This window comes from Methylocystis sp. NC52PC, from assembly GCF_055698645.1.
In genome coordinates this window covers 2,837,916-2,892,939 of record NZ_CP170127.1, presented here as the reverse complement: position 1 = coordinate 2,892,939, position 55,024 = coordinate 2,837,916, and the positions used below count along the sequence as shown (strand labels likewise).

The window sequence follows — 55,024 nt, the reverse complement described above, 5'->3', positions numbered from 1 at the left end:
CCCGCCCTGCTCAACGCCGCCTGCACGGAAATCTGGAACGGCGCCAACATCTCCTTCGCGCTCTGCCCGCTGCTCAGCCATGGCGCCATCGAGGCGCTCGAGGCGCACGCCAGCGCGGCGCTGAAAGAAACCTATCTGCGCAAGATCGTCAGCGGCGAATGGACCGGGACGATGAATTTGACCGAGCCGCAGGCCGGCTCCGATCTCGCGCTGTTGCGCACGCGCGCCGAGCGCAACGGCGACGGCTCCTACCGCCTCACGGGCGAGAAAATCTACATCACTTATGGCGAGCACGATCTCGTCGACAACATCATCCACCTCGTGCTGGCTCGGCTGCCCGATGCGCCCGCCGGCGTGAAAGGCATTTCGCTCTTTCTGGTTCCGAAATTCCTGCCCGAGGCGAGCGGCGCCTTCACGCGACGCAACGCGCTGCAGTGCGCCGGCGTCGAGCACAAACTCGGGATTCATGGCTCGCCGACCTGCACCATGCTCTATGAGGACGCGACCGGCTTCCTTATCGGCGAGGAGCACAATGGCCTCGCCTGCATGTTCACGATGATGAACAACGCCCGCCTGTCGGTCGGTCTGCAGGGCGTCGCCCTGGCGGAGCGCGCGAGTCAGGCGGCCCTCGCTTACGCCCGCGAGCGCCGGCAGGGTCGCGCGCCGGGCGCGAGGGAGACGAGCGCCATCGTCGATCACCCCGACGTCGCGCGCATGCTCCTGACAATGGCGAGCCTGACGGCGGCCGCACGTGCGATCTGTTTCGAGACTGCGGCCGCGCAGGACCGCGCCCATCGCGACGACGACCCCGCGCGCGCCAAGGAAGCCGACGAGCGCGCGAGTCTGCTGACCCCCGTCGCCAAGGCGTTTTCCACCGACATCGGCGACGAAGCGACGTCGCTTGCCGTACAGGTCTTCGGCGGCATGGGCTATATCGAAGAGACGGGCGTCGCCCAGCTCATGCGCGACGCCCGCATTTGCGCGATCTACGAAGGCACCAACGGCATTCAGGCGATCGACCTCGTCGGCCGAAAACTCGCCATGTCGGGCGGCGCCGCCCTGCGTCGGGAGATCGAGGACATGCGCGCCCTTGCGCGGGAGAGCGATTACGCCAATGTCGCCGAAGCTGTGGAGTCCTTCGCGCAGGCAAGCGACTACATGGCGCAGGCGATGAAAGCGTCGCCTGCGGAAGGACTGGCCGGCGCGACGCCCTATCTCCGACTTTTCGCGCTCGCCCGCGGCGCGACGCTTCTGGAGAAAGGGGCGAAACGCGCCCGCGGCGAGAACGACCCCAACGCCGAGCGGTACGAAGCGCTTTCGCATTTTTTCGCCAAGAACGTCGCCGTCGCCGCCCCGGGACTGGCGCGCAGCGTGACGGAAGGCGGCGCTTCCGTGACGACTGCGGCTGGAATGTTGAAAGGTTAACGTTGGGAAGAGCGCGCGCTCGAATTACGCGGCCATGAACGTCCGCAACGCCGCCTGCTGGCCCTCGCCCAAATGTAAGCCGAGCTTCGAGCGCCGCCATAACACGTCCTCGGCCTTGCGCGCCCATTCGTTTTCGACGAGGTAACGCACTTCGGCTTCGGTAAGGCCGCAGCCGAAATCTCGGCCGAGATCCTCCATCGACCGCGCATGTTTGAGGAAACGCTCTGCGCGCGTCCCATAGGCGCGCGCGAGGCGCCAGGCGAGCGCATGTCCGAGAAACGGCTTCTCAGCCGACAAATGCGCGAGGAACTCGTCGAAGGCCACGTCGCCGCCGGGAAAGACGCCGCGTTCCGTCCACGCTCCGCCATGCGGCGGCAGAAAGGCCGCAAGATCGTCGAGCGCATGTTCGGCGAGGCGTCGCGACGTCGTGATCTTGCCGCCGAAAATCGACAGCGCCGGCGGCGCGCCCTCGGGAGCGTCGAGATCGAAGGCGTAGTCGCGCGTCACGACCGAGGCGTTGAGCGCGCCGTCGTCGTAAAGCGGCCGAAGCCCCGAATAGCTCCAGACGATGTCGTCGCGATTCAGCGGCCGGCGCAGAAAGTGATTGATGGCGGCGATGAGGTAATCGGTTTCCGACGCGCTGATGTCGACCTGCCCGGGCGCCCCGTCAAGGGCGACGTCCGTCGTGCCGACGAGCGTGAAGTCCTGCTCATAGGGAATTGCGAAAACAATCCGCCCGTCGGGATTTTGCAGAATATAGGCGTGATCGCCCTCGTAGAGTCTTCGCGTAACGAGATGCGAGCCTTTAACGAGCCGCACATGCTTGCGCGAGCGCAGATGCAGGGCGGCGTCGATCACCTGCGACACCCACGGTCCGGCGGCGTTGACTAGGACGCGCGCTTCCACTCTCACGCCGTTGTCGAGGGTCCCGGTCCAATGTCCATTCTCTCGCCTGGCGTCGATCAGCCGCTCGCCCACGCTGATCGTTGCGCCGCGTTCCTTGGCGTCGAGCGCATTGAGCACGACGAGGCGGGAGTCGTCGACCCAGCAGTCGGCGTAAGTGAAGCCAACAGAATAAGCGTCGCGCAGCGGCGCGCCGAGTTCGTTGCCTTTGAGCGACACCATGTGCGAGCCCTCGAGCCGCTTGCGCCGCGCGAGATGATCGTAAAGAAACAGGCCGACCCGCAGCATCCACACGGGACGCAGGCCCTTCTCGTACGGCAGAACGAACTTGAGCGGCCAAATGACATGCGGCGCGGCGGCCAGCAAAAGTTCGCGCTCGGCAAGCGCTTCGTGCACGAGTCGGAACTCGTAGAGTTCCAGATATCGCAGGCCGCCGTGTATCAGTTTGGTCGAGGCGGATGACGTGCCGCTCGCGAGATCGTTCTGCTCGACCAGTCGTACAGAAAGCCCCCGCCCCGCCGCGTCGCGCGCGATGGCGCAGCCGTTGACGCCGCCGCCGATGATGAGAAGGTCGTACATGCGCCCGCCGCTCTTTTATGTCTCAGGCTCAATCTAAGGCGGTTGGCGGCTTGTGCAAGAAAACGCTCTCGAGACGACAAGCCTGCGTTTTATCGGAATAATCGATAAGCTAGATTTTTGCCCTCTATTGGACAAGGGATCGTCGCCGTCCCATCCTCGTAGTTATCGAAGCTGGGAGGATGCCGACATGCGATCTAAATTGATGCTTGCCCTTGTCGTGGTGGCGAGCCCCTTGTTTGTCATCAGCGCCGCTCAGGCGGATTTCGGCGATGATCTGTCGCCCCCGCTTCCGTGGCTGCAAGACGATCAGCCTGCCGCCGAACGTCCAATCTCAAAAAGGCCGAGAGTCGCCGTCGACGCCGATCGTCCTCGGGACAGGATGCACCGCGGCGTCCATCGAAAGGTCTATGATCACCACTCTTACCGACATGGCCCCGATTTTCATGAATACGACTGAAACGGGCGATGCGCTCCCCTCGCGCCGAGACGCCGACTTCGGCGGTCCTTGGCGCGAGGGGCTCATTATGCGTTGATGGAAGCCGTTGTATGGCTCCCGCTCCTCACCCCTGCGTGGGGTGCGGACGATGGGTCCCGCCCTGCGCGCGGCGCTTCTGACCGGCGCCGGAGCGCGGCGGGCGGCGGCCTTCGGCGCGCGGGCCGTCGCGATGCGGCCCCTCGCGGCGAGGATGTTTCTGCGCATGGCGCGCGCCGCCGTTGGCCTTGGGGGCGCCGCCGCGCGCGCCGCGGCGGGCCGGGGCGGTCTCATCATGGCGCTCGCCGTCGCTGCGGCGGTCGGTCACGGGCAGCGACTGGCGCGTGAGTTTCTCGATCTGGCGCAGCAGCGGCCGCTCGCCGTTGTCGCAAAGCGAAATCGCCCGGCCCGAGGCGCCGGCCCGCGCCGTGCGGCCGATGCGATGGACATAAGCCTCCGGCGTCTCCGGAAGTTCGTAATTCACCACATGCGTCACGCCGTCCACATCGATGCCGCGGGCGGCGATGTCCGTTGCGACGAGCACGCGCGTACGGCCCTTGCGGAAACCGTCGAGGGCGCGAATGCGCTGGCTCTGGCTCTTGTTGCCGTGGATCGCCTCCGCGCCGACGCCGGCGGCGTCGAGATGCTGCGCCACACGATCCGCGCCGCGCTTGGTGCGCGTGAAGACGATGGCGCGCGAGATGTCGACGTCATTCATCAATTCGAGAAGCACGTCCCGCTTCGCCCCGCCGTCGACGAGGAACACATGCTGCGCGACGCGCTCCGCCGTCGTCGCGACGGGCGTCACGGCGACCTGGGCGGGATCGTTCAGCATGTCCTGCGCGAGGCCGGCGATCTCCTTGGGCATGGTGGCGGAGAACAACAGCGTCTGGCGCTTCTTGGGAAGCTTGGCGACAATCTGGCGGATCGGGATGATGAAACCGAGATCCAGCATGTGATCGGCTTCATCCAGAACCAGCACTTCGGTCTGCGCCAGCTTCATGCGGCCGCTGGCGACATGATCGAGCAAACGGCCCGGCGTCGCGACGAGCACGTCCAGCCCGCGCGCCAGCATGTCGATTTGAGGACGATGCGACACGCCGCCAACGATGACGCCGACGCTCGGCCGCAAAAATTGGCCGTAGGAACGGAAGCTGTCGGCGATCTGCGCGGCGAGTTCGCGCGTCGGGGCCAGCACCAGCGCCCGCGCGGTAAAGGGCGCCGGCCGGCGCCGGTCGGCGATCAAGCGTTCCAAAATCGGCAGGGCGAAGGCCGCCGTCTTGCCGGTGCCGGTCTGGGCGATGCCGAGGAGATCGCGGCCCTGCAGAAGATAAGGAATCGCCTGGGCCTGAATGGAAGTCGGGGTCTCATAGCCTTCGCGAGCGAGGGCGCGAAGCAGAATCTCGGCAAGGCCAAGATCGGAAAAATTGGTCACTGAGCGTCTTTCATAAGGGAATCGCGCCGCGGCGGGCGTTCAAGCGCGCGGTGGGGTCGATCCGGTAAAAGGGAGACCTGCCCCGCGTATCGGGCCGTCGTCTGGGAATGTGAAGGAGGCTCGACAGCTGGTCGGACGCCCGAAGGCGTTTGTCCGATCTACGCGGCTGGAGCAGCCTCATGCTGCGGCGCAGCGGTGTGTTGCTACAGGAAGCGCGCGCCGCGGTCAACGGTTTTCGCCAAGGTCGACTTTTGTGGCCTTAGATCAGTCCATCGGCGCTTCATCGCTTCTGAGGGACGCGAAAGGGAGATAATGTGGCTTCATATCAACCCCCTTGGCTGTCCGGCGCAACAATCCGGAGTGAGCGTATGAAAAAACTCGGGCTGCTGACATGTGCTGTGTTTATCGCTTTCGCCTGCCCTGGCGTCAGGGCCCAATCTGCTCAGCAAAAGCCGGCCGATGAGCCGATTGCAGGCTGCGTCGATCGCGCCAAAGCGGAGAAATATATTTCCGACCACAATTACGCGGAGCTGCTGCGGGGAACGAGTTCGGATGGAAGAACCCATGGGGTCTGGACCAACGGCCGACAGGTCATGATCATCGATTACGCCAGACCTGCCGATGACAGAATGGACCAGCTCAAAACCATTTGCGTCAGCGGGATTGTCTCCAACGTCAGCTTCAATCTCTATGTCATCGAGAAGCTGGTGAGCTCCGCCGCGTCCTCGGACAACAAATAAGCAACCGCCATTGAGGTTGAAAGACTGCGCCCCGGGAGGGGGCGCAGGTTTCGGGGACAAGGACGACTAGAAGTACACCTTGGCGCGCATTTCGAGGAAGGTCGGATGCGAGCCGCCCTCATAGGATGATTGCGGGTTCCAGTTCAGCGGCGACTTCAGCGACAGCACGTGCGTGGCGTTGAACTGGAAGGCGACGCCATTATCCGGATACCAGTTCACGCCAGCCGTGATGTTTTGCTGATAGCCGCCGTAGATGCCGGAATTGGCGATGGCGTTTTGCAGAAGCGTCGCATTGGCGATCTGCGCGGGGGTCCCCGGCAGAGGGCCGAACAAGCCGAAGCCGTTGTTCGCGACGAACAGGGCGTTGTTGATATTGCCTCCAGAGAACGGACCGTTGTTCAGGTTGAGAACGCTCCACCGGCCGACCAGACCCCAGGCGCCCCATCCGCCCATGGAGAAGGGGTTTTTGATCTTCAGCTGACCGAAGGTCACGCCGTTCTTGTCTTTCAGATCATACGACCGAGATTTTTCTTCGCCGGTGATCCACCACTCGCCCTGGACATAGCCGCCGCTCGCGATGTAGCGCGAATTGCCAGGCGAGAGGTAGATTCCTTGGGCTGGCGAGGCCGCACCCAGCTGAGTCAACTGAGCTTGCGCGAACTCAGCCGCCGCAAAGGTGTTGCGGTTGTAGTTTGCGAGCAACCATTCGCCCTGGACGAAGAAATTATTGTAGGAAAGGGCGGCCTCGAGGTCGAGCTTTTCGATATTGTTAATGCAGTTTCCAGCGGCGTTATACTGGTTCCAGACCGTCCCGGCGGTCTGGAAGACGGTCGGCTGAAGGAAGCGACCGCAGGAAAGATCGGGCGTTCCAAGGAAGTTGCTCCCGAGAACGTTGGCTTCCGACCCGAGCCGATTCCCCGGCGCCGAGTTACGGTCATCGCTGTAAGCGGTGGCGCCATTCGGCTGATGATAGCTTCCAGCCACGCCAATATGAACGAGTCGATGTTCATCGAAGATCGGCGCCCAGGTTACGCGGCCGGTGGCCTCCCAATAAGCGCCGCCGCCCCAGGGCTGATACCAGTTGGCGTTTCTGACGCCGTAGCCGCTGTAGGCCGGCACATAGACGCCGACGTTTCCTGACGACGTATTGACGGGGCGCGCATTCAGATCCTGGAAGCTCAGCGAATATATGCCGAAATGAGCCGTCCAATTGTCCTTGCCGATCATGCCGGCGGCTATGCCGATGTGACGGAAGGGCGCAATCGCGTCAACGGCCAGCGGCCGCTCGATCGTGTCGCGATATTTCGACGACGCCAGGGCCTCCAGGCTGAATGACTCGTACTGGCTGCCAATCTTGAAATAGACCGGTTCGGCGAGCCAAGGCGCGGACAACCGCGGATCTTGCAGACCGACATAGGCGTCACGCCATCCGCCCCAAAGGAAGTTGCGGTCGGTAACATAGTTGCGCGACCAGAACGCCAGTCCGCCGACAGTGTTTGCGTTCGGTAGATTGGTATTCCAAAGCTGAGTCGTGGGGTTCGCGAAATCGAATTGAAGCTTGTAGAACCAGGGCTTCATTCGACCTTCGACTTCAAGTCGCGCCTGACCAAAGCCGACGTTCGACTGCCATGCGTTACCCGGCGACCCAGCGGTGCCGCCGCCATCGACAAACAGGCGACCGCCGATCTTGAAGGCGTACGCCTTGTCTTCCGTCTCGACGAGAAGACCGCTCTTCAGGCTGACGAAGACGGGCGGTGGCGGCGGGGGCCCATTGTCGCCCTTCACATGCGCGGCGTTGGCGACATTGGTCGCCTTCGAGGCGGCGGCGGCGGCCTGCGCCTTCGCTTCCTTCGCCTCCTTGCGCAATTTTGCAATTTCCGCCTCGAGCGCGCGCAGGCGTGCATCGATGGCGTTGACGTCGACGGCCTGAGCGCTCGTCGCCACGAGCAAGGCGCCAAGCGCCACGCCGCCAATTGCCCACTTTGCAGTCAACATTTCAATCTCCAGCCTGAGAATTCAGGAATGCCTATTTTTTAGGCTACACTTATACAATCGACCCGACCTCCACGACAAACACGTGACAAACTACGTCTTCGCAGGCGCTGCCGAAGTACAATCCTCACTCAGTTGTACAAATGCAACATTGACACAAGGTCAGATAATAGATTCTGATAATTTTTCTCTTTTGTTTCTAGTATTTCTGACCTATATATACATAATCTGTACAGAAATATGCTGGAGACATTAGCTGAAAATTGCCATTTTTTCCACGTTATGCATATAACTCAGAAATGAAACCGCTCTAATGGAAAAACTTCTGAAACAAACGCCACTCAAGGTGCCGATTGCGCTCTGGGTTTTCCAGGCGCCGCCAGGCCAATTTAACGGGGGAAAACTCTCGGAATTGGCCGGCCAGCCTTGGATCCGGCCCGCCGTCCAGTGGCTTGATGAACGGGCGCAAGGCTTATCGCCTGAGGGGCGTGGTGGCGGACTTGGCTGAACGGGGCTGAAACAACCCTCGTCGATCAGCCCCTCGCAAGAAATGAGAGCTTGCGAGCGCTCCCGTGAGCGAGAGATCGGGAGGGTTCATATAGTGAAAAAAGAAAACGCCCCCGGAGACGTCCGGGGGCGTTTCTAACTGAGGCCGTTGTGGGGGCGAGGGCCCCCTCGATCAGTCGCAGTCTTTAAACTTCGACTCTCTGCACTTCTTCGCCATCGCCTCGGCCTTGGGACGCTCCTCCGCCGATAAGGTCTTGGCGGAGAGGTCGTGCACGGATTTCTTCTCGCTTTCGGTCATGCCGAGCGCCGGCTGCTCGATCGCCAGATGCGTCCACATGTAGCCACGCAGGAAATCCTGGGCGACGCCCTGGCCCTGGGCGTACATCGTGCCGAGGTTCAACTGCGCCTCCGGGTCGCCCTGCGCCGCCGCGAGCCGGACCCACTTCGCCGCCTCCCCATAATCCTGCTGAACCCCGGCGCCTTCATAATACATGCTGGCGACGTTCATTTGCGCCGCCGCAACGCCCTGACCGGCGGCGAGAAGGCTCCACTTCATGGCTTCCTTGTAATCGCGCGCGACCAACTGCCCTTCGAGATACATGGTGCCGAGGTTGTATTGAGCGGCGGCGTTGCCTCGCTCGGCGGCGAGCTTTGTCCACTTGATCGCTTCCCGGGGATCGCGCGGCGCGCCCTTGCCGATCATATACATGGCGGCGAGTTCGGTCTGCGCGCGGGCGTCGCCCTTCTCGGCGAGGGGCTTCAGCAACTTGAACGCCGCGGCGTAATCGCCCTTGCGGGTCGCCTCGGTCGCCGCCGCGTAATCATCCGCGCTGGCGAGCCCCGCTGGCAGGAGCGCGAGAAAGAGGACGAGACACCGGACCCAATTCAGCATGAGAGACGCCTTTCTACCCTGCAAACGGTAATGAGCGCCCCCGGGAGACCCGGGGACGCTCGGAGCCAAACCTGATCTATTTTAGATCAGTAGTTCCACTGCAGCTGCATGCGGAGCAGATCGCCCTGCCACTGCCGGTACGGCGCGAGCGCCAGGTTCGTTCGGTTCATATGCGCATAGGCGGCGGTGAACTCGACCTCCGGAAGCGGTTGCCATTCGACGCCCACCTCCAGTTCGTTGACCCTGTTGTACGGCGCGTTGACTTCGGTCTTTGCGCCGCCCCGATACTGCTGCCACTGGACATAGGGGAAGAAGGTGCCGAGACCGAATTCCTTGTCGTCGTATTTGTAGGTCACGATGACGTAGCCGCCGTTCAGCTTGCCGTCCTTGACGACCAGCTGGTACGGATCGAGCACCGGGCCGCGGCCCCAGTTCCATTCCGCGAAGACGCCGAAGGGCTGCGGATAGATGATGCCGGTGACGGCGACGCGCTCGTCCTTGACGCCGACGCAGCCGTTGACGCAGGACGGGTTCCAGACGCCCGCGAGCGGCGTCGGGTAATAGGTCGTGTTGAAGTTGTTCGGATTATTGTAACCGGGCGCATTGACGAAAGGCGCCACCGCGCCGGTAAAGGGCGAGGCGTTCCACGGATACTGGTTCGGCCGGTACCCCGCCCAGTTCGTCGCCATGCCGAGCGAGGGAATGATCGCCGAGGTCGCCGGCACGAAGCGGCCCGTATAGCCCTGGATCGACGCTTCGACCACCTGGCCGTTTTCGAAGACGTACGGATAGGTGAAGCGTGTGACGAGATGAACGCCCTTGTTCAGCTCGACGCGGTTTGCGCCCTGACCATTGTAGACGCCGAAGGCGAACATGCCGTAATCGCCCGAACCCTTCAGGTTGTTCTTGACGAGATCCCGGAAGAGATGACGCATGTGCTCGGGCGTATAGTAAAAGAAGATGCCGAGGTCGCGCTCGTCCTTACAGCAGGTGTTGAGCCCGTCGGGGCGGTCGAGCGTCAGACGATTCTGCGACGACTGCATGTTGGTGAAGCCGTAGGGAATCTTCGACTGACCGACGCGGAAGCGGAATTCCTTCTTGTCGTCGACCGAAATGTCGGCGTAGGCGTCGCGCAACTGCGCGAAATTGCCGGCGTTCAGGTTATACGTGCCGACCTGGTAGTTGTAATACCCGTAATAAGGAACGCCGGAGACGACGGAGGACGGCGAACTGCTGAACGTGCCGGAAGGCGATGAGGCGAAGTCCGGCTGCAGGTAGAGATAGAGGTGGTCGGAGATGTCGCCGCTGAAGATCAGGCGGATGCGGCGAAGGAAGAAGTTCTGACGCGGGCCGACCGAGCGGTCGCCATAGGCGTAAGCGTCATTGAAGTTGTGGGCGGACAGGATGTCGTTGTAGCGCATCTGCGTATAGCCGCGGATGCTGATCTTCTCGTACCAGTGCTTCGGCGCCGGCGGCGCGCCGGCGATCACGACCGGAGCGGGATGGGCGGCCGCGGCCGCCGCCTGCGCCGCGGCGGCCTTCGCCGCGCGCCTCGCCTCGGCCTCCTGCGCTTCGAGTTTGTTGAGGCGCGCCTTCAGCGCGCGGATTTCATCGGCGGTGTCCGCCGCCGCAGGAGCGGCGAAGGCCACCCAGACACCCAGCGCCGTCAAGGCGAGGAGCCGATGCCCAAAAGACGATTTCATTTGTGGACCTTCCCCGAACGTTAAGTTCCGGGAGCGAGAGAATCCGCCGCCGCATGACAGAGCCGTGACAAAAGCGTCGTGACCGGCCCGGAGTTCGATTGTGACGATGAACTCCCCGGCAGCTGTGTCTCCGTTGCCACAGTTCATCCCGCTATGGCGTTGATTCGGGCGGCCAATCCAAGATGGTCGGGTTCAACGGCGATGGGGTTCCGGGAACGCGGTGGAATGGCGACGACTCATTTTGGAGCGCTTGCGCCTCGCCACGCCATTTGCGCCCGGCCTTCTTGCGGGGCCGGGACTTTGCGGCTATCGCAACCGCGACAAGCTCCAGTCCAGGTAGGGTCATGACATCTGCGCCTCAGCCTCGAAGAGAGGCGGCGTTTCTCTTCATTCTCGTCACCGTCGTGCTCGACATGCTGGCGCTCGGCGTCATCATTCCGGTGCTGCCCAAGCTTATCGTCCAGTTCGAGGGCGGCGACCTGCCGTCGGCCGCCCGCGTCGTCGGCGTCTTCGGCGTCGCCTGGGCGGCGATGCAGTTTCTCTTCCAGCCGGTCCTCGGGGCGCTTTCCGACCATTACGGCCGCCGGCCCGTGGTGCTCGCCTCGAATTTCGGGCTCGGGATCGACTATATATTCATGGCGTTGGCCCCCTCCCTGCCGTTTCTCTTCGTGGGCAGGCTCATCTCCGGCGCGACCGCAGCGAGCGTCGCCACCGCCAACGCCTACATCAGCGACATCACCCCGCCCGAGAAGCGCGCAGGGCGCTTCGGCATGATCGGCGCGGCCTTTGGCCTGGGTTTCATCCTTGGGCCGGCGATCGGCGGCGCGCTCGGCGCCTATGACCTTCGCTTGCCGTTCTGGGCGGCGGCCGCCTTCAGCCTCGCCAATTTCCTCTACGGCTACTTCATCCTGCCGGAGTCGCTCGCCCCCGAGAAACGCACCCCGAACGTCGTCTGGCGCAGCGCCAATGTGCTGGGCTCGCTCGACTTCCTGCGCCGGCGGCTGGCGTTGACGCTCCTCGCCGCGGCGCTCTTTCTCTCCTATCTCGCGCATGAATCGCTCCCGGCGCTGTTCGTTCTCTATACGCAGCAGCGCTACAACTGGGACGCGAGCACGACCGGCTGGGCGCTCGCGATCGTCGGCGTATCGCAGACCATCGTGTCGGGCGCGCTGGTGCGCCCCGCCGTGGCGCGGCTCGGGGAGAAAACGACGCTGACCATCGCGCTCGCTTGCGGGGCTCTCGGCTTCGTCGCTTACGCCGTCGCGCCCACAGGCGCGGCCTTCATGGCGGCGCCGCCCCTCATCGCCATGTGGGGCATGGCGAACCCGTCCTTTCAGGGTCTCGCGACGCGGCTCGCCGGGGCCTCTGAACAGGGCCGCCTCCAGGGGGCCTTGGGCAGCCTGCGCGGCGTCTCGGGGATGATCGGACCGCTGATTTTTACGCAGATCTTCGCGTTCTCGCTTGCCGTCGACGTGTTCGCGGGCGCGGGCTTCTTCGTGGCGGGGCTCATGCTCGCGACAAGCCTCGCGATCGCTCTGGCGGCGATCAGGCGCGAGAAGGGCCAAAACGTCCCTGCGGAGGCTGGCCCGGATCGCCGTTAATGTCAGATTGATGGCTCACTGTTAAGCTAAGGGCGTCCTGCTTGGGAACCCAACATGCTCGACAGCGCCTCCGGCTTTCTCGCCCAATCCGTTCCGGCTCTTCTGTGGTTCTTGCTCTTCTCGCTCCCTCCCTTCGCCGGGTGGTTGCTGCTCTTTCGACTGCCGCTCGGGCGCCGGCGCTTCGCCGGCCGGATAATGGTCGACGCTCCGGCGGCGTTGATCTCGCGCCTTCTGGACCCAAGCGGACCGAAAGGCGGCTTCAACCTTCTCCACGAGACGCGGGACAAGCGCCGCGCGCCTCATAGCGAGAAGCCTTTCGTCCGCCTCGTAGAGGAGCGGGAGGCAGGCGAGGGTAAGGGGCGGATCGTGTGCGAAGCGGCTGGCGCGCGCGTCGTAGCGGACGTCGACGGGACGGGCGACAGGACGCAGCTTACCGTCCTTTACGAAAAGCCAGTGACCGGACTGCTCGATTACGAGCTGACACGCCTCGCCCTGACGCGCGAGCTCACCGCGCTCGGAGACACCGCGCTCGGCCGCGGCGTCAAGACCGCCCCCCTGTTTCGCTTCGCGGGCTGGCGCCTCGCCCTGCTCGGCGTCGTCACCGGCCTCGCAATGGCCGCGCTTCTCCTGGCGCCGGCTTTTTATCTGGCGTTGAACGCCCTGGGCGTTTCGATGGACGCGCTTCTCGCGACCCCGGAGGCGCTGGCGCTCATCCTGCAGCTCGCAGGGGTCGCGACGCTGCTCTTGTTCGGTCTGCTCCTCGCCGTGACGCTCATACACGAGTTCGGTCATGCGCTGGCGCTCGCGGCCTTCGGCCATCGGGAAATCGTGATCAGCCTCGCGCCCTTCGGCGGCGGCGTCTCGATCGGCGCTCACGACGACGCCGACGCTTTCGAGGCGGGGGTCGTGGGCCTCGCCGGGCCGGCGCTGTCGGCGCTCGCGGCCTTCGCCGTGCAGCCTGCTCCTTCGGAGCTTTCCGAGTTGGCGCGCGGCCTCGCAAGCGCCGAGCCCGACTACGCCGCCGCGCTCGTCGGCGTCGCCAGACAAGCCTTCGTGCTGCTGACGCTCCTCTACAATATCCCCAACCTTCTGCCCTGGGCCGGCTCAGACGGGGCGCGGGCCGTCTCCGCGTTATGCAGGCCGGGCCGCGCGCAGCAGGTCGCGGCGGGGCTGCTTACAGCGCTGCTCGCGCTGCTTTTCGCACGGGCCGACGATCTCGTGGCTTTCGGGCTGATGTTTCTCGCCTTGGAATGGTTCAACCGCAGACCCGCGCTCGCCATGGACTCGCCCGACAGCCCTGGCCGGCGCCGTCTCGCCGTCGCGGCGGGGCTCGCCCTCGTCGTCGGCCTCTACGCGCATGAAGCGGCGCTGCTGCGACAGATCGACTTGCCCGCCGCGCTTTCCGTCACGCGCGCGTAACCCCTTCCCCCGCGCGCCGCTTCCGCCTAATTAGCGATCCTTGGCGAAAGGACACGACAGTGGTCGGAGCGGGGACGGATCATACCAAGACGGCGCTCACCGGCGGGCCAGCCATTATTCTGGTGCGGCCGCAGCTCGCCGTGAACATCGGCATGTGCGCCCGCGCCATGGCGAATTTCGGCCTCTCCGACCTACGGCTGGTGTCGCCCCGCGAGGGCTGGCCGCGCACCGGCGCCTATCGCAAGGGCGCTTACGCCGCCGCCGCCGGGGCGACGCATCTGCTCGAGAGCGCGAAGCTTTACGATAGTGTCCGCGCGGCGATCGCCGACCTCAATTTCGTCTACGCGACAACGGCGCGTGGACGCGGTCAGATGAAGCCCGTCGTCACCCCGGCGAAAGCGCTCGGCGATACCGCGGCGCGCCTGGCTGTGGGCGAAGCGCATGGCTTTCTTTTCGGCCCCGAGCGCACCGGGCTCGACAATGACGACGTGGCGCTCGCCGACGCCATTCTCACCTTCCCCGTCAATCCGGCCTATGCCTCGCTCAATCTGGCGCAATCCGTGCTCCTCGTCGGCTATGAGTGGTTTCGCGCCGCGCATGGCGACGCCGTCCCTTACGAGATCGAGGAGCGCTCGCCGCCGGCGACGCGGGAGATGACGCTGGCCTTTTTCGATTTTCTCGAAGAGGAGTTGGATAAGCGCGGCTTTTTCCGGCCGCTCGACAAAAAGCCTGTGATGTCCCGCAATCTGCGCAATATGTTCCACCGCATGGGCCTCACGCAGCAGGATGTGCGCACGCTCTGGGGCATGGTGGTGAGACTGGTGGAAGGCCCGCGCCGCGACCCGAAGAAAGTCTGGCGCCGGAAGAAGCTGACGGAAGACGCGCAGAGCTGAGGGGCGCTTGCCGCGCCGACCGCGCCGAAATCTGCTAGGCTGCGCCGTCACCCCAAGGGAGACGCCAAATGCGTTATGTGTCTACGATCATCCTATTGTGCGCCCTCGCCGCGCCGGCCGCCCAGGCCGTGCCGGCCCCCCGCTTGTTTGAGCCGTCCGTCTCCAAGGCCAGTCGGATCGTCACGATCGCCAAGCGCAGCAAAGCGCCGGCTCAACGACAGAGCCGCGGCGGCGGCGGGACCGGCGGCATCCATCCGCTGGTCGGAAGCGGCGGCTACTAATAAAGAGCCCCGTCAGTGGAATGAGGGCTTCACGCCCCGCTGCGCCGGCGGTGGCGGGGAGAGCGGGCTCGCCTGATGGTGCAGCAGTCGCCAGCGTCCCTCGACGAGCCGAAACCAATTGGTCGCCAGCAGAAGCCCGCCGCCGACTTCCTCCACGCAAAACACCCGGCCGTCGGCGCCGGCGACGACGAGCTTCTCCTCGCGCGCCGTCACCGCTTCCTGCGACGGATTGCGAAAAATGTCGCGATAGGACCCGAGGATTGGCGCGCGGCCGATGAGTACCGGCCATCCCGGGTGCACGCAGGTGACGTCGGCCTCGGCCCACAGCGCCTCCATGGCGGCGAAGTCGCGCGCGGCGAAAGCGCGATAATAGGCGGCGTTGGCGGCGAGAAGGGCGTCTTCGTCCATGGCCCGAAGAACTTGGGGCATTTGCGCTGGTATGGCAAATGCAACGTCAGCTTCGGTGAAGGAAAATGGACGCTCTGACCCTCTTCGGCCTTTTCGCCGTCAGCGCCATGCTCGCGACTTACGCTCTGGAAGACCGCAGTCCGTGGTTCGTGCTGGGCTTCGCGGCCTCCTGCGCGCTCGGCTCGGCCTATGGGTTTCTGCAGGGCGCCTGGCCCTTTGGTCTCGTCGAAGCGATCTGGGCTCTCGTGGCGCTGCGCCGATGGCGCGAGCGGGCCTTTCGAGGACAGGATTGAATGCCCATCTAAAAAGTCGTTCCATATCGCCCAGACCGAAACCGTGCTAAGCACGCGCCAATTCCCCGGCCTTGAACCGGGCGCAGGAGGCCAACCATGTTCATCCAGACCGAAGCCACCCCCAACCCTTCGACGCTGAAGTTCCTTCCCGGCCAGACCGTCCTCGGCCAGGGCGCCATGGAGTTCCGCTCCCCGGAGGCGGCGGCCAACGCCCCGCTCGCGCAGGCGCTGCTCGCCATCGACGGCGTCGAGGCGGTGATGTACGGCGGCGACTTCGTCTCCGTGACCAAGAACGGCGCCGACTGGGCGCATCTGAAGCCCGCGATCCTCGGCACGATCATGGAGCATTTCGCCTCCGGCGCGCCGCTGTTCACCGAGGGCGGCGCCGTGGCGCAGGACCAGGGCGGCGAGTTCTATGATCCCGCCGACGCCGAGACAGTGGCGACGATCAAGGAGCTCATAGAAACGCGCGTGCGCCCCGCGGTCGCCGGCGACGGCGGCGACATCGTGTTCCGGGGCTTCCGGGATGGGGTCGTCTATCTCGCGATGAAAGGCGCCTGCTCGGGCTGCCCCTCCTCCACGGCGACGCTGCGCAACGGCATCGAGAATCTGCTGCGGCACTTTCTACCGCAGGTCAGAGCCGTAGAGCCGGCCTGAGCCGCGGGCCGTGGCGCTTCGCCCTTTGTTGCTTGGGCGCTCAAAAGGGTCATATTCTGGCGACCATGCGAATCCTTGCGATTGACACCGCCCTGCCCGCCGTCTCGGCCTGCGTCCTCGACAGCGACGCGGAGGAGCCCATCTCCGCCGAGTCCATCGACATGGAGCGCGGCCATGCGGAGGCGATCATGCCGCTCATCGAGCGGGTCATGAGCAAGGTCGAGGGCGGCTTCTCCACCATCGACCGGGTCGCCGTGGCGGTCGGACCGGGGTCGTTCACCGGCATCCGTATCGGCCTCGCAGCGGGTCAGGCCATCGGACTCGCCTGCAAGGCGGACGTTGTGGGCGTCTCGACGCTCGCGGCGCTCGCCGCTCCGCTCATCCTCGAGGAGTTCGACGGCGTCGTCGCCGCGGCGATCGACGCGCGTCACGGCAAGGTCTATGTCGCCGCCTTCGGCCCGGACGGCCGCGCGCTGTTGACCCCCCGCCGCGCCGGCGCCCATGAGGCGCTGCGGGCGCTCGGCGACGGGCCGTTTCTGCTCATTGGCTCGGGCGCCGACCTTCTCGCCAAGGAAGCGCGCGCGAACGGCCTGGCCCACAAGATCGTCAGCGATCGGGCGTCCCCGGACATCGCCTATGTCGCGCGCCTCGGTCTCGCGGCGAAGCCGGAAAGCGCCCCGGCCCGGCCGCTCTACCTCAAAGAACCCGACGTGACGGTTTCGGGCAAGCCGCCGCAGGAGGCCGCCCCCGCGCCCTCGGGCGACGCCGCCCGCGCAGAGGCCTTGCCGGACAGCCCCGCGACTGCGCCGCTCGCCTCCGAGCCCGCGCAGGCTTAAGTTTCCTGTCATGAGCCTTCTGACGAGTTTTTTCGCGAAGCCGAGCTTCATCGTGCAGCCCATCGGCGCCGAACGCGCCGAGGAGTGCGAGGCGCTGCATGGCGCCTCCTTCGCCTTCGGCTGGTCTAAGATCGACTTCGAGAGCTATCTCACCGACCCCCATGTCATCGCCGACGGCGCCGTGACCGAAGGGGCCAAGGGCAGGCTCGGCGGCTTCATCCTGTCGCGCCTGTTGCCGCCGGACGCCGAAGTGCTGACCTTCGCCGTCGACCCGGCCCGCCGCGGCGCCGGGCTCGGCTGGATGCTTTTGGACAAGCATCTCGACAATCTCGAACGCGGCGGCGCGCGGCTCGTCTTCCTCGAGGTCGCGGACGACAATGAGGCTGCGCTGAAGCTTTATTCCCGCGCCGGGTTCCGAGAGATTGGCCGGCGCGAAAACTATTATCAGCGCGCCGACGGGACGAAGCGCGCGGCGGTGAATATGCGGCTCGAAATGTAAGCGACGCTCGCCTGCACAGTCGCGCCGGCGCGGATGGACGGGCCGGACGACGGGAAGGTTGCGTTGTCCTGCTCAATTCGCCGTTCCGCCGAAAGAAATGGATTCGGCCCGACGGCTAAATGCCCCTATAATGGCGATCAGACTGTGAGCGCCGCCGAGTCGGGCGCTCCAGCGTGAGGGAGCAGACAAGATTTCCAACCCGGTTTTGAATGCGGTGGCGACGCTCGACGACGCGCCCGAGGGCGCGCCTGCGCGGGGCGGCAAGGTTCTGGTCAAGTCCTATGGCTGCCAGATGAACGTCTATGACGCGACGCGCATGGCGGATTTGCTCGGCCGCGAGGGCTACGCCGAGACCGCCGAGGAAGCCGACGCCGACCTCGTCATCCTGAACACCTGCCACATCCGCGAGAAGGCGGCCGAAAAGATCTATTCCGAACTCGGGAAGCTGGCGCTCGAAAAGCGCGCGCGCGAGGCGGAAGGGCGCGAGATGAAGATCGTCGTCGCCGGTTGCGTGGCGCAGGCCGAGGGCGAGGAAGTGCTGAAGCGCCAGCGCGCCGTCGATCTGGTCGTCGGTCCGCAAAGCTATCACCGCCTGCCCGACCTTTTGCAACAGGCCAGGCGCGGCCGCCGCCTCACCGACACCGAGTTCGCCGTCGAGGACAAATTCGACGCCCTCCCGCAGCCCAGCCGCGCGCAGATCCGCGCCCGCGGCGTCTCCGCCTTCGTCACCGTGCAGGAAGGCTGCGACAAATTCTGCTCCTTCTGCGTCGTGCCCTATACGCGCGGCGCGGAGGTCTCACGGCCCGTCGCCGACGTGCTCGCCGAGACGCAGCGTCTCGTCGAGGCGGGGGTGCGGGAGATCACGCTCATCGGCCAGAACGTCAACGCCTATCGCGGCGCGGACGGCAAGGGCCGTGACTGGAGCCTCGCCCGCCTGCTCGCGCATCTGGCGCAGATCGAGGGGATCGACCGGCTGCGCTACACGACCAGTCATCCCGTCGACATGGCTCAGGACTTGATTGACGCGCATGAGTCGATCGAAAAGCTCATGCCCTATGTCCACCTTCCCGTGCAGTCGGGCTCGGACCGCGTGCTCAAGGCGATGAACCGCAAGCACACGGCCGCCGACTACCTCGACATCATCGCCCGCCTGCGCAAGGCGCGGCCGGACATGGCGTTGTCGTCCGATTTCATCGTCGGCTTTCCGGGCGAGACGGATGAAGATTTCGAGGACACGATGGCGCTGACGCGCGCCGTCGGCTTCGCTTCCAGCTTCTCCTTCAAATATTCGCCCCGCCCCGGAACGCCGGGCGCCGAGCGCGACGACCAGATCGACGAAGCGGTCAAGCGCGCGCGCCTCGCCGCCCTGCAGGCGCTGCTCGAAGAGCAACGCCAGGCGTTCAACGCCGCCACGGTCGGCAAGACGGTCGACGTGCTGTTTGAAAAACCCGGCCGCCACGAGGGTCAAATCGCGGGGAAAAGTCCCTATATGCAGGCTGTGCATGTCAGCGGCGCCGCAGACAGGGTGGGGCGCGTGGCGCGCGTCGAAATAGTCGCGGCCGGCTCCAATTCGCTGGCGGGGCGGCTCATGGACGAGGGCGAGGAGGCGAAGGCTTGACGACGATTGACGACCTGCGGATCGGACGCCGGGACGAGGCGGCCGAACCCGACGCGGAAATCACCCTGGCCTTCGAAAACAACCGATATGCGTCCCTCGTCTTTGGCCATTACGACCAGAACCTCGCCAAGATCGAGCGCCGGCTGAAGATCGCCTCTTTCGCAAACGGCAATCACGTCACTCTGAAAGGCAAATCGGAGGCCTGCGAACACGCGAGGCGCGTGCTCGAAGCGCTTTACGAACGCATCTCAAAAGGGCAGACCGTCGCGCTCGGCGACGTCGACGGCGCCATTGAAGAGACGGCGCGCCAGCGCAGTCTTTTTCCGGACGCCGAGCCGGCGCGCGGCGCCTTCGAGCAGCTCATCACCCGCAAGCGCGGCCTCGTGCGCGCACGTAACGCCGCGCAGGACCAATATCTGCGCGCGCTGAAACGCTACGAACTCGTTTTCGGCGAAGGTCCCGCCGGCACCGGCAAGACCTGGCTCGCCGTCGGCCACGCCGTGCAACTCATGGAACAGGGCGCGGTGGAGCGGCTGATCCTGTCGCGCCCCGCGGTGGAGGCGGGCGAGCGGCTCGGCTTCCTGCCCGGCGACATGCGCGAGAAGGTCGACCCCTATCTGCGCCCGATCTACGACGCGCTGCACGATTTCATGGATTCGCGCATGGTGGAGCGCGGCATGCAGACCGGCATCATCGAGGTGGCGCCGCTCGCGTTCATGCGCGGCCGCACGCTCACCCGCGCCTGCATCCTGCTCGACGAGGCGCAGAACGCGACTTCGATGCAAATGAAGATGTTCCTCACCCGCCTCGGCGAAGGGTCGCGCATGATCGTCACCGGCGACCCCTCGCAAACGGACCTTCCGCCCGGCCAGACCTCGGGCTTGTCGGAAGCGGTTGCGCTGCTTTCCGAAATCGACAGCGTCGGACGGGTGCGCTTCTCGGAGGGCGACGTCGTGCGTCACGATCTCGTGCGCCAGATCGTGGGCGCCTATGACCGCGCCGCCCGCGCCAAGAGCAAGGCGCGCAGCGACGCATGAGTCTCGAGATCGACATGATCGTCGCCGCCGAGCCCTGGGACCGCCTCGACGGATTGGAGCGGCTTACGCGCGCCTGCGTCGACGCGAGCCTTGCCGAGAGCGGCGCCAGGCTCGTCGACGACTGCGAGATGAGCGTGACCTTTTGTGACGACGCCGAAATCCGGGTTCTCAACGCGCAGTGGCGCGGCAAGGACAAGCCGACGAATGTCCTGTCCTTCCCGACCCCGGGCCCGCTCGACGCCCGCCCGCTTCTGGGCGACATCGTCATTGCCTATGAAACCGTCGCGCGCGAAGCGGCGGAGCAGGAGAAAACCCTCAGCGATCACGCCGCTCACATGGTCATCCATGGATTTCTGCATCTGATCGGCTATGATCACGAGACTGCCGCCGAGGCCGAAGAGATGGAGGGCCTCGAAAGACGGATCGCGTTGCGGTTGGGCTTGCGCGACCCTTACGCCGGAGAAGCAGCCGACGAAGCGGACGAGCGGGCGAACTGAACGAAAGTCATGTCGATACGATCTGAAAACGAGGAGCCGTTAAGACGCAGCCACGAGGCGCGCGGCAACCTTCTCGACCGGCTGCGCGGATTGCTCGGCCTCGCCCCCGCCTCCGTGCGCGAAGACATCGAAGACGCGCTCGAGGAAGCCGCCGGCGACGTGACGCCGCATGAGCGCGCCCTGCTCAAGAACGTGCTCGGCCTGCACGATCTGCGCGTCGAGGACGCGATGATTCCGCGCGCCGACATCGTGGCGATCTCGCAGGACGCGACGCTGCGCGAAGCGCTCGCTTTGTTCCGCGACGCCGGCCATTCGCGTCTGCCGGTCTATGTCGATACGCTCGACGATCCGCGCGGCATGGTGCACATCCGCGACTTCGTGAATCACATCGCTTTATGCGAGGACCAGCGCGAGGCCGCCGACGGGGCGGCGACGCACAAGATCATCGATTTCGACGCGCCGCTTTCGCAGGCGGAGCTGTTGAAGCCCGTGCTGTTCGTGCCGCGCTCCATGCCGGCGCTCGACTTGCTGATCCGCATGCAGACGACGCGCACCCATCTCGCTCTGGTGATCGACGAATATGGCGGCACCGACGGCCTCGTCACCATCGAGGACATTATGGAGATGATCGTCGGCGACATCGAAGACGAACATGACGTCGCGGAGCCGCCGGAGATCGTCGAACTCGAAAACGGCGATTTTCTCGTCGACGCCCGCGCCGATCTCGACGAGGTGACCGCGCGGCTCGGCGTCGATTTCCGCCTCGAGGACACCCCGGCGGAGGTGACCACCATCGGCGGCCTCGTGGCCTGGCTCGCCGGCCGCGTGCCGATGCGCGGCGAGATCATCGCCACGCCGGTCGAGGCCTATGAGTTCGAGATTGTCGAGGCCGATCCACGCCGGGTCGGCAAGCTGCGCGTGCGCGCGCGTCGACATCCCTAGCCGGCCCCAACGCGCTCCCCGCCTTAACCGTGACAAGCGGAGGCCGCTAAAGTCGGTCCGCTGATTCGCAGGGGCGCCCATGGCTCAACTTTCGCAATCGACCGCCGCGCGGGGGGGACTGACCTCTCTCCCCGAGCGCATCATTTTGGCCGACGGCTGGACGCGGCGCCTGGTCGCCTTCACGGCCGGCGCCGTCGGGGCGCTCGCGCTGCCGCCCTTCGACTTCGCGCCGGCCATGGTCGCGCCGCTCACGACGGCGGTCTGGCTGCTCGACGGCGCGGCCGGGCGCGGCGCGGGCCTGCGCGGCGGCGCTTTCCTGTCCGCCGCCGGCGCAGGCTGGTGGCTCGGATTCGGCTATTTCCTCGCCGGCCTCTGGTGGCTCGGGGCCGCCATGCTCGTGGAGGCGGACCAGTTCGCCTGGGCCCTGCCGCTCGCCGTGCTGGGACTGCCGGCCGCGCTCGCCCTCTTCCCGGCGCTGGGATTCATTTTCGCCCGCGCCCTCTGGTCCTCGGGAAGCCTGCGCATTTTCGCGCTCGCCGCCGGCCTCGGCGCCGCCGAATGGCTGCGCGGCCACATGCTCACCGGCTTTCCCTGGAACGACTTCGGCATGGCGCTCGCGCAGGCGGGTCCGCTCGGACAGGGCGCGGCGCTGATCGGTCTGCATGGCCTCGACCTCGCGGCGATTTTGATCTTCGCGGCGCCGGCGACCATCGTCGACCGGGGGCCGGGCGAGCGTTTTCTCTCCAACGGAGCGGCGCGGACGGCCGCGGCGCTGCTCGTGGCCCTGACCGCCTATGGGACCTTGCGCCTCGGCGCGCATCCGACTGAATATGTCGACGGGGTGAAACTGCGTCTGATGCAGCCCAATCTGCCCCAGGACGCGAAATTCCGCCCTGACAACGGCCCGCAGATTCTGCATGACTATCTTGGCCTGTCCGACCGCGCGACGGCGCCGGACCGTACCGGAATCGCCGACGTCACCCATCTGATCTGGCCGGAATCGGCCTTTCCCTACATCCTCTCGCGCGAACCTCAGGCGCTTTCGGCGATCGCGCGGGCGCTTCAGGGCAAAATCCTTATTACCGGCGCCGCGCGCGTCGAAGGCGACGGCGACGGACGTCGCGGGAAAATCTTCAATTCGATCGAGGTTTTGCAAGGCGCCCGCGTCCTCGCCTTCTATGACAAGGCGCATCTTGTGCCCTTCGGCGAATATCTTCCGCTCGAGGGCCTGTTGCGGCCGCTCGGCGTCTCGCACCTTGTTCCGGGTATTTGGGATCAGGGCCAAGGGCCGCGCGCCCTCGTCGCGCCGGGCCTGCCCCGGATCGCGCCGCTGATCTGCTACGAGGCGATCTTCTCCGGGGAAGCCGCGCCAATCGACAAGGACGGGAAGCGGCCCGAGCTTTTGCTCAATCTCACCAACGACGGCTGGTTCGGGCGAACGCCGGGGCCGTATCAGCACTTCGCTCAGGCGCGGCTGCGCGCCATCGAGGAGGGTCTGCCGCTCGTCCGCGTCGCAAATACTGGAATTTCGGCCATAATTGACGGTTACGGACGAGTTCTGGAGTCGCTCCCGCTCGGCGAGAAGGGCGTCGTCGACGGGCGTCTGCCGACCGCCGCCGCGGAGACGTTTTTCGCGCGGCTTGGCGGCTTTGTTTTTCCCATCCTGTTGGCCCTGATTCTGGCCCTTGCCGCCAGAGGATGGTGGCGGGGGTAAAATGTTTTTAGCTACCTTGAGTTTAAGAAGCGCAGCCGTTCAGCGGTTTCAAAATAACGAGAGTGGCTAATCCTGGATGAACGCCAAAAACATAAGCGGTCCGGCCGCCGCTATGTTTCGTTTCTACTGGAGGAATAAGAACTTTTTGCGGTTTTGGCCAGTAAACGATTAATTCTGTTTGCATTTGAACCATGTTAGGCTAAAACGTGGCAGGAGGGTGGTTGAACGTGAAGAAGACGCCAGATCCGATCGACCGTCACGTGGGCAGCCGTGTACGCATGCAACGCATCCTGATGAAGATGAGTCAGGAGAAGCTTGGCGAGGCCCTGGGCCTCACCTTTCAGCAGGTCCAGAAATACGAGAAAGGCCTGAACCGCATCGGCGCCAGCCGGCTCCAGCAGATCTCCAAGACCCTGAATGTTCCGCCGTCGTTTTTCTTCGAGGGCGCGCCGAGCCTGACGCCGGCGGACGGCGTCGGCTTCGCCGAGGAGTCGTCGTCGCAATATGTCGTCGATTTCCTCTCGACGGCCGAGGGCCTGCATCTCAACCGCGCCTTCGCCCGGATCAAGGATCCCAAAGTCCGAAAGCGAATCCTCGACCTGGTGACGACGCTCTCGGAGCAGGAGGAGAGCGAAGTCTAACGACTTCGCCTCAGCGACGGAGTTCTCTATAACGAACGCTTTGCGCCCTTCTGGCTTGACGGAACGAACGGCGGCTGGCACATCAACCAGCCGCACCATCGCAAAAACGTGCGAAATTCGTCGCCCGCGGCCATTGGGAGATTCGAAGTGACCCGGAAAAATTATCTGTTCACCAGCGAGTCAGTTTCAGAAGGCCATCCTGATAAGGTTTGTGATCGTATTTCAGACGAGATTGTCGACGAGTTCTTCCGTGAGGGCGCCAAGGCGGGGATCGACCCCTACGCCATCCGCGTCGCCGCCGAGACCCTCGCCACCACGAACCGCGTCGTCATCGCCGGCGAAGTCCGCGGGCCGCATATTTCCTTCGACCGGATCATCCAGATCGCCCGCAACGCCATTCGCGCCATCGGCTACGAGCAGCGCGGCTTCCATTGGAACACCGCCAATATCGAGGTGCTGCTGCACGAGCAGTCCGTCGACATCGCGCAGGGCGTCGACGCCAGCGGCAATAAGGACGAGGGCGCCGGCGATCAGGGCATCATGTTCGGCTACGCGACGAACGAAACGCCCGACCTGATGCCGGCCCCGCTGTATTATTCGCACAAGATTCTGGAGCTGCTCGCCCAGGCGCGCCATTCCGGCGAGGAGAAGGGACTGGGTCCCGACGCCAAGAGCCAGGTCACGGTCCGCTATGAGAACGGCAAGCCGGTCGAGGCGACGCAGATCGTGCTGTCACATCAGCATGTCGACGAGAGCCTGACCCCGGCCGACATTCGCCGCATCGCCGAGCCCTACATTCGCCGGGCGCTCCCGGAGGGCTGGATCACCAGCAACACGGTCTGGCACGTCAATCCGACCGGCAAGTTCTTCATCGGCGGCCCGGATGGCGACACCGGACTTACGGGCCGCAAGATCATCGTCGACACCTATGGCGGCGCGGCGCCGCATGGCGGCGGCGCCTTCTCGGGCAAGGACCCCACCAAGGTGGACCGTTCCGCCGCCTATGCCGCCCGCTATCTCGCCAAGAATGTCGTCGCCGCCGGCCTCGCCGACCGCTGCACGCTCCAGCTCGCCTACGCCATCGGCGTCGCCGAGCCGCTGTCGATCTATGTCGATCTGCATGGCACGGGACAGGTTCCTGAGGATAAGCTCGAGGCGGTCCTGCCGCAACTGGTGCGCCTCACGCCGCGCGGCCTTCGTGAACATCTCCAGCTCAACCGCCCGATCTATGCGCGCACCTCCGCCTATGGCCATTTTGGCCGCGCGCCGGAGGCGGACGGCGGGTTCTCCTGGGAAAAGACCGACCTCGTCGATCAGCTGCGGTCGCATTTCCGCTGACGCCAGTTGGCGCCATTGACACCGCAATGGCCGGGCGCGTCCCGGCCATTGGCTTTCATTGACGACTGAGCATGACCGAAGAGGCTCATCCGCCGCGGCGCCGGCTCTATGGCCGCTCCAAGGGCAAGGCCCTGCGCCCGCATCAGACAGATCTGATGGCGACGTTGCTGCCGAGGCTCGCGCTTGATCTGTCGCAGCCCCTGCCGCTGCGCCCGGCCCATGAAACGCGACTTGAAATCGGCTTCGGCGGCGGCGAGCATCTGATCGAGGCGGCGGCGCGCGAGCCGCAGGTCGATTTTCTCGGCTGCGAGCCTTTCGTCAACGGCATGGCCAAGCTGCTCTCCCGCATCGCGGCGCGCGGGGTCGACAATATCCGGCTCTACCAGGGCGACGCCGCCGAGGCGCTGGACCGCCTGCCCGACGCGTGTCTCTCGAAGGTCTACCTTTTCTACCCCGACCCCTGGCCCAAGCGGCGCCATCGCAAGCGACGTTTCGTCTCGGAAGAGAATTTGGCGCGGCTGGCGCGGGTCTTGCGGCCGGGCGGCGAACTGCGCTTTGCGACGGACATCGACGACTACGCCGCCTGGACGCTGGCGCGGCTGCGCGCTTGCGACGCATTCCGCTGGCGCGCGCAATCGGCCGAAGATTGGCGCACGCCTTGGGAGGGCTGGACGCAAACCAAATATGAGGCCAAAGCGATGGCGGCGGGTCGCCGCCCGGTCTATCTGACATTCATCAGAAAGGCCGACTGATCAGGCAAGGGAGCGGCAGGATGGTCGATTTGGCGAATACGGCGGTCGGTTCGACAAAAGTCGTCGAGACGACGGTGGAGCGTTTTCGCGCGGATGTGCTCGAACCCTCCATGCGCGCTGTCGTGCTGGTTGATTTCTGGGCTCCCTGGTGCGGCCCCTGCAAACAGCTCGCGCCCGTGCTCGAACGGGTCGTCGCTGCGACGGGCGGCAAGGCCCTGCTCGTCAAGATGAACATCGACAACGAGCCGGAGATCGCCGGCCAGCTCGGCATCAAGTCGATCCCGGCCGTGGTCGCCTTTCAGCGCGGGCGGCCCGTCGACGGCTTCGTCGGCGCCTTGCCGGAGAGCCAGATCAAAGGCTTTCTGGAGCGCATCGTCGGACCGATCGAGGACGCGACGGACGCGCTCGAGGCGGCGCAGGCGCTGATCGAGGCCGGCGACGTCGCCGCTGCGCACGAGCTTTTGTCGCAACTCGCGAATGAGGAGCCGCTCAACCCCAAGGCCGTGGCGATGCTGGCGCGCCTTTATGTCGGCGCCGGGCAGCTCGACCCGGCGCGCGCGCTGCTCGATCGCCTGCCCGAATCAGCCCGTAAGGACACCGACGTCGCGGCCGCCCTGGCGGCGATCGAAAACGCCGCGGCCGCGCAGGATCTCGGCGAAATCGAGGACCTGAAGACGCGGATCGCTTTTGATCCCAATGACTTGCAGGCCTATTTCGATCTTGCGCTCGCGCTCAACGCCAAGGACCGGCGCGATGAAGCGGCCAATGCGCTTCTTGAAATCATCCGGCGGGACCGTAGTTGGAACGATGACGGGGCGAGAAAGCAGCTCGTCCAGTTTTTCGAGGCGTGGGGACCGATGGACAAGGCCGCGATTGCAGCGCGGCGTCGCCTCTCCACGATGCTCTTCGCTTGAGAGGGAGCGGCGTTACGCCTGCCCACATGAGCCTGAATTGCCCCTACACGGACATCAGGGAGTTGCCGGAAATCCTTCCGGTCTTTCCGCTCGCGGGAGCGGTGCTCCTGCCGCGCGGCGAACTCCCGCTCAACGTCTTCGAGCCGCGTTACGTCGCGATGATCGACGCCGCCATCTCGGATGAGCGGCTCATTGGCATGATCCAACCGCTCCAGAGCGGCAATGGCGCCACGCCGCCGCGGCTCTTCCAGATCGGCTGCGCCGGCCGCATCACCCGCTTCGCGGAGACGGGCGACGGGCGGTATCTCATCACGCTCACGGGCGTTGCGCGCTTCCGCATCGGCGAAGAAGTCACCGAGCACACGCCCTATCGGCGCTTCAAGGTCAATTACGAGGGTTTTCAGCCGGACTTATTGCCTGGCGCCGGCGAAAACGCCGTGGATCGCGAAAGCATGGTGGCCATGTTGCGCAGCTTCGCCGAATCTTCGAAACTCGAGATCGATTGGGCCAGCATCGACGCCGCGCCCACGGAAACATTGGTCAATGCGCTGGCGATGATGTCTCCGTTCGGCGCCAATGAAAAGCAGGCGCTGGTCGAGGCTATCGATTTGAAGACCCGTGCGGAAACCCTCGTCGCCCTCGCCAAGCTCGATCTGGCGCAACGCGAAGGCGAAGGGCAACAATGGCATTGACCACAACAAAAGGACTCTACGATGAACGATAGCATCCCGGCCGGCGACGAGGCCGCGGAGAACAAAGCCCCCGAGGGGACGAAAGTCGACCCGCGGCTGCTGGAGATTCTCGTCTGCCCGTTGACAAAGACGTCGCTGGATTATGACCGCAATCGGCAGGAGCTGATTTCGCGCTCCGCCCGGCTCGCCTACCCGATCCGCGACGGCATCCCAATCATGCTGCCCGAAGAGGCGCGCCAGATTGACTAGAGCTTTGCGACCGAGCAGGATCAGAGCCGCGTAAGGAAAGGCGTCAAACCGGAAAGCGTGCTCCGAGCGGGCGCTTGCGGCTCGGAGAAAGGCGGATCGGCATGGGTGACGCGCCTGCGCGCGAGCTTCTCGCGCTTTTGGACCTCGAAACTCTCGGCGCGGACCGCTTTCGAGGCCATAGTCCGGTCTCGGCGGGCCATCACCTTTACGGCGGACAGGTTGTGGCGCAGGCGCTTGTCGCCGCGACGCGGACCGTGCCCGCCGACCGTCCGGCGCATTCGCTGCACGCCTATTTCGTGCTCGCGGGCGATCCCCAAATTCCGATAGATTATACCGTCGAGCGCATCCGCGACGGACGCAGCTTCACCACGCGGCGCTGCGTGGCCGCGCAGCGCGGACGTACGATCTTCTCGCTCGAAGCCTCCTTTCAACTGCGCGAGCCGGGTCTCGCCCACGCCGCTGAGATGCCGCAGGCGCCCACCCCTGAAAGTCTCGAGCCGATCAACGAGCTGGTGGAGCGCTTTCGCGCCTTTCTGCCCACGCCCTCCGAGCCCTGGATGCAACGGGCGAGCGCGCTCGACATGCGCGTCGTCGCGCCGGAAACGCTGCTGTCGGCCAGCCGCGCCGGGCAGTTGATCTGGTTCCGGGTGCGGGGCCCGTTGCCCGAGGACGAGGCGGTTCACGCGGCGCTGCTTGCCTTTCTTTCAGACATGACGCTGCTCAATACGGCGCTCGCCGTCCACGGCCGCAATATTTTCGATCCCTTGATTCAGGTCGCGAGCCTGGATCACGCGCTCTGGATTCACGAGGCCCCGCGCGTCGACGGCTGGCTGCTGTATGTGCAGGAAAGTCCGGCCGCCGCTCATGCTCGCGGCCTAACCTTCGGAAAGATCTATGCGCGCGACGGGCGCTTGCTCGCCTCTGTGGCCCAGGAAGGCCTCATTCGCCTGCGCACTAAACTTTAGGCGCCTGCTTAAATCCTAGGCGCAAAAAGTAAACAGCCAGGCCCCGCCTATTTCCAAAGCAAGCACAGTGGCGAGGGCAATGACTCGCCTGATGATTTCGACGCTCACGCCCGGGCCGGGAGGCCCGCGTCGAGTTCCCCCTCTCGACGCTCAATGCCCGCAAATCCGTTGGTTTTCCAGCGGGGAGGACGGGTGGCATGGCATTTGAAGGCGAAGGGCGCGAGCACGTGACGTGCTCTCTCCAACGACCGCGCCGCTGCGGCGTCCCGCTTTGCGCAGAAGCGGCGCCCGTCCAAGGGGTCGATAACAAAACAGGATTGGCAGATGAAAATCGTGACAGCGATCATCAAGCCGTTCAAGCTCGATGAGGTCCGCGACGCGCTGACGAATATCGGCGTGCACGGCCTCACCGTGACGGAAGTCAAGGGCTACGGACGGCAGAAGGGGCACACGGAAATCTATCGCGGGGCTGAATACGCCATTAGTTTCTTGCCGAAGCTCAAGATCGAGGTCGCGGTGGGCGCCAGTGTCGTCGACAAGGTCGTCGAAACGATCACCGCCACGGCCCGCACGGGACAAATCGGCGACGGCAAGATCTTCGTGAGCCCCCTCGAGCGGGCCATTCGCATCCGCACCGGCGAATCCGACGCCGACGCGCTCTGATCCGCCCCCTCCCCGTCCATTCTGGAGCCTCCACATGAAACTTCTCATGCCTCGAAGCGCGTCTGCGGCTTCGATCCTCGCGGGAGCGGCGCTGATCGCGCTGGCGGGGCCGGCTTTCGCCGGCAACGATCCCACGCCGCACCCGGGCGACGTCGCCTGGATGCTGACGTCGACGCTGCTTGTGCTGATGATGTCCGTTCCCGGTCTGGCGCTGTTCTACGGCGGCCTGGTGCGCACGAAGAACATGCTGTCGATCCTGACGCAGACCTTCGCCATCGTCTGCCTCGTCGGCATCATCTGGTCGATCTACGGCTATTCGCTGGCCTTCGGCGACGGCGGCGGACTGAACCATTACATCGGCGGCTTCAACAAGCTGTTCCTGAAGGGCGTCACCGCCTCCAGCAACTCGCCGACGTTCACGCCCGGCAAGGTCATTCCGGAATATGTCTACTTCGCCTTCCAGATGACCTTCGCGATGATCACGCCGGCGCTGATCGTCGGCGCCTTCGCCGAGCGCATCAAATTCTCGGCGGTTCTGCTCTTCGTGGCGCTCTGGGTCACCTTCATTTACTTCCCGATCGCCCATTGGGTGTGGGGCGTGGCCGATCCCAACGCGCTCGTCGACGCGGCGACGCAGCTCGCCGCCGCGGGCGACGAAACCGCCAAGGCCGCCGCGCAGGCGAAGATCGACGAGATCGCCGGCAACGTCGGGTGGCTCGCCGGCAAGGGCGCGCTCGACTTCGCGGGCGGCACGGTCGTCCACATCAATGCGGGCATCGCGGGCCTCGTCGGCGCCATCATGGTCGGCAAGCGCATCGGCTACGGCAGGGAAATCCTGGCGCCCCACTCGCTGACGCTGTCGATGGTCGGCGCCTCGCTGCTGTGGGTCGGCTGGTTCGGCTTCAACGCCGGCTCCAACCTCGAAGCCAATGGCGTGACTGGCCTCGCCTTCGTCAACACCATGGTCGCCACCGCCGCGGCGGGCCTCTCCTGGATGCTCACGGAGTGGCTGGTCAAGGGCAAGCCCTCGCTGCTCGGCCTGATCACCGGCGCGGTCGCTGGCCTCGTCGCCGTCACGCCCGCCTCGGGCTACGCCGGCCCGATGGGCTCGATCATCCTCGGCCTCGCGGTTTCGCCGATCTGCCTGTTCTTCGTCGAGTTCGTTAAGCACAAGCTCGGCTATGACGACGCGCTCGACGTGTTTGGCGTGCACTGCATTGGCGGCATCACCGGCGCGCTGGCGACCGGCCTGCTCGTCAATCCCGCCTTCGGCGGCGTCGGCATCACCGACTATACGAACCTCGAGAGCTTCGCGGGCACATATGACATGGCGGCCCAGATGAAGGCGCAGGCCACCGCCGTCGTCGCGACCCTGCTCTTCTCCGGGATCGGTTCGGCGATCCTCTACAAGGTCGTGGATATCATCGTCGGTCTGCGCCCGGCGCCCGAACAGGAGCGCGAAGGCCTCGACATCGCGGACCACGGCGAGCGCGCTTACAACTATTAAGGACTGGTCTTCTCCCGGACCAAGACCGGAAGCGGCGCCCACGGGCGCCGTTTCTTTTTGGCGGAGCGGAAACAGTCGGGAGACGAAATCCCGGGACTCGACTCTCCTCCACTCCGGGAAGATGGCTACCGCTCCCTGTCGCCTGAAGCAGGAGGTGGTCCTGGCCGCCTTCTCCCTCTCCCCGCAAGCGGGGAGAGGGTTGGGGTGAGGGGCGCGGGGCGTGACGACACACGGACCCCGCGACATGCCTGACGCGGACCGCCGGACCGCGAAGAGGCCGGACATACGTCTAACGTCGCGGCTCAGCCTCCCGGCCCCTCACCCTGCCCTCTCCCCGCGAGCGGGGAGAGGGTTCTGCTCACCCGAAGTGGAGAAGGTTCTGGCCGGCCTTCTCCCTCTCCCCGCAAGCGGGGAGAGGGTTGGGGTGAGGGGCGCGGGGCGTGATGACGCCCCGGACCCCGCGACATCCCCGACGCGGACCGCGGGACCGCGAAGAGGCCCGGACATCCGTCTAACGTCGCGGCTCAGCCTCCCGGCCCCTCACCCTGCCCTCTCCCCGCGAGCGGGGAGAGGGTTCTGCTCACCCGAAGTGGAGAAGGTTCTGGCCGGCCTTCTCCCTCTCCCCGCAAGCGGGGAGAGGGTTGGGGTGAGGGGCGCGGGGCGTGATGACACCCCGACCCCGCGACATCCCTGACGCGGACCGCGGGGCAGCTAAGAGGCCCGACATCCGTCTAACGTCGCGGCTCAGCCTCCCGGCCCCTCACCCTGCCCTCTCCCCGCGAGCGGGGAGAGGGTTCTGCTCCCGCAAAGTGAAAAAGGTCCTGGCCGCCTTCTCCCTCTCTCCGCGAGCGGGGAGAGGGTTGGGGTGAGGGGCGCGGGGCGTGACGACACACGGACCCCGCAGAGAGGAAAGCTACAGATCGCGGCCGATCAAGCGCCGTTCCCGGTGAAATTCCGCGGCGCCGGCGAGATGATCTTGGCCGAGCCGCCGCCGATCTCCAGAATGGACAGGCCGCGCTCATTGGTGCCGTCGGGCTTGAAACGGAAGACGCCGTCGGCGCCGTTGAAGCCGGAAGGGTTGGTCAGCACGTTCTCGGAATAGCGCTGCGATCCCTGCGAGCGCGACAGCGCGATGGCGAGCGACACGGCGTCATAGGCAAGGGTGGCGATACGCGCCGGCTCCGAGCCGAATTTCGCCTTGTAGCGCTGCGCGAAAGCGTTGAAGCCAGCGTTCTCGGGCGCCGTGAACCAGGCCCCCTGCAGAGCCTGCAGGCCCAAGGTGCGCGAATCATTCCACAGGCCCGTGCCGATGATCTGCACTTTCTTCGAATCGAGCCCGTTCGCGGCGAGATCCTTCGACAGGGCGGTCATGGCGTCGGCCTGCTCGGGAATAAACAGCGCGTCGAACTGGTCGCGGGCGGCCGCCAGGCGCTGAACGGATTCGCCAGCCGCGCCCGGCTTATAGCGCTCGATCAGCGGCACGCGCAGGCCTGCGTTGGCGGCGCTCTGCTGGAACTGAGCCATGGCGAGCGTGCCATAGTCGTTCTCCGGCACCAGCGCCGCGACGGATTTCTTGCCCTTCTGGGCCGCGTAGGCGAGGCCGCGGTCGACATGCCCCTCGACGAGGAAGGACAGCAGATAATTGCCGCGCCCGGCCGCCGAGGTGTCGGTCGAAAAGGCGATGACGGGCTTGCCCGCCCCGCGCGCGACGCGTCCGACCTCCCGCACGTCCGGCGCGAAGACCGGGCCGAGAATGATCTCCGCCCCCTCGTTGATCGCCGCCTGCGCGGCCGCGGCGGCGCCCGCCGGGGTGGAGTTGTCGTCCTTTACCAGAATAGTGACGTCGCTCGTCCCGCTGTCGGCGTAGGCGAGCTTCGCCGCGTTGCGCAACGACGCGCCGACCGCTGACGGCCCGTTCGGTCCGGTAAGCGGCACGATGAGCGCGACCTTGACGGCCCCGTCTCCGATCCGCTCGCTGGCGTCGGCGACGGCGACCTGACCGGCGGAGCCCGGCGCCCCGACATTCAGATTCTTCGCGCCCCGCATGCCGGCGGGATTGCAGGCCGCGAGCGCCAGCGCCGCAACGCCAGCCAGGAGGCCCCAGTTGCGGATGCGCTTAAAGACGCCAGAAAGGCCTGCCGGGTAAATATTCATCCAGATTAACCCCCTCCGCGCGCGCCAAACGAGCCTCGGCGCGCGTTAAGCTACGCATAGGGTCCGTTTCCAGAACCGAAAGTCAATAGACCCTTTCTGGGCAAAATTTGAGGCCTTGCCGGGGCGGCTCTGTCTGTTCCATATTCCGAACGATCGATCGACAAAACGAACGACACAAGGAGCGATCTATCCATGGCCAGCGAAGAGGCCCCCTTGCCCGCCGCGGGCTACACGGCCTTCGGCTTGCGCGCCGAGGCGGAAAGACTGGAGCCGGGACTTCACGTCGTGGCGACGCCCATCGGCAATCTGAAGGACATCTCTTTCCGCGCGCTCGCGACGCTCGCCGCCGCCGACGCCGTGATCGCCGAGGATACGCGCGTCACCAAGACGCTTCTCGCCCATTACGGCATAGCGACGCCGCTCGTCGCCTATCACGAGCACAACGCCCGGCTGATTCGCCCCCACCTGCTCGCGCGGCTCGAGTCGGGGGCGACGCTGGCGCTCGTCTCCGACGCCGGCACGCCGCTCGTTTCCGATCCCGGCTTCAAGCTGGTGCAGGAGGCCCTCGAGAAGGGCGTGCACGTGACCTCGGTGCCCGGCCCTTCAGCCGTTCTGGCGGCGCTCGTCGTCGCCGGCCTGCCGACCGACCGGTTCTTTTTCGAGGGCTTCCTGCCCCATAAAAGCGGGCCCCGCCGCGCTCGGCTCGCGGAACTTGCGCCGGTGCCGGGCACGCTGGTGTTTTTCGAAAGTCCCCGCCGCCTCGCCGAGACGCTGGCCGACTGCGTCGCCGTGCTCGGCCCACGCGACGCCGCCATCGCCCGCGAACTCACCAAGATGTACGAGTCGGTGCGCCGGGGACGCCTCGACGAATTGTCGGAGGCGCTCGCACATGAAGAGCCGCCGAGAGGCGAGATCGTCCTGCTCGTCGCGCCTCCCGAGGAAGGCGCAACCGCCCTGGCCGAGGCCGATCTCGATGCCAGGATCGGCGAGGCGCTCGGCTCCTATTCCGTGAAAGACGCGGCCAGCGTCGTCTCGGCGGCGACCGGCCAGCCACGCCGGCAGGTCTATGCGCGGGCCCTGCAACTGGCGGCGGAGAAGGGGAAATAAAGCCCCTTCCTCCCCCGCTTTGTGCGAGAGGGCCTTAGACGGCGCGACGCGTCAGGGTTAAGCTTAAGGCGCATGGACAGACGCCGCGCCGCCTACGCCTATGGGCTCCGAGCCGAGACCCTCGCGACCCTGTGGCTGCGCGCGCGCCTCTATACGATACTCGATCGCAATTACCGCGTGCACGGCGGCGAGATCGACATCGTCGCGCAGCGAGGGCGAACGATCGCCTTCGTTGAAGTGAAGGCGCGCGGGGCGTTCGAAGACGCCGCGATCGCCATCACGCCGCAAAAGCAGCGGCGCTTCCGCCGCGCCGCGAATCGCTGGCGCGCGACCCACCCCTGGGCGGCCGGCTATACGCTGCGCGCCGACGCGATCTTCATCGCGCCCGGCGGATTGCCGCGCCATGTCGAAAACGCCTTCGCGCTCGAAGGCGACATGGCTAACGCTTTCTAAACAAGCTTGAGCGAGACTTTTCTTTCGTACGATTCCAAGCGCGGAGACCCTATGCCTTTGCCCCGAAACTTCGACACGGTCGCGCTCGCCAAGCGCATCCGCCTCGACGTCGTCCGGATGACCAGTCGCGGGAGAAGCTCGCATGTCGGCTCGGCGCTTTCCATCGCCGACATTGTGGCGACGCTGTATGGCGCGGCCCTCGACGTCGATCCCGCAAATCCCAGAAAGCCCGACCGCGATCGCTTCGTGCTTTCCAAGGGCCACGCGGGCGCGGCGGTCTATGCGGCGCTGGCGGAAACAGGCTTCTTCGACCCCTCGCTTCTCGATCAGCACTACCAAAACGGCTCGATCTTCTCCGGCCATGTGTCGCACAAGGGCGTGCCGGGCGTGGAGCTTTCGACCGGCGCGCTCGGGCATGGGCTGAACGTCGCGACCGGCATGGCGCTGGCGGCGAAGCGCGCGGGTGAGAGGTGGCGCGCCGTCGCCCTGCTCTCGGACGGCGAATGCGACGAGGGCTCGACCTGGGAAGCCGCGATGTTTGCGGCGCATCACAAGCTCGACAACCTCGTCGCCGTCATCGACTACAACAAGCTGCAAAGCCTCGCCTCCGTCGCCGAGACGCTGGCGCTCGAGCCCTTTGCCGACAAATGGCGGGCCTTCGGCTGGTCGATCGCAGAAGTCGACGGGCATGACCACCCGCAACTTCTCGCCGCCTTCGACCGCCTGCCGTTTGCACAGGGACGACCGAGCCTCGTCATCGCCCATACGACGAAGGGCAAGGGGGTTTCCTTCATGGAGAACGAGGTGGCCTGGCATTATCGCGCCCCGGTCGGCGCGCAATTCGAGGCGGCGATCGCCGAGCTGGAGAGCGCCGATGCGTGACGCCTTCATCGAGACCTTGACGGAGATCGCCGCGGATGATCCGCGCGTCATGCTCATTACTGGCGATCTGGGTTTCGGCGTCATCGACAGATTCGCCGCGCGTTTCCCCAACCAGTTTCTCAACGCCGGCGTCGCCGAGCAGAACATGACGTCCATCGCCTGCGGCATGGCGCTGTCGGGCTGGCGCGTCTATACCTATTCGATCGCCAATTTCCCGACGTTGCGCTGCCTCGAACAGGTTCGAAACGACGTCTGCTACCATAATTGCGACGTGACGATCGTCGCGGTCGGCGGCGGCTTTTCCTACGGGCCGCTCGGGATGTCGCATTTCGCGACCGAAGACCTCGCGATCATGCGCGCGCTGCCGAATATGCGCGTCGTGGCGCCGACCGAGACATGGGAGGCGCAGGACCTCGTCCGCGATCTCGCCCGGACGAAGGGTCCCGCCTATCTGCGCATCGACAAGGACGCCGGGGGCGTCGCGCGGCGAGACGGCGAGCGCGCGCATCTGGGCAAGGCGCGCCGCGTGCGCGACGGCGCCGACGTCACCCTCATCGCGACGGGCGCGATCCTGCGGGAGGCGCTTGTCGCCGCCGAGCGTCTTGCGGCGCAGGGCGTCGACTGCCGGATCGAGGCCATGCATACGGTCAAGCCGCTCGACGAGGCGGCGATCCTCGCGGCGGCGCGCGAAACCGGCGGCATTGTGACGATCGAAGAACACAGCCGCATCGGCGGGCTCAAAGGGGCCGTCGCCGAAACGCTGATCACGGCCGGCGTGCGCGCAAGCTTCTTCAGAAGCATTGCGCTCTGCGACGCATTTCCGACGATCGTCGGCGATCAGGCCTATTTACGGGGACGCTATGGGATGGACGCCAAAGCGGTGGAGGCGGCGATCGTCGCGGCGCTCGCCGAAGGCGCGCCTTTGGCGAGATTGGCTGAGCAGGCGAAGCGGGAGACCGCTGGAGAGGGCGCCTAATGCGCGGTGTTGATGAAACGCCGCTCCTCGCCCTCGAGCGCGACGGCCGTCAGCACGCCGCTCTTGAAAGCATGCGTGTCCAGATTGATCCGGTTCTCGAGGCTTTCCGGCTTCATATGCGGCGTATGGCCGTGGACGATCACTTTGCCGAAATCGCCCTTGTATTGAAGAAACTCGTAGCGAATCCACATCAGATCGCCAGGGTCCTGCCGTTCGAGCGGCACATGCGGCCGCACGCCGGCGTGGCAGAAGAAATAGTCTCCATATTCTGCTGAATAGGCCGTCTCTTCCAGAAAGCGGCGATGTGAGTCGGGAAACCGCGCGAGAAAAGCCGCCTGAACCCCCCGTGCCCCGCCGCGCCGCATTTCATCGCCGGGATCGAGGCCGTAGGAGACGAGCGTCATCAGCCCGCCGAAACTGACCCATTGCGGCAATGACGGCGCGTCGTCGAGGAAGCGCAGCATGGCGTCCTCGTGATTGCCGCGCAGCGTCACGATGCGCGTCGGAAAATCCGACCGAGCCAGACGCTCGACCACGCCGCGCGAGTCGAGGCCGCGATCGACATAGTCCCCGACAAAGACGGTGAGCGCGTCCCGGACCGGACGCGCCGATAGATCGGCGTCGATCCGCTGCGCCAGTCGGGCGAGAAGATCGGCGCGGCCATGGATGTCGCCGATGGCGTATATCCTCGTGCCCTCGGGCGCTTTTGCTTTCGACATGCTGCGTTCCGTCTCGACCGCGGGCCAGTCTCTCATTTATTCTCCAAATCGGCTGGCGGCGAGCGGCGCAGCGCTGGAAGACGGGAGCTCGAGTGGCGCCATTTGCGCCCGAAGCTGTGGTCCTTCCCTCTGGATGCTCCGCTATTCGACAATGCGGCCACAGGGGGATTCTCGCGCGCCGAGGGGAATATGTTGAATTTTGGAGCGGTTATCCGCCGTCGCTTTGGCGTCGGCCTTTTTGCGCTTGTCGGCGCGATCATGGCTGCGCTTGCGCCAGCCTTGGCGGAAACGCCTGACGAAACCTACAAGGCGCTGGGCCTCTCCAAAACAGCCACGCCCAAGGAACTCTATGACGCGCTGGAGAAGCGCTATCACGACGAGGCCCAAGGCGCCGGGAAGGGCTCGCTCTCCAAATATTGGGAGCCCATTCCGATATCGAAATACCTAAACCCCCAGAGCTTCTACAAGCCGCCGCAGACAATCGACGTCGACGCCTCGCGCGCGCAATGCGTCGAATGTCACCAGCAGACGACGCCCGGCTGGGCGCATAGCTGGCAAAAGAGCGTCCACGGCAATCTCGACGAAATCCGCAAGCTGCCGGACACGGATTCGCGCGCCTATAAAAAAGAGATGATCAAGGAGGTCGAGGCGAACCTCCACTCGATGGGCGCGCTCAAGGCCGGCGAAAACTTGAAGGAGGTGGGCTGCATCGACTGCCACATTGGCGTCGGCAAGGATCACGGAAGCCATAAGGCCGAACTGAAAATGCCGGATGCGGCCGCTTGCGGGCAGTGCCATGTGCAGCAGTTCGCCGAACGCGAGTCGGAACGCGACACGTTCACCTGGCCGCAGGATCAGTGGAAACCCGGCCATCCCTCGCACGCGCTCTCCTACAAGGCCAATGTCGAGAACGCAATCTGGGCGGCGATGGAGCAGCGCGAAGTCGCGGAAGGATGCACCTTCTGTCACACGCCGCAGACGACCTGCAACTCTTGCCATACGCGCCATGAGTTCTCGGCCGTCGAAGCCCGCAAGCCGCAGGCCTGCGCGCAATGCCACAATGGCGTCGATCACAATGAATTCGAGGGCTATATGCTCTCGAAGCACGGCACGGTCTATCAGGCGCGCGGCGATCAATGGGACTGGAACGCCCGCCTCGCCGACGCGCTCGAGAAGGGCAATATGAACGCCCCGACCTGCCAGTTCTGCCACATGGAGTATCAGGGCAAGTTCACGCACAATATGGTGCGCAAGGCGCGCTGGGCCTTCATGCCGATGCCCAAGATCGCCGACAATCTGAACCATCCCTGGTTTACGCAGCGCAAGGAGTCCTGGGTCTCCACCTGCTCCAACTGTCACTCCGACAGTTTCGCGCGCGCCTATCTCGACGGCATGGACAAGGGCGTGATTTCGGGCCTCGAGATCACCGAGAAATCGCGCAGCGTCCTCGTGAAGCTCTTCAACGACAAGCTGCTGCCCGGCCAGACGACCAACCGCCCCGCGCCGCCGGCGCCGGAGAAAGACGAGGCCGGCGGCTTCTTCCAGCTGTTCTGGCAGAAGGGCAACAACCCGTCGGCTGTGGAGTATGAATTCGCCGAGATGTGGGAGCACCATCAGATCAAGCACTATAAGGCGCTCGCCCATATGAACCCCGGCGGCTACACCTATTCCGAAGGCTGGTCGCAGCTCATCAAGAGCGCCGCGCGCATCAATGACGAGGACACGCGTCTGCGCGAGGCGGCGGCGATCCGCGCCGAACTCAAGCGCATCTCCGGGACGAAGCATGGCGAGCTTTATGATCTCGACTCGCCGGCGCGCCGCGCCTGGGCCGCGGGTCTGGGCGTGCTCGCCATGCTCGTCGGCGGCGGCCTGCTCATGAAGCGCGATCGGAAGAAGGCGTGACTTTGCCCCCTCTCTGTCCCTCCCCCGCTGACGCGGGAGAGGGAACGCTTGCGATCTACGTTGCTAGAAAAGGCCACGCTCTGCTCCGTCTCCCGCGAGGCGGTGCAGGGTTGGGAAGGGGGTTATGAGGAACATCATTGGCGCGGCGCTGCTCGTCGCGGGCCTCGGCCTCCTCGGCTGGGCCGGCTATTCCGCCTTGCGGCCGGCTTCGCATTACGCCTTGACCCTCGCCCCTGCCCCGACGGAAGACGCGAAAGAAATCGGGGTTCTCAACCTGCCTCCCGCAGCGCTGCAACGCATCGAGATCACGAGCCCCGAAGAGCGCCGCCCCGTCGCACAAGGTCTCGTAGCGCGTGATGGCGAACGGCTGGCTCCGATCGTTTGGCGCAACGAAGTGACCGAGCCGATCCTCTTCGCCGACGTCTCCGCCTCGGACGCCACGAAAGTGTTGACTGCGATCGCCGCGCATGTGCCCGAGGGCGCCGTCGTGCTCGCCTGGTGGGATCTCTCGCGCGGCATTCGCGCCGCGGCCAAGAAGGATGCGCCGCTCGACGATCCGCAAGCGAGGGGTCTTCTCATTCCGCGATCATGGACGGAAGGCGCCGCCGCCGAACGCCAGCGCTGGGGCGCCGGAGCGGCGCCGCAGGCGGCTGAGAGCTTCGGTCAATTCATCGACGCGCTTCTTTCCGACGAGCGGCAGGGCGCCGCGGCGCTCTCGAAGCTGGCGCAAGGCAGGCCGGCCTATGTCGCCGTGCATATTTCCGATGTTTGGAAGGCGGCCGCCGCGCGACCGGAGCGCCTATCGGTCGCTTATAAGGATTTCCCCTCCGCCGGCGTATCGCATGGCGTCATCAAAACGGCGACGCAGTGGATGCGGGAACAGAAGATCGACGGCGGCTTCGCGGTCGAGCCGATCGGCGGCGCGACAAGGCTGCATTATTTTCAGCGGAAGGGCGACAGCGACACGCTGCTGGCGAAGCTCCTGCCCTTCTCGACCTCGAATCCGATGCAGTTGGAAAAACTGGAGCTCGTCTATCAGCACAAGGGCTGGTGGGTTTACCGTTTGAAGCAGGATGGCGGTTTGAATTAACGCTCCGGCGAACCCCACCGGGCGCCGGCCGCCCTCCCCCCGTCAATGGGACAGGGGCGACCCTTCTTGCGGAAGGGTCTTCGCCTTCAAGCTGCGGACGGGTCCGCCTTACCCCTTCAACGCCCCTGCGAGCCGCGCAATGCCGTCCTCGATCTCCTTCTCGGAGAGCGCGACGAAGCCCAGCATCAGCAAACGGTCGGCCCCGTCGTTCTTATCGAAGCGCAGAGCGGAGCCCGTCGCGAGCGAACAGACGCCGACGCCAGCGGCCAGGCCCTTCGCCTCGACCTCCTCGGCGCTGGGAAAGCCCTCCGGCAATTTCCAGACGAGATGCATGCCGGCCTGCTCGCCATAGACTTCGCATTCGCCGAAATGCTTGTGCAAAGCGCCGAGCAGCGCGTCGCGGCGCTCGCGATAAAGCTGGCGGATGCGGCGCAGATGGCGGCCGAACTCGCCGCTCGCCATGAAATCCGCCATGGCCGCCTGCTCCAGCCAGCTCTGGCCGTTGTTCATCAACATTTTCATGCGGCGGAAGCTCTCGACGAGGCGGCGCGGCGCCACCACATAGCCGAGCCGCAGCCCCGGCCCCATGCATTTGGAGAAGGTGCCGAGATAGATGACGCGCTCGTTGCGATCGAGACCTTTGAGCGCCGTCAGCGGCGAGCCCACGAAGCGGAAGTCGCTGTCGTAGTCGTCCTCCATGATGTAGGCGTCATATTGCGTCGCCCAGGACAGAAGCTCGATGCGCCGCTGCAGGCTCATCGTCACGCCGACCGGATATTGATGCGAGGGCGTGACATAAGCGACCGCGCCGTTCACATGCGGCAATTGCGTGACGTCGAGCCCGTCCCTGTCGATCGGCACGGGATGCAGCTTGGCGCCGAGACTTTCCAAAACGAAAGCCGCGCCCTGATAGCAGGGGCTCTCGACGACGGCCGTGGAGCCCGGATGCACAAGAAGCCGCCCGACGAGATTGAAACCATCCTGGCAGCCGCCGACAATGATGATCTGTTCCGGATCGCAAACCACGCCGCGCGCGGGCGCAAGATGTTTGGCGATGGCCTGACGCAGCTCGAGCAGGCCCGCAGGATCGCTGTAACTCGTCAACTTGGATCCTGCGGACTTGAGCCGCGCCTTGATGTGTTGCGACCACGCCTTCATCGGGAAAGTGCGGGCGTCGGGACGGCCGACCCAGAAATCCGCGGCGAGCCGGCGGCGGTTCGGGTCCGCGAGCCGATGCGTGCGCAGATGCGGCGCCTCCTCGCCGGCGCCTGACCCGTCCGTCACCTGCATCGGCGGGGGCGTCGCCGTCGTCTCGCCGGCGGAGAGGAACGCCGTGTCGGGAAGATCGGGCGACACAAAGGTGCCGACATAGGGCTTGGTGCGAATATAGCCTTCGGCGATCAGCCGCTCATAGGCGAGCACGGCCGTGTTGCGGGAGACGCCAAGCTGCACGCTCAATTCGCGCGTGGTTGGCAAGGGATCGTCGCCGCGCAGCTGGCCGTTGAGAATCATGGTGCGGATCTGATCGAAAATCTGCGTCTGCAGCGTCGATTTCTCTGACTCTCTCAAGATGATCGACAGCTGCACATGGCCGCTTCTGATGACCGGAGACGTACGACCGAGTGTGGCGATGCTCATCATGTGCTTTGTTCGTCCATGGTTAACGCAAGCGATCTGGACTGCCGTGACTGCAGGGTTAAGGCGGCCTAACGCAACCGCATAGAGCCACGACGCATGGTTCCAGTGGAACCACAACCGCAAAGACCGCGACCAAAAAGCGCAACCAACGGCTGAATGCGCGAAATCGTCAAAAAATCGCTAATCCCCCCACTGGCTCCACCAACAGGCGCGCGGCTGGCGCTTTCCAAAGCCGCCGTCCTGCGAAAAGCTGCGAACCACATAAGAACCCGAACAAACGCCGGGGAGGGGACAGTGTCGCTCGCAAAATCGAAAATCGTGCCGACGGCCTTCTGGGTCGGCTTTCTCGCCCTCGGCTTTGTCACGAGCGTCGGCGCTCCCGCCAAGCATCGCGTCGAACACGCCTCGCGCGCAGTAAAGGCCCTCCAGGCCGACGAGGCGGTCGTTGCGCAGTCCGAGAAGCCGTCGCAGCTCGAGCTCAAGGCGGCGGCCCGAGATTGACCCGGGCGTGGCCAGCGCATGGCGGCCACTGAAGCCCCGATCCAGCAAGCGCGTCGCAGGCTGCTTGTCAGCCGCCGCGCGACTCCCTATTTCTGCAAAACGGGCGAGCCTTCAGGGTCGCCGGAACGAGCGGCCCGAGCGCGGATGGAGCGACGGGCCGTTTTGCTGAGAGGGAGAGGGCCAATGCCCGACGGGCTTTTCAGAGTTGTTCTTATCGGCTTCATCGGCTTCTTCATCGGGGCTGTGCTCGTCGGCTGGATGTACGGCTGACCGGTCGGAGGTCACTGCCCCAGCCGCGCGTCGAAAAAGCGCGCGATTTCTTCGAAGATCTCGCGGGACTCAGGCACATCCGGGCCGGCGAATTGTCCGTGGCTCATGCCTTCATAGACATTGAGATCGGCGAAGACGCCGGCGCGGCGCATATTACGATGGACGCGCACGGTATTGGATAAGAACAGATCGCGGGTCCCAGCGGTCAGGATCGTCGGCGGGAAGTTTTTGAAATCGCCATAAACAGGCGAAAGATAGGGATCCTTCAGGTCGTGGCCGTTGGCGTAGAGCTGCGCCGAGGCGGCAAGCCATCCGTCCCACGTCACCAGCATGTTGTCGACATATTCGTTGGCGTAATAGCTGTCGCCCACCTTGTTGAGGTCCGACCAGGGCGTCAACGCGGCCACCGCCGCCGGCAGCGGCAGGCCCTCGTCCTTGGCGCGCAAGACCGTCGCGAGCGCCAGCCCGCCCCCGGCCGACGCCCCGAAGATCGCCATGTTCTGCGGCTTCACCGTCTGCGCGAGGGCCTCCCAGACGGTCAGCGCGTCGTCCAGAGCAGCTGGAAACGGCGCCTGCGGCGGCATGCGATAATCGATTGAAATGACCCGGAAGCCGCCGATCCCGGCCATCACGATCGCTTCCGTGGTCGCCGCTTCGCCGCCGCCCGCGACAAAACCGCCGCCATGCAGATGAACGAGCAGCCGATTGCGGTTGCTGGAGGGCAAAGCGGCGGGCGTCACGATATAGGCCTTCACGCCCGCAATTGTCGCCGGCTCGACGCTGACCTTGAGCGACTTGCGCAAGTCGGCGAGCGTCTTAGACCAATCCATATTGAATTGCTTGTCTAGCGCCGCCCACGCTTCATTTGTATTCGGCGGCGGCGTCAGCACATTTGCGGGATAAGGCGCGCGGATGAGGGCCTGCAATTGCTTGCTCACGTCGCCCGGCACAGGAAGGACGCGGGCGGGAACCCGACGCGGCCCGGCCACGGCGTTGTCGGCGGCGGCGGATTGGGTCGCCCCCGAGGGCAAACGAATTTTGCCCCACGCGACGGGCGCGAGCGCGATTAGGCCGCACAACAAGAGGGAAACGGGGATGGTCTTCACGCCCGATCCTAACAGTCTACCGGCCGCCATACGCGGCCCTTGCAGAAGCCGGCGCGGCCGCCCGGAACCCTACGACGATCTGCGGCAAATCTGCGCCAAGCGAACAAAGTGGCAGCGCAATCAAGGATGTAGCGCCAAGCAACGTCATGATTCCATGTCCAATTCCACCTTATCCTAAACCTTAACGGAAGGTTGACGCTTGGTACGCGCAAGGTCCCTCGTTATAGTCAAGCTCAAGCCGCTCGATTCTCTGCCCGTTTCGAGTGGTCAGGTCCGGCGCGTGGGCCCCCCATGCGCCGGACCGCGCCTCGCCTGCCGCGCAGGCGCGCTTTCTTCCCCTGCCCTGCAAAATGATGACTTGCGGCCCTTTTGCAATGGGCTCGCGATGGTTCTTGGAACGCGGTTCGAAACCAAGGCCTGTTTTCGACTCTCAGCGTAGCGGGAGGTCCGGCTTCCGCCGGGGCGACCGATCGGCCGTCTCTCTCCTGGAGGGCCGAAATTCCCCTTGTCTGGCGCTGATCGGGCGGGCATCCTTCCGCCTGCGGCGTGGGGGAGAACGCCTATGCATTCCGATCCGCGTTTCTGGGCCGTGTTTGTGGCGATCTTTATGGGCCTCGGGCTGGCCGTCATCAACATCGCTGTAAAAGTGCACATGTTTCTCGACCTCACGAGCGTCGAGTAGCCTGGTCATGGCGGCGTTGGCTGCGCGGCGATAAAGTTCCGGCCATAGAGGTTGGGGCATAGAGACATGTTCGAAGACGCGCCGCTTTGGGCCATCTTTTTGCTGAGCGTCGCGCTCTTCGGGATTGCTTCTGAAACCGGCCACTGGCTTGCCCTGGGCAGTCGGCGGGAAGCCAACATCGCCACGCTCGAAGCCTCGATCCTGGGCCTTCTCGCGCTGATGCTGAGCTTCTCCTTCGCCATGGCCGTCACGCGCTTCGACGAGCGGCGCGCGGCGACCCTCAAGGAGGCCAACGCCATCGGCACGGCCGCCCTCCGCGCGCGGCTTCTGCCTTCCCCCTATGCCGCCGAGAGTCTCGACCTGCTGCGGGACTATGTCGCCATACGATCCGACGCCGCGAATGTCGCGTCGACGCCCACCGAGGCCGCGATAGCGCGATCGAATGAGCTGCAGGAGCGCCTTTGGCGCGTTGTCCGGGCCGCGGCGGCCAGGGACAACGCCATGGTTCCGACGGGGCTCTATATTCAGGCGCTCAACGACATGGTCGACGCCCACGAAGGCCGGCTCACCGCCTTCCGCCACCGGGTGCCGCACGTCATCATCGTTGCGCTCTACGGCATGGCCGCCCTCGCCATCGGCTTCACGGGATATGCGAGCGGCCTGGAGCGGAAGCGCTGGCGGCTTCCGGTCTATCTCGTCACGATCGTCGTCGCCGCGGTGATCCTGCTCATTCAGGACATCGACCGGCCGGACTCCGGGTCGGTTCGGGTCAGCGCGGACCCGCTGTCTAACGCAGCCGCGTCGATCGCCGGCTACGCCAGGGCCGGCGCTGGGGCGCCGGAGCGGGTCCCGCCCCTCCCGGCGCGCTGATCAGCTCGCGCGTCTTTCGTCCGAGGATTGCGAGCCCGACCCGCGGGAGCGCTCGGCTTCATACTGCTCCAGCATATCGTCGAGCTCTTCCAGATGGAGCTTCAAACGGGAGAGCGTCGCAGCGGTGACGTCCGCCCACCCATGGCCGCGGTCCTCTCCAAGCCGGCACCGCCCCGTTTCCAGCGAGACGATCAGCTTTCGCGCCCGCTGCCGCTCCTGGCGGCACCACTCTACGATTTCCAGCGATGCGTTCATGGCCTTTCTCCAAATTGGAGCCAAGAACGACATAGAGCCGCGCTCGCGAAGGTCTAATTTTTGGTCTAGTGGGACGACTGGACGCCGCTGACAGAAACGCCAACGCCCCGGCTCAGAACGCCATGCGCGCGGTAGGGAAACGACGTCACCCCCATCTCGATTATGGCGATCGACGCGAAAACGTTCCTCTTCGACCCCGGAACAGGGAAACGCCCCGGGCGGTTTTTCGATCGGGGAACAGGGAGGATTGGTCGTGTTCCGTAAGTGTCTGATGATCATTGCCGCGACGGCGGCTTTGGCGGTCTCTTTTTCGGCCTCGGCCCAGCCGGTCGACGAATGGTATGTCGTGCAGGACCCACGCACGAAACGGTGCTCGGTGGTGGAAAGGAGGCCGACGACTGAAAGCATGGTTGTGGTCGGCCCCCACGGCTATCCGAGCCGCGTGGAAGCCGAGACTGGCATGAAAACCGTAACCGTCTGCGAGACTCGCTGAGGCGGTCGCCTGTGAGCGGATGGGATCTGTTTTTCTCGCCTCCGGGTGGAACAATCCTGATGCTCGACGGTTCTGCTTTTGACCAGCGTCAGCAACTGGTTCCTTATCTCCAAACTAACCCGGCGCCCGTCGCCGGGTTTTTTGTGTCTCGTAGACGAAGCGGCGCGATGGCGCGCAACAGACTCGCGCTTCGACGAGCGAGCTTGCGTTCAGATGGCGGTGCATTTTGATTGCTGATGGTGGGCGCGACAGGGATTGAACCTGTGACCCCTACGATGTCAACGTAGTGCTCTCCCGCTGAGCTACGCGCCCCCTGCCGGGGTCCGCCTCGGCGGCGGTTCGGGTGGCGTGTGTATAGTGGCGGACGCGGCGGGGCGCAAGCGCCTTTGTGATGAAAAATCATTCGGCCGACGGGGCGCCCGAGAGCGGCTTCCAGCCCGTCTCGTCCAAGGCGGGCTCACCAATTGTTAAGCGTCTGTGGCGCCGCAGCGAAAGTTTTGTGACGCCCGCGACAATTCATGCCTTGCAGGCGGCTCCGGATGTGTCATGCTTGACCGTGCCGCCCCTCGCAGGAGGGGGGCTAAAGAGGAGGTTCCGCATGTCCTTACAGGGTCATATCGTCGAACTCCAACGCCGCCACGAGGCGCTCGAAAAGGAAATCGAAAAAGAGCAGCTGCATCCAAACGCCGACGACGCGAAGATCATCGAATTGAAGCGAAAAAAGCTGCAGATCAAAGACGAATTGGCCAAGCTGGAGATTAGCGAAACGCGCCATTAGCGGGCGTTCCCGCTCTCGCAGCCTCTCAGGATAAGGGTATCTCGATATAGGCGGAGGGGTCCCTCCGCCTTAATTTTTTGGCGCGCCCCTTGCTCGCGGGCCACGACGCCCCTACGAGACCCTCCCATGCCTCTCACCGAGAACTATTGTCCAGAGACTCTTCACGAGAGCCTGGGCGACCCCTTCTTCGACCGGGTTGAAGCCGCCCAATTCCCCAAGACCCTGCTGCGCTACCGAAACCAGCGCTGGGCGGCGCGCGTCGGCCTCGACGGCCTGACCGACCCCGAATGGATTGCGCATTTCGGGCGCTTCGAGCCGCTGCCGGGCAGTCTGCCCCAGCCGCTCGCCCTGCGCTACCACGGCCACCAGTTTCGCGTTTACAATCCGGAACTCGGCGACGGCCGCGGCTTTCTCTTCGCCCAGCTGCGCGACTCCGCCGATGGACGGCTGCTGGACCTCGGCACCAAGGGCAGCGGCCAGACTCCCTGGTCGCGGCGCGGCGACGGACGGCTCACCCTGAAGGGCGGCGTTCGCGAAATTTTGGCGACGGAAATGCTGGAGGCGCTCGGCGTCGACACCTCCAAGACCTTCAGCCTGATCGAGACGGGCGAGGCGCTGCTCCGCGGCGACGAGCCCTCGCCGACGCGCTCGAGCGTGATGGTGCGCCTGTCGCATTCGCATATTCGCATCGGCACCTTCCAGCGCCTTGCCTTCCATGACGACAAGGCGGCGATCGACCGGCTGCTCGAGTATGTCTGTCGTCATTACTTCCCCGCGCTCGGCCCCCTCCCGCCGCCGGAGCGGGCGCGCGCCTTTCTCGAGGAGGTCGCCCAGCGCGTGGCGCGGCTCGGCGCCGGCTACATGGCGGCGGGCTTCGTCCATGGGGTGCTCAATTCGGATAACATCAACGTCACCGGCGAGAGTTTCGATTACGGCCCCTGGCGCTTCGCGCCCACTTATGATCCGCAATTCACCGCCGCCTATTTCGACGAGAGCGGCCTCTACGCCTTCGGTCGCCAGCCAAGCGCGCTGGCCTGGAACCTCGCGCGGCTCGCCGAATGCCTGCTGCATTTGACGGGACTGGAGGCGGCGCAGCGGACGCTGGACGGCTTCGCCGTCGCCATCCAGAAGGCGTTTCGCGTCGTCCTGCTCCGCCGCCTGGGCCTCGTCTCGGCTGGTGAAGAGGCCGACGCCCGCCTGTCCAAGGCCTTCACCGATTTTCTCATGTCGACCCGGGCCCCCTTCGAACAGGCCTTCTTCGACTGGCGCGGCGGCCTCGCCAGCGCCGGGCGCGCCAGGGCCAGCGCCTCCGCCGCCTTCTATGAGACGCCGGAATTCGTCCCCGTGCGCGACGCCTTCGCCGAGCATGAGACCGCCGCCGACGCGCGGCTGGATCACCCCTATTTCCGCCGGTCCGCGCCCTGCTCCATGCTCATCGACGAGGTCGAGGCGATCTGGAGCCCGATCGCCGAGGCGGACGACTGGTCGGCGCTGACGAGGAAGCTCACGGAGATTGCAGACATGCGCGAAGCCTATGGCTTTGCTTCGAGCTGAGGCGTTTTCCGCTTGAACCAGGCTGGGCCCCGGCGCGATAATCGAGACACTGATTCTGGACGCCTTCGGCGGTAGTTGCGGCATGAACGACAATCCCAGCGAGGCCGATCAGGACGCCATCCGCGCCGAAGTGGAGCGTCTGAGGCTGGAGCATCACGATCTCGAGGCGGCGATCGAGGCGCTCATCGCCGTCGGCGCGCCGGACCAACTGCAAATCCAGCGGCTGAAAAAGCGCAAACTCGTTCTGCGCGACCGCATCGTCTTCCTCGAAGACCAGATTACCCCCGACATCATCGCCTGACGGCACGCGGCTTGAAGCCTGTGACCGAGAGCGGTCCGAATGTCCCCATCCGGGACAGAGCGGCCTCGCTCCGGTTCAAAAGCGGGAAACAGCCATGCCGAGTTTCAACCTTTCGCTCCACTCCGGCTTCAACAATGCGCCTGGCCCGCGTCGCCGCCCGCCGGGGGGTTCCGCCGATCGCTTCGAGACCCGTCTGGGAAGGATCGCCGGCCACAGACACGCCGGCGCGGCGGCGGAGGGCGCTCGCACATTTTTGGTCGTGAGAGCGCTGCTCGGCGTTGCCAGCGTCGCGTCGACGCTGACGATCTTACGGTTCTTTCTCTTCCGTCACTGAACGGGGCCGGGCATGAAGCCCAGCGCGCGCAGCAGCAGCGGCATGGTGAGGCCCTGCACGACGATGGAGAAGGCGACGACCGCAAAGGTCGATACGACGATCATGTCGCGCAGCGGCAGCGTGTCCGGAAGGGACAGCGCGAGCGCGAGGCCAAGCGCCCCGCGCAATCCGCCCCACCACAGCACATGCTGCTCGGGGAAGCTGATCCGCCAGCGCGAGAACAGGAACAGCGCGCTCAGCGGGTAGACGGTCAGCGCGCGGGCGGCGAGCACGATGGCGATCACCGAAAGGATGAGGGGTGCTCCGTAATTCAGGAACGGAGTCGAGGCGACGTCGACGCCGATCATGAGAAAAACCATGGAGTTCGCCAGGAAGGCCGCGAACTCCCAGAAGCCGTGCACGAATTCGCGCCCCTTGTAGGAGAGATAGCTGCGATTGTCCTCCCGCAAGAGGCCGAGATTGCCCATAATTAGCCCCGCCGTCACCGTGGCGAGCACGCCCGAGACATGAAGGCGCTCGGCGATCAGGAACGAACCGAAGGCGGCGATGGTCGTGAGCGCCGCCTCGATCATATGCTCGGCGGTGCCCATGGCGATGAGGATCGCGGCGCCCCCGGTGAGCGCGCCGACGGCGACCCCGCCCAGCACGATGCGCCCCAAGGTCAGCGCAATATCTCCGGCCCCCTCGCCGGCGCCGTGGCCCTCGGCCCAGGCCAGCGCCATCACGAACAGCACGGCGGCGGCGCCGTCGTTGAGCAGACTCTCGCTTTCGACCAGGAGCCGCAGCCGCCCCTTCACGCCATTGTCCTTGAACATGGCGATGATGGCCACGGGATCGGTCGCCGCAATCAGCGCGCCGAAGACGAGGGCGGACGGCAAGGGCCAATGCAGCAGCGCTACGCTGGCCCAGGCGACGAAAGCCGCCGAGATCACGGTGCCAAGACCGGCGAGCGTCAGCAGCGGCAGAGAGTCGCGCAAGAGCTCCCGCCAGGAAAGCGACAGGGCGGCCTCGAAGAGGAGCGGCGGCAAGATGAGATCGAAGATGACCTCATGCGTCAGATGCGGGCCGAAGTCGGGCCTTGACAGCGTCAAGACGGCGCCGACGATCACGAGGCCGACCGTATAGGGAAGCTTTACGCGCCGCGCCGCAATGGCGACGATCATCGCCACCGCCAGCGTGGCGACGGCTTGGGTCAATTGCTCGTCCATAGGCCAAAAGTCTGCTTCAGAGAATAGGAGAGGAGAGGCGGTTCTAGCGCGAGCCAGACGTCGCCGCGATGAAAATCCGCGCAGATCCGGCCCGCCGGTCGAACGGGGCGAGGGCGCAAGAGGTTTCACCCTCTCCTTGCGAGGCGCGGATGTCGCTTGTCACCTGTCTCCTGATCATGCTCGGCGGCGCCCTGGGCGCGTTGGCGCGCTACGCGCTGGCGCTGTGGATGCTTCCGATCAGCGAGACGCTGCCGCTCGGAACGATCCTCGTTAATGTGACAGGCTCCCTCGTCATCGGCTTTTTCGGGACGCTCACCCTCTCGGAGGGACGCTTCCCCGTGTCGGAGGATCTCCGCCTGTTCGTGATGATCGGGCTCTGCGGCGGCTTCACCACTTTCTCCTCCTTCAGCTTGCAGACGCTGGACTTCCTGCGCAGCGGCGCGGTCATTCGGGCCGCGATCAACGTGGCTGCCTCTGTGCTGCTCTGCGTCGCAGCCGTCGCCGTCGGGCACTATGTCGCCGCCCGCTTCAACGGCGGGGCGGTCAAGATCGCTCAGATCGCGATCGAAGAGGAAGGATAAGAGGGCGCAGATTTTGCTTCGCCGCGGGCGGAGATCAGGCGCGCATGAAAACCTTCCTCGATTGGTCGGCTTACGACACCTACGGCGTGGGCGACGCTTATTCCGGCATCCCCGCGACGGGCGGCAATTACGCCAAGGCTGTGGCGGTCTGCATGCACAGTCGGGATTGTCAGAAAACCGGCAAGGGCGTGATGTGCCCGAGCTATCGCATCACCGGGGATCGCGCGCATTCGACCGAGGCCCGGGTCGCGGCCTTCAAGGCGGCCTTGAATGACGGCGCCGACGCGCGCGCTTTCGCGGACCCGCGGCTCGATGAAGCGATGGATCTCTGCGTCTCCTGCAAAGCCTGCAAGAAGGAATGCCCCAGCGCCGTCGACATGACGCTGATCAAGACCGAATATCTCGCCCAGCGCCACGAGATCAGAGGCGTCCCGCTGCGCACGCGCCTTTTCGGCGGCGTGCCGGAATTGACGGGACGCCATCGTGACGTGTTGCGCCTCGCGATCCGCCTGCGCAATCGTTTCCGCCCGCTTGCGAGGCTCGCGGAGACATGGCTCGGCGTCACCGCCAGCCGTCCCCTGCCCGAATTGCCGAAGAAGCCCTTCGCGCCAACCGCGCCGACGACTGGCGCAACGGGAGCACGCGGCGAGGTCATCCTGTTCGTCGACACGTTCTGCCACCATTTCGAGCCCGACGTCGCCGAAGCGGCGACGGAGGTGCTGCTCCACGCGGGCTACAGCGTGCGCATCGCCAAGCCCGCGCCGACCGACGCCGAGCCCGACCGGCCGCTCTGCTGCGGGCGCACCTATCTGACGACCGGCATGGTGGAAAAGGCGCGCGGCGAGGCCAAGCGCGTGCTCGCCGCCTTCCAGGACGCCATCGCCGCCCGCACGCCGATCATCGGGCTCGAACCCTCGTGCCTCTTATCGCTGCGCGACGAACTTTACAGTCTCGGGCTTGGCCCGCAGGTCGGGGAACTCGGTAAGCAGCTCTATCTTTTCGAGGAGTTCCTCGCCCGCGAGCATCAGAACAAGGGCCTGCGCCTCGCGCTGAAGCCTCTCGACCTTCCCAAGGCGCTGGTGCACGGCCATTGCCACCAGAAGGCCTTCGGCGTGATGAAGGCGACCCGCAAGGTCTTGAGCTGGATTCCGGGCTTCTCCTTCGATGTGGTGGAGTCGAGCTGCTGCGGCATGGCCGGCAGTTTCGGACTCGAGGCGGAGCATTACGACGCCTCCATGCAGATGGCGGAACTCTCGCTGTTGCCCGCCGTCCGCGCGGCGGCGCCCGACACGCCGGTGATCGCCAATGGCTTCTCTTGCCGCCACCAGATCGAACACGGCGGCGGCCGCCCCGCCCGACATCTGGCGCTCGTGCTGCGCGACGCGCTGGCCTGACAGTCGGCTTCAGGCCTTCACGCCGCGCCGCGCTTGCGACCAGGAGCGATAGGCGCCGGGCGTCATGCCGGCATAGCGCCGAAACGCCCGCCTGAAACTCGTCTCGTCCGCATAGCCGGAGGCCGAGGCCAATTGCTTGACCGAGCTGTTCGTGGTTTCGAGCAGCATGCGCGCCGCCTCGAAGCGCACCCGGTCGATGAAATGCTTGGGGGTTTCTCCCGTCGCGTCCTTCAATCTGCGGTGCAACGTCCGTTCGGAAAGGCCGAGCGCCCGCGCGAGCTGCGCCGAGGTGAGCGCGCCGTCGCCCGCGCCCCGCACGACATGTTCCGCCTCCAAGAGGAAAGAATTCGAGGCCGTCAGATAGCCGGGCGGGATGTAGATCGTCTGCGTCGCCGGAACAGTGTCGACGACGGTGAAGTCGGCCGCCTTCTTGGCCGCCTCGGGACCGCACAGCGCCCGGATGACGTTGAAGGAGAGGTCGATCCATGACATCGGCCCGCCAGCCGTGACGACCCGCCCATCCTCGATCAGGGACGCGCCCCGCGCGGCGTCGGCGCGCGGATAGCGGGTCTTCAATTCGTCGTGCCGCCACCAGGTCGTCGTGCAGCGGCGCCCGTCGAGAAGCCCCGCTTCGCCGAGGAGAAAAACCCCGTTGCAGGACGCGGCCAGAATGGCCCCGAGCGCGTGCTGGCGCCTCAGCCACCCTGCGGCGGCGCTGATCGCCGGCGTCGGCGGCATGATGTGCTCGCCGTCACAGAAGAAGGGCGGCACGATCACCGCCGCGCAGTTGTCGAGGGACGCGAAGGAGGCGTCGACGGCATGGCTGCGCCCGAACCCGTCGCGAAAGGGCGCGCCGTCATAGCTGACCGTCACAACCCGATACGGCTCTGGCGCATCCTTCTTTTTCAACATGCGGCGCGAGAGGAGCAGAAGGTCCGCCGCGCCGATGAAGCCGAGGCCCAAGCAGTCGTCGTAGCCCAGAATGGCGATATCCATGGCGGCCCTCGTGGCAGAAATTGCCTTGAAATTGGCAATACCATTGTCTGACTTTGCCACAGTAATGGCAAATCCGCCAGGCTTGCAAGCGCGCAGCGCTCTTTATCCTCGCCGTGGCTGGCGACGTTCTGGCGTCGCGGTCAAAATGAAAGGGATACAAAATGAGCGTATCAGCACATACGGCGGCAGGCGCCGTCGCGGTCGACAAACCCATCGTCGATCTCAGGGGCATGTGGATCGGGCTCGCCCTGCTCAACGGCTTCTACCTGATCGTGCGCATCTACGAGCAGATCTACGGCTGGCGCGCCGGCCTCGATTCCTTCGCGCCGGAGTTCCAGACCTATTGGATGTCGATCCTCTGGTCGGAGATTCCACTGGAGCTCATCTCGGGCCTGGCGCTCGCCGGCTATCTCTGGAAGACCCGCGTGCGCGACATGTCGACCGTGACCCCGCGTCAGGAAATGCGCGCCATCGTGGACAATGTGAAATGGCTCGTCTGCTATGCGGCGGCGATCTACTGGGGCGCGTCCTTCTTCACCGAGCAGGACGGCACCTGGCATATGACGGTGATCCGCGACACGGATTTCACCCCGTCGCATATCATCGAGTTCTACATGAGCTATCCGATCTACTCGATCCTGGCGGTGGGGTGCTTCTTCCACGCGAAGACGCGCATTCCCTATTTCTCCAAGGGCTATTCGCTCGCCTATCTGATCGTCTCGATCGGCCCCTTCATGATCATCCCGAACGTCGGCCTCAATGAATGGGGTCATACCTTCTGGTTCATGGAGGAGCTGTTCGTTGCGCCGCTGCACTGGGGCTTCGTCTTCTTCGGCTGGATGGCGCTCGGCGTCTTTGGCGTGGTGCTGCAGCTCCTGCTGAACGTCCATCGTCTGCTCGGCAAGGACGGGGTCGCTCTCCTGACCGAATAAGTCGGGCTGCGGCTGCGCCAGAGGCCAAGCCCCCTTCCCTCTCTGTCGTTGAAGCGCGCGCCTCCCGATCCCAGTCGGGGGGCGCGTCTGGCTGTTTGCAACCCCTGCCCGATGGGGCTGCGCGGCTATTGCATCCCGCCCCCCCTTCGTCTATGCGGCATGGCTTCCCACGCTCGAGCCGATGGATATCAAGTGGCGAAGCCGAAAACCCCTGTCGCGGTCATTATGGGGTCGCAGTCCGACTGGGCGACCATGCGCCACGCCGTCGAGACGCTGGCCGCGCTCGAGGTCGGCTGCGCGGCGCGGATCGTCTCGGCCCATCGCACGCCCGACCGGCTCGTGGCCTTCGCCAAGGGGGCGGAGTCCGAGGGCTTCGACGTGATCATCGCCGGGGCCGGCGGGGCGGCGCATCTGCCCGGCATGACGGCCTCCATGACCAATCTGCCGGTGCTCGGCGTGCCGATCGAATCCGCCGCGCTCAAGGGGATGGATTCGCTGTTGTCGATCGTGCAGATGCCGGGCGGCGTGCCGGTCGGGACGCTGGCCATCGGCAAAGCGGGGGCGATCAACGCGGCGATCTTGGCCGCGAGCATTCTCGCGCGTTCGGACAAGGCGCTCGCGGCGCGACTCGCGGCCTTTCGCAAGCAACAGACGGAGAGCGTGGCGGAGACGCCGCGCGACGAGGCGTGACCATGCTGAAACCCGGCGCAACCATCGGCATTCTCGGCGGCGGGCAGCTCGCGCGCATGCTGGCGCTGGCCGGCGCGCGGCTGGGGCTGAAGTC

The 55,024-nt window shown here is 65.2% G+C and carries 57 protein-coding genes and 1 tRNA gene (2 of these 58 only partly in view); 44 read left to right on the top strand and 14 right to left on the bottom strand.

Annotation, left to right across the window (positions count from 1 at the left end):
• Positions 1–1,425: the 3' portion of an acyl-CoA dehydrogenase gene (locus ACETII_RS16055; RefSeq protein ID WP_472786159.1), read on the top strand. The gene continues 309 nt to the left of window position 1, outside the view; the window shows 1,425 of its 1,734 coding nt (coding positions 310–1,734); its start codon lies beyond the left edge, outside the window; the stop codon is at positions 1,423–1,425.
• 24 nt (positions 1,426–1,449) lie between these two features.
• Here the strand turns inward: ACETII_RS16055 and glpD are convergent, their stop codons facing one another.
• Positions 1,450–2,907, bottom strand: coding sequence for a glycerol-3-phosphate dehydrogenase (glpD, locus tag ACETII_RS16050; RefSeq protein WP_472786158.1), 1,458 nt, complete (start codon positions 2,905–2,907; stop codon positions 1,450–1,452).
• A 187-nt stretch (positions 2,908–3,094) separates the two neighbouring features.
• Here glpD and ACETII_RS16045 point away from each other — a divergent pair, with 187 nt between their 5' ends.
• On the top strand, positions 3,095–3,364 hold the full coding sequence (locus tag ACETII_RS16045) for a hypothetical protein (RefSeq protein WP_363347656.1): 270 nt from the start codon (positions 3,095–3,097) through the stop codon (positions 3,362–3,364).
• A 103-nt stretch (positions 3,365–3,467) separates the two neighbouring features.
• Here the strand turns inward: ACETII_RS16045 and ACETII_RS16040 are convergent, their stop codons facing one another.
• A complete protein-coding gene (locus ACETII_RS16040) occupies positions 3,468–4,814 on the bottom strand; it encodes a DEAD/DEAH box helicase (protein WP_472786157.1) in 1,347 nt (448 codons plus the stop codon).
• A 368-nt stretch (positions 4,815–5,182) separates the two neighbouring features.
• Here ACETII_RS16040 and ACETII_RS16035 point away from each other — a divergent pair, with 368 nt between their 5' ends.
• Positions 5,183–5,554, top strand: coding sequence for a hypothetical protein (locus ACETII_RS16035; protein ID WP_363347652.1), 372 nt, complete (start codon positions 5,183–5,185; stop codon positions 5,552–5,554).
• A 66-nt stretch (positions 5,555–5,620) separates the two neighbouring features.
• On the opposite strand, the gene ACETII_RS16030 is transcribed toward ACETII_RS16035, so the two are convergent.
• Positions 5,621–7,549: an OprO/OprP family phosphate-selective porin gene (locus tag ACETII_RS16030; protein WP_472786156.1), complete on the bottom strand. Its 1,929-nt coding sequence runs from the start codon at positions 7,547–7,549 to the stop codon at positions 5,621–5,623.
• 310 nt (positions 7,550–7,859) lie between these two features.
• Between ACETII_RS16030 and ACETII_RS16025 the strand changes: the two genes are divergently transcribed.
• Entirely contained in the window at positions 7,860–8,054 is a 195-nt protein-coding gene (locus tag ACETII_RS16025) for a hypothetical protein (RefSeq protein WP_363347648.1), read from the top strand.
• A 171-nt stretch (positions 8,055–8,225) separates the two neighbouring features.
• Here ACETII_RS16025 and ACETII_RS16020 read toward each other — a convergent pair whose 3' ends face one another.
• A complete protein-coding gene (locus ACETII_RS16020) occupies positions 8,226–8,945 on the bottom strand; it encodes a tetratricopeptide repeat protein (protein ID WP_472786155.1) in 720 nt (239 codons plus the stop codon).
• Between the two features lie 86 nt (positions 8,946–9,031).
• Positions 9,032–10,648 (bottom strand): porin, encoded by a 1,617-nt coding sequence (locus ACETII_RS16015; protein ID WP_472786154.1) that lies wholly within the window; start codon positions 10,646–10,648, stop codon positions 9,032–9,034.
• A gap of 344 nt (positions 10,649–10,992) precedes the next feature.
• Here ACETII_RS16015 and ACETII_RS16010 point away from each other — a divergent pair, with 344 nt between their 5' ends.
• The 4 genes from ACETII_RS16010 to ACETII_RS15995 all read left to right on the top strand — a co-directional run bounded on the left by ACETII_RS16010 (position 10,993) and on the right by ACETII_RS15995 (position 14,842).
• Complete coding sequence (locus tag ACETII_RS16010; RefSeq protein WP_363347642.1) at positions 10,993–12,249, top strand: TCR/Tet family MFS transporter; 1,257 nt, start codon at positions 10,993–10,995, stop codon at positions 12,247–12,249.
• Positions 12,250–12,303: 54 nt separating this feature from the next.
• Positions 12,304–13,668 (top strand): hypothetical protein, encoded by a 1,365-nt coding sequence (locus tag ACETII_RS16005; protein ID WP_472786153.1) that lies wholly within the window; start codon positions 12,304–12,306, stop codon positions 13,666–13,668.
• A gap of 59 nt (positions 13,669–13,727) precedes the next feature.
• Complete coding sequence (locus tag ACETII_RS16000) at positions 13,728–14,561, top strand: RNA methyltransferase (protein WP_472786152.1); 834 nt, start codon at positions 13,728–13,730, stop codon at positions 14,559–14,561.
• Positions 14,562–14,629: 68 nt separating this feature from the next.
• Entirely contained in the window at positions 14,630–14,842 is a 213-nt protein-coding gene (locus tag ACETII_RS15995; protein WP_472786151.1) for a hypothetical protein, read from the top strand.
• Between the two features lie 12 nt (positions 14,843–14,854).
• On the opposite strand, the gene ACETII_RS15990 is transcribed toward ACETII_RS15995, so the two are convergent.
• Entirely contained in the window at positions 14,855–15,271 is a 417-nt protein-coding gene (locus ACETII_RS15990) for a nuclear transport factor 2 family protein (protein WP_472786150.1), read from the bottom strand.
• Between the two features lie 44 nt (positions 15,272–15,315).
• Here ACETII_RS15990 and ACETII_RS15985 point away from each other — a divergent pair, with 44 nt between their 5' ends.
• From ACETII_RS15985 to ACETII_RS15900, 18 genes are all read left to right on the top strand, one after another.
• Positions 15,316–15,543, top strand: coding sequence for a hypothetical protein (locus ACETII_RS15985; protein WP_363347632.1), 228 nt, complete (start codon positions 15,316–15,318; stop codon positions 15,541–15,543).
• 96 nt (positions 15,544–15,639) lie between these two features.
• On the top strand, positions 15,640–16,200 hold the full coding sequence (locus tag ACETII_RS15980; RefSeq protein WP_363347630.1) for a NifU family protein: 561 nt from the start codon (positions 15,640–15,642) through the stop codon (positions 16,198–16,200).
• A 65-nt stretch (positions 16,201–16,265) separates the two neighbouring features.
• Positions 16,266–17,036: a tRNA (adenosine(37)-N6)-threonylcarbamoyltransferase complex dimerization subunit type 1 TsaB gene (gene tsaB, locus ACETII_RS15975; RefSeq protein WP_472786149.1), complete on the top strand. Its 771-nt coding sequence runs from the start codon at positions 16,266–16,268 to the stop codon at positions 17,034–17,036.
• A gap of 10 nt (positions 17,037–17,046) precedes the next feature.
• Positions 17,047–17,535 carry a GNAT family N-acetyltransferase gene (locus tag ACETII_RS15970; RefSeq protein WP_472786148.1) on the top strand — a complete coding sequence of 163 codons (489 nt, stop codon included), beginning with the start codon at positions 17,047–17,049 and terminating at the stop codon, positions 17,533–17,535.
• Positions 17,536–17,749: 214 nt separating this feature from the next.
• Positions 17,750–19,153 carry a tRNA (N6-isopentenyl adenosine(37)-C2)-methylthiotransferase MiaB gene (gene miaB, locus ACETII_RS15965; protein WP_472786147.1) on the top strand — a complete coding sequence of 468 codons (1,404 nt, stop codon included), beginning with the start codon at positions 17,750–17,752 and terminating at the stop codon, positions 19,151–19,153.
• Positions 19,150–20,190 carry a PhoH family protein gene (locus ACETII_RS15960; protein WP_363347622.1) on the top strand — a complete coding sequence of 347 codons (1,041 nt, stop codon included), beginning with the start codon at positions 19,150–19,152 and terminating at the stop codon, positions 20,188–20,190. Before miaB ends, ACETII_RS15960 begins: the two co-directional genes overlap by 4 nt.
• Positions 20,187–20,687, top strand: a complete 501-nt coding sequence (gene ybeY, locus ACETII_RS15955) for an rRNA maturation RNase YbeY (protein WP_472786146.1) — start codon at positions 20,187–20,189, stop codon at positions 20,685–20,687. Before ACETII_RS15960 ends, ybeY begins: the two co-directional genes overlap by 4 nt.
• A 9-nt stretch (positions 20,688–20,696) precedes the next feature.
• On the top strand, positions 20,697–21,629 hold the full coding sequence (locus ACETII_RS15950; protein WP_363347618.1) for a hemolysin family protein: 933 nt from the start codon (positions 20,697–20,699) through the stop codon (positions 21,627–21,629).
• 79 nt (positions 21,630–21,708) lie between these two features.
• On the top strand, positions 21,709–23,343 hold the full coding sequence (gene lnt / locus ACETII_RS15945; protein WP_472786145.1) for an apolipoprotein N-acyltransferase: 1,635 nt from the start codon (positions 21,709–21,711) through the stop codon (positions 23,341–23,343).
• A gap of 278 nt (positions 23,344–23,621) precedes the next feature.
• The gene (locus tag ACETII_RS15940; protein WP_472788179.1) at positions 23,622–23,984 is read left to right on the top strand and encodes a helix-turn-helix domain-containing protein; all 363 of its coding nucleotides are present in this window, start codon (positions 23,622–23,624) and stop codon (positions 23,982–23,984) included.
• Positions 23,985–24,131: 147 nt separating this feature from the next.
• On the top strand, positions 24,132–25,322 hold the full coding sequence (gene metK, locus ACETII_RS15935; protein ID WP_363347614.1) for a methionine adenosyltransferase: 1,191 nt from the start codon (positions 24,132–24,134) through the stop codon (positions 25,320–25,322).
• A gap of 71 nt (positions 25,323–25,393) precedes the next feature.
• On the top strand, positions 25,394–26,074 hold the full coding sequence (gene trmB / locus ACETII_RS15930) for a tRNA (guanosine(46)-N7)-methyltransferase TrmB (protein WP_472786144.1): 681 nt from the start codon (positions 25,394–25,396) through the stop codon (positions 26,072–26,074).
• A gap of 20 nt (positions 26,075–26,094) precedes the next feature.
• Positions 26,095–26,988, top strand: coding sequence for a co-chaperone YbbN (locus tag ACETII_RS15925; protein ID WP_363347610.1), 894 nt, complete (start codon positions 26,095–26,097; stop codon positions 26,986–26,988).
• 26 nt (positions 26,989–27,014) lie between these two features.
• Positions 27,015–27,680 carry an LON peptidase substrate-binding domain-containing protein gene (locus ACETII_RS15920; RefSeq protein ID WP_472786143.1) on the top strand — a complete coding sequence of 222 codons (666 nt, stop codon included), beginning with the start codon at positions 27,015–27,017 and terminating at the stop codon, positions 27,678–27,680.
• Between the two features lie 21 nt (positions 27,681–27,701).
• Entirely contained in the window at positions 27,702–27,929 is a 228-nt protein-coding gene (locus tag ACETII_RS15915; protein WP_472786142.1) for a Trm112 family protein, read from the top strand.
• Positions 27,930–28,030: 101 nt separating this feature from the next.
• Entirely contained in the window at positions 28,031–28,894 is an 864-nt protein-coding gene (locus tag ACETII_RS15910; RefSeq protein WP_472786141.1) for an acyl-CoA thioesterase, read from the top strand.
• 324 nt (positions 28,895–29,218) lie between these two features.
• Positions 29,219–29,557, top strand: coding sequence for a P-II family nitrogen regulator (locus ACETII_RS15905; RefSeq protein ID WP_363347602.1), 339 nt, complete (start codon positions 29,219–29,221; stop codon positions 29,555–29,557).
• A 34-nt stretch (positions 29,558–29,591) separates the two neighbouring features.
• Positions 29,592–31,064 carry an ammonium transporter gene (locus ACETII_RS15900; protein WP_472786140.1) on the top strand — a complete coding sequence of 491 codons (1,473 nt, stop codon included), beginning with the start codon at positions 29,592–29,594 and terminating at the stop codon, positions 31,062–31,064.
• Between the two features lie 930 nt (positions 31,065–31,994).
• On the opposite strand, the gene ACETII_RS15895 is transcribed toward ACETII_RS15900, so the two are convergent.
• A complete protein-coding gene (locus ACETII_RS15895) occupies positions 31,995–33,218 on the bottom strand; it encodes a penicillin-binding protein activator (protein WP_363347598.1) in 1,224 nt (407 codons plus the stop codon).
• 192 nt (positions 33,219–33,410) lie between these two features.
• On the opposite strand from ACETII_RS15895, the gene rsmI reads away from it, so the two are divergent.
• The 4 genes from rsmI to ACETII_RS15875 all read left to right on the top strand — a co-directional run bounded on the left by rsmI (position 33,411) and on the right by ACETII_RS15875 (position 36,636).
• Positions 33,411–34,325 (top strand): 16S rRNA (cytidine(1402)-2'-O)-methyltransferase, encoded by a 915-nt coding sequence (gene rsmI / locus ACETII_RS15890; protein ID WP_363347596.1) that lies wholly within the window; start codon positions 33,411–33,413, stop codon positions 34,323–34,325.
• A 72-nt stretch (positions 34,326–34,397) separates the two neighbouring features.
• Positions 34,398–34,778 (top strand): YraN family protein, encoded by a 381-nt coding sequence (locus tag ACETII_RS15885; RefSeq protein WP_472786139.1) that lies wholly within the window; start codon positions 34,398–34,400, stop codon positions 34,776–34,778.
• Positions 34,779–34,829: 51 nt separating this feature from the next.
• Positions 34,830–35,660 carry a transketolase gene (locus ACETII_RS15880; RefSeq protein ID WP_472786138.1) on the top strand — a complete coding sequence of 277 codons (831 nt, stop codon included), beginning with the start codon at positions 34,830–34,832 and terminating at the stop codon, positions 35,658–35,660.
• Entirely contained in the window at positions 35,653–36,636 is a 984-nt protein-coding gene (locus ACETII_RS15875) for a transketolase family protein (protein ID WP_472786137.1), read from the top strand. Before ACETII_RS15880 ends, ACETII_RS15875 begins: the two co-directional genes overlap by 8 nt.
• On the opposite strand, the gene ACETII_RS15870 is transcribed toward ACETII_RS15875, so the two are convergent.
• A complete protein-coding gene (locus ACETII_RS15870; RefSeq protein WP_472786136.1) occupies positions 36,633–37,391 on the bottom strand; it encodes a metallophosphoesterase family protein in 759 nt (252 codons plus the stop codon). The two genes, ACETII_RS15875 and ACETII_RS15870, sit on opposite strands and share 4 nt — an antisense overlap.
• Before the next feature lie 153 nt (positions 37,392–37,544).
• On the opposite strand from ACETII_RS15870, the gene ACETII_RS15865 reads away from it, so the two are divergent.
• Complete coding sequence (locus ACETII_RS15865) at positions 37,545–39,257, top strand: multiheme c-type cytochrome (RefSeq protein ID WP_472786135.1); 1,713 nt, start codon at positions 37,545–37,547, stop codon at positions 39,255–39,257.
• Positions 39,258–39,381: 124 nt separating this feature from the next.
• Positions 39,382–40,347, top strand: coding sequence for a hydroxylamine oxidation protein HaoB (haoB, locus tag ACETII_RS15860; RefSeq protein WP_472786134.1), 966 nt, complete (start codon positions 39,382–39,384; stop codon positions 40,345–40,347).
• Positions 40,348–40,455: 108 nt separating this feature from the next.
• Here haoB and pdxR read toward each other — a convergent pair whose 3' ends face one another.
• A complete protein-coding gene (pdxR, locus tag ACETII_RS15855) occupies positions 40,456–41,985 on the bottom strand; it encodes a MocR-like pyridoxine biosynthesis transcription factor PdxR (protein WP_363347580.1) in 1,530 nt (509 codons plus the stop codon).
• A 294-nt stretch (positions 41,986–42,279) separates the two neighbouring features.
• Between pdxR and ACETII_RS15850 the strand changes: the two genes are divergently transcribed.
• On the top strand, positions 42,280–42,486 hold the full coding sequence (locus ACETII_RS15850; protein WP_363347578.1) for a hypothetical protein: 207 nt from the start codon (positions 42,280–42,282) through the stop codon (positions 42,484–42,486).
• Positions 42,487–42,767: 281 nt separating this feature from the next.
• On the opposite strand, the gene ACETII_RS15845 is transcribed toward ACETII_RS15850, so the two are convergent.
• Complete coding sequence (locus tag ACETII_RS15845; protein WP_472786133.1) at positions 42,768–43,862, bottom strand: alpha/beta hydrolase; 1,095 nt, start codon at positions 43,860–43,862, stop codon at positions 42,768–42,770.
• Between the two features lie 748 nt (positions 43,863–44,610).
• On the opposite strand from ACETII_RS15845, the gene ACETII_RS15840 reads away from it, so the two are divergent.
• The gene (locus tag ACETII_RS15840) at positions 44,611–45,414 is read left to right on the top strand and encodes a bestrophin-like domain (protein WP_472786132.1); all 804 of its coding nucleotides are present in this window, start codon (positions 44,611–44,613) and stop codon (positions 45,412–45,414) included.
• On the opposite strand, the gene ACETII_RS15835 is transcribed toward ACETII_RS15840, so the two are convergent.
• Positions 45,415–45,669, bottom strand: a complete 255-nt coding sequence (locus tag ACETII_RS15835; protein ID WP_472786131.1) for a hypothetical protein — start codon at positions 45,667–45,669, stop codon at positions 45,415–45,417.
• Positions 45,670–45,922: 253 nt separating this feature from the next.
• Here ACETII_RS15835 and ACETII_RS15830 point away from each other — a divergent pair, with 253 nt between their 5' ends.
• Positions 45,923–46,162 (top strand): hypothetical protein, encoded by a 240-nt coding sequence (locus tag ACETII_RS15830; protein WP_363347570.1) that lies wholly within the window; start codon positions 45,923–45,925, stop codon positions 46,160–46,162.
• A 237-nt stretch (positions 46,163–46,399) separates the two neighbouring features.
• On the opposite strand, the gene ACETII_RS15825 is transcribed toward ACETII_RS15830, so the two are convergent.
• Positions 46,400–46,474, bottom strand: a tRNA-Val gene (locus ACETII_RS15825).
• 286 nt (positions 46,475–46,760) lie between these two features.
• Here ACETII_RS15825 and ACETII_RS15820 point away from each other — a divergent pair.
• From ACETII_RS15820 to ACETII_RS15805, 4 genes are all read left to right on the top strand, one after another.
• The gene (locus ACETII_RS15820) at positions 46,761–46,940 is read left to right on the top strand and encodes a YdcH family protein (RefSeq protein ID WP_363351352.1); all 180 of its coding nucleotides are present in this window, start codon (positions 46,761–46,763) and stop codon (positions 46,938–46,940) included.
• Between the two features lie 126 nt (positions 46,941–47,066).
• Positions 47,067–48,494, top strand: a complete 1,428-nt coding sequence (locus tag ACETII_RS15815; protein WP_472786130.1) for a protein adenylyltransferase SelO — start codon at positions 47,067–47,069, stop codon at positions 48,492–48,494.
• Between the two features lie 82 nt (positions 48,495–48,576).
• Positions 48,577–48,795, top strand: a complete 219-nt coding sequence (locus ACETII_RS15810) for a YdcH family protein (protein WP_363347564.1) — start codon at positions 48,577–48,579, stop codon at positions 48,793–48,795.
• Between the two features lie 94 nt (positions 48,796–48,889).
• Positions 48,890–49,129 (top strand): hypothetical protein, encoded by a 240-nt coding sequence (locus tag ACETII_RS15805; RefSeq protein ID WP_363347562.1) that lies wholly within the window; start codon positions 48,890–48,892, stop codon positions 49,127–49,129.
• On the opposite strand, the gene ACETII_RS15800 is transcribed toward ACETII_RS15805, so the two are convergent.
• The gene (locus ACETII_RS15800; RefSeq protein ID WP_472786129.1) at positions 49,123–50,325 is read right to left on the bottom strand and encodes a cation:proton antiporter; all 1,203 of its coding nucleotides are present in this window, start codon (positions 50,323–50,325) and stop codon (positions 49,123–49,125) included. The genes ACETII_RS15805 and ACETII_RS15800 overlap by 7 nt on opposite strands.
• Positions 50,326–50,486: 161 nt before the next feature.
• On the opposite strand from ACETII_RS15800, the gene crcB reads away from it, so the two are divergent.
• On the top strand, positions 50,487–50,918 hold the full coding sequence (gene crcB, locus ACETII_RS15795; protein WP_472786128.1) for a fluoride efflux transporter CrcB: 432 nt from the start codon (positions 50,487–50,489) through the stop codon (positions 50,916–50,918).
• 44 nt (positions 50,919–50,962) lie between these two features.
• Complete coding sequence (locus tag ACETII_RS15790) at positions 50,963–52,312, top strand: (Fe-S)-binding protein (RefSeq protein WP_472786127.1); 1,350 nt, start codon at positions 50,963–50,965, stop codon at positions 52,310–52,312.
• A gap of 9 nt (positions 52,313–52,321) precedes the next feature.
• On the opposite strand, the gene ACETII_RS15785 is transcribed toward ACETII_RS15790, so the two are convergent.
• Positions 52,322–53,308, bottom strand: a complete 987-nt coding sequence (locus tag ACETII_RS15785) for a GlxA family transcriptional regulator (protein WP_472786126.1) — start codon at positions 53,306–53,308, stop codon at positions 52,322–52,324.
• Positions 53,309–53,469: 161 nt separating this feature from the next.
• Here ACETII_RS15785 and amoC point away from each other — a divergent pair, with 161 nt between their 5' ends.
• The 3 genes from amoC to ACETII_RS15770 form a co-directional block, all read left to right on the top strand.
• Positions 53,470–54,240: a bacterial ammonia monooxygenase, subunit AmoC gene (gene amoC / locus ACETII_RS15780; RefSeq protein ID WP_472786125.1), complete on the top strand. Its 771-nt coding sequence runs from the start codon at positions 53,470–53,472 to the stop codon at positions 54,238–54,240.
• Between the two features lie 225 nt (positions 54,241–54,465).
• Positions 54,466–54,930 (top strand): 5-(carboxyamino)imidazole ribonucleotide mutase, encoded by a 465-nt coding sequence (gene purE, locus ACETII_RS15775; protein ID WP_363351350.1) that lies wholly within the window; start codon positions 54,466–54,468, stop codon positions 54,928–54,930.
• A gap of 2 nt (positions 54,931–54,932) precedes the next feature.
• Positions 54,933–55,024 carry the beginning of a 5-(carboxyamino)imidazole ribonucleotide synthase gene (locus ACETII_RS15770; RefSeq protein WP_472786124.1) on the top strand. It continues 982 nt past the right edge of the window, so only the first 92 of its 1,074 coding nucleotides appear in the window; the start codon lies at positions 54,933–54,935; its stop codon lies beyond the right edge, outside the window.

Coding starts and splice junctions, on each gene's coding strand:
- ACETII_RS16045 (WP_363347656.1), top strand. CDS start 3,095: ATGCGATCTAAATTGATGCTTGCCCTTGTCGTGGTGGCGAGCCCCTTG.
- ACETII_RS16005 (WP_472786153.1), top strand. CDS start 12,304: ATGCTCGACAGCGCCTCCGGCTTTCTCGCCCAATCCGTTCCGGCTCTT.
- tsaB (WP_472786149.1), top strand. CDS start 16,266: ATGCGAATCCTTGCGATTGACACCGCCCTGCCCGCCGTCTCGGCCTGC.
- ACETII_RS15925 (WP_363347610.1), top strand. CDS start 26,095: ATGGTCGATTTGGCGAATACGGCGGTCGGTTCGACAAAAGTCGTCGAG.
- ACETII_RS15970 (WP_472786148.1), top strand. CDS start 17,047: ATGAGCCTTCTGACGAGTTTTTTCGCGAAGCCGAGCTTCATCGTGCAG.
- glpD (WP_472786158.1), bottom strand. CDS start 2,907: ATGTACGACCTTCTCATCATCGGCGGCGGCGTCAACGGCTGCGCCATC.
- ybeY (WP_472786146.1), top strand. CDS start 20,187: ATGAGTCTCGAGATCGACATGATCGTCGCCGCCGAGCCCTGGGACCGC.
- ACETII_RS15995 (WP_472786151.1), top strand. CDS start 14,630: ATGCGTTATGTGTCTACGATCATCCTATTGTGCGCCCTCGCCGCGCCG.
- ACETII_RS15815 (WP_472786130.1), top strand. CDS start 47,067: ATGCCTCTCACCGAGAACTATTGTCCAGAGACTCTTCACGAGAGCCTG.
- ACETII_RS15910 (WP_472786141.1), top strand. CDS start 28,031: ATGGGTGACGCGCCTGCGCGCGAGCTTCTCGCGCTTTTGGACCTCGAA.
- pdxR (WP_363347580.1), bottom strand. CDS start 41,985: ATGAGCATCGCCACACTCGGTCGTACGTCTCCGGTCATCAGAAGCGGC.
- ACETII_RS15805 (WP_363347562.1), top strand. CDS start 48,890: ATGCCGAGTTTCAACCTTTCGCTCCACTCCGGCTTCAACAATGCGCCT.
- ACETII_RS16035 (WP_363347652.1), top strand. CDS start 5,183: ATGAAAAAACTCGGGCTGCTGACATGTGCTGTGTTTATCGCTTTCGCC.
- rsmI (WP_363347596.1), top strand. CDS start 33,411: ATGGCCAGCGAAGAGGCCCCCTTGCCCGCCGCGGGCTACACGGCCTTC.
- ACETII_RS15875 (WP_472786137.1), top strand. CDS start 35,653: ATGCGTGACGCCTTCATCGAGACCTTGACGGAGATCGCCGCGGATGAT.
- ACETII_RS15895 (WP_363347598.1), bottom strand. CDS start 33,218: ATGAATATTTACCCGGCAGGCCTTTCTGGCGTCTTTAAGCGCATCCGC.
- trmB (WP_472786144.1), top strand. CDS start 25,394: ATGACCGAAGAGGCTCATCCGCCGCGGCGCCGGCTCTATGGCCGCTCC.
- ACETII_RS16010 (WP_363347642.1), top strand. CDS start 10,993: ATGACATCTGCGCCTCAGCCTCGAAGAGAGGCGGCGTTTCTCTTCATT.
- ACETII_RS15885 (WP_472786139.1), top strand. CDS start 34,398: ATGGACAGACGCCGCGCCGCCTACGCCTATGGGCTCCGAGCCGAGACC.
- haoB (WP_472786134.1), top strand. CDS start 39,382: ATGAGGAACATCATTGGCGCGGCGCTGCTCGTCGCGGGCCTCGGCCTC.
- ACETII_RS16015 (WP_472786154.1), bottom strand. CDS start 10,648: ATGAAATCGTCTTTTGGGCATCGGCTCCTCGCCTTGACGGCGCTGGGT.
- ACETII_RS16025 (WP_363347648.1), top strand. CDS start 7,860: ATGGAAAAACTTCTGAAACAAACGCCACTCAAGGTGCCGATTGCGCTC.
- ACETII_RS15940 (WP_472788179.1), top strand. CDS start 23,622: ATGCAACGCATCCTGATGAAGATGAGTCAGGAGAAGCTTGGCGAGGCC.
- ACETII_RS15920 (WP_472786143.1), top strand. CDS start 27,015: ATGAGCCTGAATTGCCCCTACACGGACATCAGGGAGTTGCCGGAAATC.
- ACETII_RS15900 (WP_472786140.1), top strand. CDS start 29,592: ATGAAACTTCTCATGCCTCGAAGCGCGTCTGCGGCTTCGATCCTCGCG.
- ACETII_RS15915 (WP_472786142.1), top strand. CDS start 27,702: ATGAACGATAGCATCCCGGCCGGCGACGAGGCCGCGGAGAACAAAGCC.
- ACETII_RS15950 (WP_363347618.1), top strand. CDS start 20,697: ATGTCGATACGATCTGAAAACGAGGAGCCGTTAAGACGCAGCCACGAG.
- lnt (WP_472786145.1), top strand. CDS start 21,709: ATGGCTCAACTTTCGCAATCGACCGCCGCGCGGGGGGGACTGACCTCT.
- crcB (WP_472786128.1), top strand. CDS start 50,487: ATGTCGCTTGTCACCTGTCTCCTGATCATGCTCGGCGGCGCCCTGGGC.
- ACETII_RS15835 (WP_472786131.1), bottom strand. CDS start 45,669: ATGAACGCATCGCTGGAAATCGTAGAGTGGTGCCGCCAGGAGCGGCAG.
- ACETII_RS15870 (WP_472786136.1), bottom strand. CDS start 37,391: ATGAGAGACTGGCCCGCGGTCGAGACGGAACGCAGCATGTCGAAAGCA.
- ACETII_RS15810 (WP_363347564.1), top strand. CDS start 48,577: ATGAACGACAATCCCAGCGAGGCCGATCAGGACGCCATCCGCGCCGAA.
- ACETII_RS15840 (WP_472786132.1), top strand. CDS start 44,611: ATGTTCGAAGACGCGCCGCTTTGGGCCATCTTTTTGCTGAGCGTCGCG.
- purE (WP_363351350.1), top strand. CDS start 54,466: ATGGGGTCGCAGTCCGACTGGGCGACCATGCGCCACGCCGTCGAGACG.
- ACETII_RS15820 (WP_363351352.1), top strand. CDS start 46,761: ATGTCCTTACAGGGTCATATCGTCGAACTCCAACGCCGCCACGAGGCG.
- ACETII_RS15905 (WP_363347602.1), top strand. CDS start 29,219: ATGAAAATCGTGACAGCGATCATCAAGCCGTTCAAGCTCGATGAGGTC.
- ACETII_RS15990 (WP_472786150.1), bottom strand. CDS start 15,271: ATGCCCCAAGTTCTTCGGGCCATGGACGAAGACGCCCTTCTCGCCGCC.
- ACETII_RS15980 (WP_363347630.1), top strand. CDS start 15,640: ATGTTCATCCAGACCGAAGCCACCCCCAACCCTTCGACGCTGAAGTTC.
- ACETII_RS15865 (WP_472786135.1), top strand. CDS start 37,545: ATGTTGAATTTTGGAGCGGTTATCCGCCGTCGCTTTGGCGTCGGCCTT.
- ACETII_RS15880 (WP_472786138.1), top strand. CDS start 34,830: ATGCCTTTGCCCCGAAACTTCGACACGGTCGCGCTCGCCAAGCGCATC.
- ACETII_RS16020 (WP_472786155.1), bottom strand. CDS start 8,945: ATGCTGAATTGGGTCCGGTGTCTCGTCCTCTTTCTCGCGCTCCTGCCA.
- ACETII_RS15785 (WP_472786126.1), bottom strand. CDS start 53,308: ATGGATATCGCCATTCTGGGCTACGACGACTGCTTGGGCCTCGGCTTC.
- ACETII_RS15790 (WP_472786127.1), top strand. CDS start 50,963: ATGAAAACCTTCCTCGATTGGTCGGCTTACGACACCTACGGCGTGGGC.
- ACETII_RS15985 (WP_363347632.1), top strand. CDS start 15,316: ATGGACGCTCTGACCCTCTTCGGCCTTTTCGCCGTCAGCGCCATGCTC.
- ACETII_RS16030 (WP_472786156.1), bottom strand. CDS start 7,549: ATGTTGACTGCAAAGTGGGCAATTGGCGGCGTGGCGCTTGGCGCCTTG.
- amoC (WP_472786125.1), top strand. CDS start 53,470: ATGAGCGTATCAGCACATACGGCGGCAGGCGCCGTCGCGGTCGACAAA.